The organism is Dethiobacter alkaliphilus AHT 1, from assembly GCF_000174415.1.
Taxonomy (GTDB): domain Bacteria; phylum Bacillota; class Dethiobacteria; order Dethiobacterales; family Dethiobacteraceae; genus Dethiobacter; species Dethiobacter alkaliphilus.
Window position 1 is genome coordinate 114889 of the sequence record NZ_ACJM01000006.1, and the last position, 56622, is coordinate 171510.

65 protein-coding genes (2 of these 65 cut by a window edge) are annotated in these 56622 nt (G+C 51.4%); 1 reads left to right on the forward strand and 64 read right to left on the reverse strand.

Annotated elements, in window-relative coordinates:
- The 38 genes from DEALDRAFT_RS07095 to asnB form a co-directional block, all read right to left on the reverse strand.
- Positions 1-1518: the 5' portion of a hypothetical protein gene (locus DEALDRAFT_RS07095; protein WP_008516181.1), read on the reverse strand. Its footprint begins 1590 nt before the window's first position; only the first 1518 of its 3108 coding nucleotides appear in the window; its start codon is at positions 1516-1518; the stop codon falls past the left edge of the window.
- Positions 1519-1722: 204 nt separating this feature from the next.
- A complete protein-coding gene (locus tag DEALDRAFT_RS07100) occupies positions 1723-2064 on the reverse strand; it encodes a hypothetical protein (protein WP_008516183.1) in 342 nt (113 codons plus the stop codon).
- Between the two features lie 168 nt (positions 2065-2232).
- A complete protein-coding gene (locus DEALDRAFT_RS07105) occupies positions 2233-4452 on the reverse strand; it encodes a hypothetical protein (RefSeq protein ID WP_008516185.1) in 2220 nt (739 codons plus the stop codon).
- A gap of 495 nt (positions 4453-4947) precedes the next feature.
- Positions 4948-5508 carry a hypothetical protein gene (locus DEALDRAFT_RS07110; RefSeq protein WP_008516187.1) on the reverse strand — a complete coding sequence of 187 codons (561 nt, stop codon included), beginning with the start codon at positions 5506-5508 and terminating at the stop codon, positions 4948-4950.
- Positions 5509-5645: 137 nt separating this feature from the next.
- A complete protein-coding gene (locus tag DEALDRAFT_RS07115; protein WP_008516189.1) occupies positions 5646-7349 on the reverse strand; it encodes a cytochrome c3 family protein in 1704 nt (567 codons plus the stop codon).
- A gap of 111 nt (positions 7350-7460) precedes the next feature.
- Complete coding sequence (locus tag DEALDRAFT_RS07120; RefSeq protein WP_008516191.1) at positions 7461-8459, reverse strand: 6-bladed beta-propeller; 999 nt, start codon at positions 8457-8459, stop codon at positions 7461-7463.
- Positions 8460-8512: 53 nt separating this feature from the next.
- Positions 8513-9172 carry a tetratricopeptide repeat protein gene (locus DEALDRAFT_RS07125; protein ID WP_008516193.1) on the reverse strand — a complete coding sequence of 220 codons (660 nt, stop codon included), beginning with the start codon at positions 9170-9172 and terminating at the stop codon, positions 8513-8515.
- A 22-nt stretch (positions 9173-9194) separates the two neighbouring features.
- A complete protein-coding gene (locus tag DEALDRAFT_RS07130; RefSeq protein WP_008516195.1) occupies positions 9195-10277 on the reverse strand; it encodes a NapC/NirT family cytochrome c in 1083 nt (360 codons plus the stop codon).
- Positions 10278-10758: 481 nt separating this feature from the next.
- On the reverse strand, positions 10759-12060 hold the full coding sequence (locus DEALDRAFT_RS16445) for a cytochrome c3 family protein (RefSeq protein ID WP_008516197.1): 1302 nt from the start codon (positions 12058-12060) through the stop codon (positions 10759-10761).
- Positions 12061-12084: 24 nt separating this feature from the next.
- Positions 12085-12747: a tetratricopeptide repeat protein gene (locus DEALDRAFT_RS07140; protein ID WP_008516200.1), complete on the reverse strand. Its 663-nt coding sequence runs from the start codon at positions 12745-12747 to the stop codon at positions 12085-12087.
- 24 nt (positions 12748-12771) lie between these two features.
- A complete protein-coding gene (locus DEALDRAFT_RS07145; protein ID WP_008516203.1) occupies positions 12772-13887 on the reverse strand; it encodes a NapC/NirT family cytochrome c in 1116 nt (371 codons plus the stop codon).
- A 428-nt stretch (positions 13888-14315) separates the two neighbouring features.
- Positions 14316-14852, reverse strand: coding sequence for a hypothetical protein (locus tag DEALDRAFT_RS07150; protein ID WP_008516205.1), 537 nt, complete (start codon positions 14850-14852; stop codon positions 14316-14318).
- Between the two features lie 37 nt (positions 14853-14889).
- The gene (locus DEALDRAFT_RS07155; RefSeq protein WP_008516207.1) at positions 14890-16242 is read right to left on the reverse strand and encodes a hypothetical protein; all 1353 of its coding nucleotides are present in this window, start codon (positions 16240-16242) and stop codon (positions 14890-14892) included.
- Positions 16243-16263: 21 nt separating this feature from the next.
- Complete coding sequence (locus DEALDRAFT_RS07160; protein ID WP_008516209.1) at positions 16264-17241, reverse strand: 6-bladed beta-propeller; 978 nt, start codon at positions 17239-17241, stop codon at positions 16264-16266.
- Positions 17242-17253: 12 nt separating this feature from the next.
- Complete coding sequence (locus tag DEALDRAFT_RS07165) at positions 17254-17925, reverse strand: tetratricopeptide repeat protein (RefSeq protein WP_008516212.1); 672 nt, start codon at positions 17923-17925, stop codon at positions 17254-17256.
- Between the two features lie 19 nt (positions 17926-17944).
- Positions 17945-19597 (reverse strand): cytochrome c3 family protein, encoded by a 1653-nt coding sequence (locus DEALDRAFT_RS16450; RefSeq protein WP_008516214.1) that lies wholly within the window; start codon positions 19595-19597, stop codon positions 17945-17947.
- Positions 19598-19707: 110 nt separating this feature from the next.
- Positions 19708-20697, reverse strand: coding sequence for a 6-bladed beta-propeller (locus DEALDRAFT_RS07175; RefSeq protein ID WP_008516215.1), 990 nt, complete (start codon positions 20695-20697; stop codon positions 19708-19710).
- A gap of 198 nt (positions 20698-20895) precedes the next feature.
- Positions 20896-21285, reverse strand: coding sequence for a hypothetical protein (locus tag DEALDRAFT_RS07180; RefSeq protein WP_008516216.1), 390 nt, complete (start codon positions 21283-21285; stop codon positions 20896-20898).
- Between the two features lie 200 nt (positions 21286-21485).
- Positions 21486-22556 (reverse strand): cytochrome c3 family protein, encoded by a 1071-nt coding sequence (locus tag DEALDRAFT_RS07185; protein ID WP_008516217.1) that lies wholly within the window; start codon positions 22554-22556, stop codon positions 21486-21488.
- A 141-nt stretch (positions 22557-22697) separates the two neighbouring features.
- Positions 22698-23993: a glutamate-1-semialdehyde 2,1-aminomutase gene (gene hemL, locus DEALDRAFT_RS07190; protein WP_008516219.1), complete on the reverse strand. Its 1296-nt coding sequence runs from the start codon at positions 23991-23993 to the stop codon at positions 22698-22700.
- Positions 23994-24264: 271 nt separating this feature from the next.
- Positions 24265-24732, reverse strand: coding sequence for a siroheme decarboxylase subunit beta (ahbB, locus tag DEALDRAFT_RS07195; RefSeq protein ID WP_008516220.1), 468 nt, complete (start codon positions 24730-24732; stop codon positions 24265-24267).
- 3 nt (positions 24733-24735) lie between these two features.
- Complete coding sequence (ahbA, locus tag DEALDRAFT_RS07200; protein WP_008516221.1) at positions 24736-25212, reverse strand: siroheme decarboxylase subunit alpha; 477 nt, start codon at positions 25210-25212, stop codon at positions 24736-24738.
- Positions 25193-26203 (reverse strand): putative heme d1 biosynthesis radical SAM protein NirJ2, encoded by a 1011-nt coding sequence (gene nirJ2 / locus DEALDRAFT_RS07205; protein ID WP_008516225.1) that lies wholly within the window; start codon positions 26201-26203, stop codon positions 25193-25195. The genes ahbA and nirJ2 overlap by 20 nt, the downstream gene beginning before the upstream one ends.
- A gap of 1 nt (position 26204) precedes the next feature.
- On the reverse strand, positions 26205-27185 hold the full coding sequence (gene hemB, locus DEALDRAFT_RS07210; RefSeq protein WP_008516227.1) for a porphobilinogen synthase: 981 nt from the start codon (positions 27183-27185) through the stop codon (positions 26205-26207).
- A 342-nt stretch (positions 27186-27527) separates the two neighbouring features.
- Complete coding sequence (nirJ1, locus tag DEALDRAFT_RS07220) at positions 27528-28703, reverse strand: putative heme d1 biosynthesis radical SAM protein NirJ1 (RefSeq protein WP_008516228.1); 1176 nt, start codon at positions 28701-28703, stop codon at positions 27528-27530.
- Positions 28704-28887: 184 nt separating this feature from the next.
- Positions 28888-30402, reverse strand: a complete 1515-nt coding sequence (gene cobA / locus DEALDRAFT_RS07225; protein ID WP_008516231.1) for a uroporphyrinogen-III C-methyltransferase — start codon at positions 30400-30402, stop codon at positions 28888-28890.
- On the reverse strand, positions 30395-31339 hold the full coding sequence (gene hemC / locus DEALDRAFT_RS07230; protein WP_008516232.1) for a hydroxymethylbilane synthase: 945 nt from the start codon (positions 31337-31339) through the stop codon (positions 30395-30397). Before hemC ends, cobA begins: the two co-directional genes overlap by 8 nt.
- Positions 31340-31366: 27 nt before the next feature.
- Positions 31367-32008, reverse strand: coding sequence for a precorrin-2 dehydrogenase/sirohydrochlorin ferrochelatase family protein (locus DEALDRAFT_RS07235; RefSeq protein WP_008516233.1), 642 nt, complete (start codon positions 32006-32008; stop codon positions 31367-31369).
- A gap of 24 nt (positions 32009-32032) precedes the next feature.
- Positions 32033-32866, reverse strand: coding sequence for a c-type cytochrome biogenesis protein CcsB (gene ccsB / locus DEALDRAFT_RS07240; RefSeq protein WP_008516234.1), 834 nt, complete (start codon positions 32864-32866; stop codon positions 32033-32035).
- Positions 32866-34218 carry a glutamyl-tRNA reductase gene (hemA, locus tag DEALDRAFT_RS07245; RefSeq protein WP_161598022.1) on the reverse strand — a complete coding sequence of 451 codons (1353 nt, stop codon included), beginning with the start codon at positions 34216-34218 and terminating at the stop codon, positions 32866-32868. Before hemA ends, ccsB (DEALDRAFT_RS07240) begins: the two co-directional genes overlap by 1 nt.
- A gap of 125 nt (positions 34219-34343) precedes the next feature.
- A complete protein-coding gene (gene ccsB / locus DEALDRAFT_RS07250) occupies positions 34344-35219 on the reverse strand; it encodes a c-type cytochrome biogenesis protein CcsB (protein WP_008516236.1) in 876 nt (291 codons plus the stop codon).
- A 2-nt stretch (positions 35220-35221) separates the two neighbouring features.
- Positions 35222-36550 carry a cytochrome c biogenesis protein ResB gene (locus tag DEALDRAFT_RS07255; protein WP_008516237.1) on the reverse strand — a complete coding sequence of 443 codons (1329 nt, stop codon included), beginning with the start codon at positions 36548-36550 and terminating at the stop codon, positions 35222-35224.
- Positions 36551-36585: 35 nt separating this feature from the next.
- Complete coding sequence (locus DEALDRAFT_RS15960) at positions 36586-36954, reverse strand: cytochrome c maturation protein CcmE domain-containing protein (protein WP_008516238.1); 369 nt, start codon at positions 36952-36954, stop codon at positions 36586-36588.
- Positions 36941-37057 (reverse strand): CcmD family protein, encoded by a 117-nt coding sequence (locus DEALDRAFT_RS16455; RefSeq protein WP_008516239.1) that lies wholly within the window; start codon positions 37055-37057, stop codon positions 36941-36943. Before DEALDRAFT_RS16455 ends, DEALDRAFT_RS15960 begins: the two co-directional genes overlap by 14 nt.
- A gap of 3 nt (positions 37058-37060) precedes the next feature.
- A complete protein-coding gene (locus DEALDRAFT_RS07265; protein WP_008516241.1) occupies positions 37061-37726 on the reverse strand; it encodes a cytochrome c biogenesis protein in 666 nt (221 codons plus the stop codon).
- A gap of 66 nt (positions 37727-37792) precedes the next feature.
- Positions 37793-38482, reverse strand: coding sequence for a heme exporter protein CcmB (locus tag DEALDRAFT_RS07270; RefSeq protein WP_008516242.1), 690 nt, complete (start codon positions 38480-38482; stop codon positions 37793-37795).
- Positions 38457-39119, reverse strand: a complete 663-nt coding sequence (locus DEALDRAFT_RS07275) for an ABC transporter ATP-binding protein (protein ID WP_008516244.1) — start codon at positions 39117-39119, stop codon at positions 38457-38459. Before DEALDRAFT_RS07275 ends, DEALDRAFT_RS07270 begins: the two co-directional genes overlap by 26 nt.
- A gap of 178 nt (positions 39120-39297) precedes the next feature.
- Entirely contained in the window at positions 39298-41121 is a 1824-nt protein-coding gene (gene asnB, locus DEALDRAFT_RS07280; RefSeq protein ID WP_008516246.1) for an asparagine synthase (glutamine-hydrolyzing), read from the reverse strand.
- A 187-nt stretch (positions 41122-41308) separates the two neighbouring features.
- Between asnB and DEALDRAFT_RS16870 the strand changes: the two genes are divergently transcribed.
- A complete protein-coding gene (locus tag DEALDRAFT_RS16870; protein WP_008516248.1) occupies positions 41309-41464 on the forward strand; it encodes a hypothetical protein in 156 nt (51 codons plus the stop codon).
- Positions 41465-41683: 219 nt separating this feature from the next.
- Here DEALDRAFT_RS16870 and DEALDRAFT_RS07285 read toward each other — a convergent pair whose 3' ends face one another.
- The 26 genes from DEALDRAFT_RS07285 to secY form a co-directional block, all read right to left on the reverse strand.
- Complete coding sequence (locus tag DEALDRAFT_RS07285; RefSeq protein ID WP_008516251.1) at positions 41684-42016, reverse strand: CGGC domain-containing protein; 333 nt, start codon at positions 42014-42016, stop codon at positions 41684-41686.
- A 104-nt stretch (positions 42017-42120) separates the two neighbouring features.
- Positions 42121-42465: a type II toxin-antitoxin system PemK/MazF family toxin gene (locus DEALDRAFT_RS07290; protein WP_008516253.1), complete on the reverse strand. Its 345-nt coding sequence runs from the start codon at positions 42463-42465 to the stop codon at positions 42121-42123.
- A complete protein-coding gene (locus tag DEALDRAFT_RS07295; protein ID WP_008516255.1) occupies positions 42459-42731 on the reverse strand; it encodes a ribbon-helix-helix domain-containing protein in 273 nt (90 codons plus the stop codon). The genes DEALDRAFT_RS07290 and DEALDRAFT_RS07295 overlap by 7 nt, the downstream gene beginning before the upstream one ends.
- 160 nt (positions 42732-42891) lie before the next feature.
- A complete protein-coding gene (locus tag DEALDRAFT_RS07300; protein ID WP_008516257.1) occupies positions 42892-44103 on the reverse strand; it encodes a cytochrome c3 family protein in 1212 nt (403 codons plus the stop codon).
- Between the two features lie 100 nt (positions 44104-44203).
- Positions 44204-44944 (reverse strand): NYN domain-containing protein, encoded by a 741-nt coding sequence (locus DEALDRAFT_RS07305; protein WP_008516259.1) that lies wholly within the window; start codon positions 44942-44944, stop codon positions 44204-44206.
- 196 nt (positions 44945-45140) lie between these two features.
- The gene (locus DEALDRAFT_RS16875) at positions 45141-45314 is read right to left on the reverse strand and encodes a hypothetical protein (RefSeq protein WP_008516261.1); all 174 of its coding nucleotides are present in this window, start codon (positions 45312-45314) and stop codon (positions 45141-45143) included.
- Between the two features lie 75 nt (positions 45315-45389).
- Complete coding sequence (locus DEALDRAFT_RS07310) at positions 45390-45611, reverse strand: SHOCT domain-containing protein (protein WP_008516263.1); 222 nt, start codon at positions 45609-45611, stop codon at positions 45390-45392.
- Between the two features lie 126 nt (positions 45612-45737).
- Positions 45738-45968 carry an SHOCT domain-containing protein gene (locus DEALDRAFT_RS07315; RefSeq protein WP_008516264.1) on the reverse strand — a complete coding sequence of 77 codons (231 nt, stop codon included), beginning with the start codon at positions 45966-45968 and terminating at the stop codon, positions 45738-45740.
- Between the two features lie 278 nt (positions 45969-46246).
- On the reverse strand, positions 46247-46561 hold the full coding sequence (locus DEALDRAFT_RS07320) for an AzlD domain-containing protein (protein WP_040378656.1): 315 nt from the start codon (positions 46559-46561) through the stop codon (positions 46247-46249).
- The gene (locus DEALDRAFT_RS07325; RefSeq protein ID WP_008516266.1) at positions 46549-47232 is read right to left on the reverse strand and encodes an AzlC family ABC transporter permease; all 684 of its coding nucleotides are present in this window, start codon (positions 47230-47232) and stop codon (positions 46549-46551) included. The genes DEALDRAFT_RS07320 and DEALDRAFT_RS07325 overlap by 13 nt, the downstream gene beginning before the upstream one ends.
- An 89-nt stretch (positions 47233-47321) precedes the next feature.
- Complete coding sequence (rpsI, locus tag DEALDRAFT_RS07330; RefSeq protein ID WP_008516267.1) at positions 47322-47714, reverse strand: 30S ribosomal protein S9; 393 nt, start codon at positions 47712-47714, stop codon at positions 47322-47324.
- A gap of 21 nt (positions 47715-47735) precedes the next feature.
- On the reverse strand, positions 47736-48167 hold the full coding sequence (gene rplM, locus DEALDRAFT_RS07335) for a 50S ribosomal protein L13 (protein ID WP_008516268.1): 432 nt from the start codon (positions 48165-48167) through the stop codon (positions 47736-47738).
- A gap of 126 nt (positions 48168-48293) precedes the next feature.
- On the reverse strand, positions 48294-49034 hold the full coding sequence (gene truA, locus DEALDRAFT_RS07340; protein WP_008516269.1) for a tRNA pseudouridine(38-40) synthase TruA: 741 nt from the start codon (positions 49032-49034) through the stop codon (positions 48294-48296).
- 22 nt (positions 49035-49056) lie between these two features.
- Positions 49057-49854 carry an energy-coupling factor transporter transmembrane component T family protein gene (locus DEALDRAFT_RS07345; RefSeq protein WP_040378705.1) on the reverse strand — a complete coding sequence of 266 codons (798 nt, stop codon included), beginning with the start codon at positions 49852-49854 and terminating at the stop codon, positions 49057-49059.
- Positions 49855-49856: 2 nt separating this feature from the next.
- Positions 49857-50714 (reverse strand): energy-coupling factor transporter ATPase, encoded by an 858-nt coding sequence (locus DEALDRAFT_RS07350; RefSeq protein ID WP_008516271.1) that lies wholly within the window; start codon positions 50712-50714, stop codon positions 49857-49859.
- Positions 50705-51535: an energy-coupling factor transporter ATPase gene (locus DEALDRAFT_RS07355; protein ID WP_008516272.1), complete on the reverse strand. Its 831-nt coding sequence runs from the start codon at positions 51533-51535 to the stop codon at positions 50705-50707. Before DEALDRAFT_RS07355 ends, DEALDRAFT_RS07350 begins: the two co-directional genes overlap by 10 nt.
- A 98-nt stretch (positions 51536-51633) precedes the next feature.
- Positions 51634-51972, reverse strand: a complete 339-nt coding sequence (gene rplQ / locus DEALDRAFT_RS07360) for a 50S ribosomal protein L17 (protein WP_008516273.1) — start codon at positions 51970-51972, stop codon at positions 51634-51636.
- 14 nt (positions 51973-51986) lie between these two features.
- Entirely contained in the window at positions 51987-52931 is a 945-nt protein-coding gene (locus DEALDRAFT_RS07365; RefSeq protein ID WP_008516275.1) for a DNA-directed RNA polymerase subunit alpha, read from the reverse strand.
- A 64-nt stretch (positions 52932-52995) separates the two neighbouring features.
- Entirely contained in the window at positions 52996-53625 is a 630-nt protein-coding gene (gene rpsD / locus DEALDRAFT_RS07370; protein ID WP_008516277.1) for a 30S ribosomal protein S4, read from the reverse strand.
- Positions 53626-53644: 19 nt separating this feature from the next.
- Positions 53645-54040 (reverse strand): 30S ribosomal protein S11, encoded by a 396-nt coding sequence (rpsK, locus tag DEALDRAFT_RS07375; RefSeq protein WP_008516278.1) that lies wholly within the window; start codon positions 54038-54040, stop codon positions 53645-53647.
- A 22-nt stretch (positions 54041-54062) separates the two neighbouring features.
- A complete protein-coding gene (gene rpsM, locus DEALDRAFT_RS07380; protein WP_008516280.1) occupies positions 54063-54434 on the reverse strand; it encodes a 30S ribosomal protein S13 in 372 nt (123 codons plus the stop codon).
- Between the two features lie 67 nt (positions 54435-54501).
- Positions 54502-54615 carry a 50S ribosomal protein L36 gene (gene rpmJ / locus DEALDRAFT_RS07385; RefSeq protein WP_008516283.1) on the reverse strand — a complete coding sequence of 38 codons (114 nt, stop codon included), beginning with the start codon at positions 54613-54615 and terminating at the stop codon, positions 54502-54504.
- A gap of 22 nt (positions 54616-54637) precedes the next feature.
- Positions 54638-54859: a translation initiation factor IF-1 gene (gene infA, locus DEALDRAFT_RS07390; RefSeq protein WP_008516285.1), complete on the reverse strand. Its 222-nt coding sequence runs from the start codon at positions 54857-54859 to the stop codon at positions 54638-54640.
- Positions 54834-55163, reverse strand: coding sequence for a KOW domain-containing RNA-binding protein (locus DEALDRAFT_RS07395; protein ID WP_008516287.1), 330 nt, complete (start codon positions 55161-55163; stop codon positions 54834-54836). Before DEALDRAFT_RS07395 ends, infA begins: the two co-directional genes overlap by 26 nt.
- A 46-nt stretch (positions 55164-55209) precedes the next feature.
- On the reverse strand, positions 55210-55962 hold the full coding sequence (gene map, locus DEALDRAFT_RS07400; protein WP_008516289.1) for a type I methionyl aminopeptidase: 753 nt from the start codon (positions 55960-55962) through the stop codon (positions 55210-55212).
- A gap of 11 nt (positions 55963-55973) precedes the next feature.
- Positions 55974-56622: the 3' portion of a preprotein translocase subunit SecY gene (gene secY / locus DEALDRAFT_RS07405; protein ID WP_008516290.1), read on the reverse strand. It continues 608 nt past the right edge of the window; only the last 649 of its 1257 coding nucleotides appear in the window; its start codon lies off the right edge, out of view — the gene reads right to left on this strand; its stop codon occupies positions 55974-55976.

Here is a 56622-nt window from a genome sequence, read left to right on the forward strand (position 1 = left end):
TGTGCAGGTATCCCAAAACCCTCTGAACAAAAAGTCAATATCCAAAGCCTCACCGTTTACCTTTAACGTCACATTGTCTTTCATATCAACGGGATGATTAAGCCTGGCATAAAACTTCAAAATACCGTCTGTAATCTTCATCCCATCAGTGAAGAAACGCAAGTCACTTAAAGTGGGAGGCGAAGCCACAGTAACAAAACTCCACTCAGCGGTACTGCTGTTGCCCGCCATATCACTTACTTCCAGCTTAATCTGGTAATTACCATCGGGAAAATCACCACTATAGGCTACCTTCCCAGTACCCTCATCAACACTATGCTCCATAAGTTCCCCGTTTCTATATAGCCGTACACTATCCCAGTCCACAGCACTGTTATCGGTAACAACAGCGGACACCTCAGAAATGCCCCCCACCTCAATGCCGTCTTCCGGATACAAATCACTGATCTTTGGAGCTTCCGCCACTGTAAACGACCAGCTTTCCTCCAACACATTACCGACCACATCGGCAATACTTATCTCAAAGATATGCTCTCCATCCTGCAGCCCCTCTGCCTGAAAACTAATGGTACCGGACCGGTAATCATAGCCCAAAAATCCGCAGGAATCATGCAGCTCAGTGGTTCTAAATACAGCATCCACAACTTCGCCATTTAACTTAGCCGTTGCCGATTCTCCATCCAAATGGTCAAAGGTATCCGTTACCAATACAGATATTAGGGGAGACGCTGTGTCAGTAGTACCTCCCCTGGCCGGAGTCCATTCACTGGCCTTTGGCGCCGCATCCACAATAAAACTCCAGCTGGTGGCCTTATACTCGCCTTCAGCAGTATCAAACACCTCTACCCGGACAAAATTCTCACCTTCCGGCAGCCTCTCTTGCGGCGTATAGGAAATTTCCAACACATTGCCGCTTAAAGGAGCCACAGTGGCCACAACCTCATCATCATTAACAAACATCCGCACGTTATCCGCATCTTTTGTCCCATCTGCAGCCCGCACAGAAATCCGTGGCTGAGCATCCATTCTTGTACTACCGCTTGAAGGCAGCTGATTTATAAAACGCACTTGCGTCTCCACCGTAAAGGACCACTGCTCGGTAAAAGTAGTACCGGCCCTGTCCATCACACTAATCTCCACATCATATGTACCATTCTCTAAGCCAAAGGTACTAAAAGATGCGGTCCCCTGCGTATAGTCTTCCACCACATACCAGGAACCACAGCTATCACTTTCCCAACGCCCTTTATGCAGAAACTCCACAGCAACCGGTTCACCGTTTAACGTCCCCACAGCAGAACTTTCCTCAAGCCGACTGCTACCGCCAGTAATGTACACCGATACCCTGGGGTTAGAGATATTAACCGTAGCACCGTCAGCGGGGGTATGCTCACTAAAAGTACCCCCCGCCTCAGCAATAGCCAGCATGGCTACAACAACCACAAAAACCACAAGCCCAACGATCAACCGCCGTACTTGTGTACCCAAAGCCCTGCACCCCCAATGCAGGTTTTCCATATCCATATCCCCTTTCACCGTAAATGGGGCTCATATATATAGTGTCATCTAATTTATATGCTGCACGGACAAACATGTTTCTCTTAAAACCCAAAAATGCCCGGCAATCGCCGGGCACTGCTGTGTTTTTCATGTTGTATTTTCTGTGCAAAGCGAACCATAAGTACCGCAAGTACCGCAGAAATAATCCTGCTTAAAAACCTTCTACAGATCCAAATCCAGCGACTCTGTCCGCCACAGTCCGTTTCCTTCCTGATAAACAATGATATTAAAATTAGTACTGGCTCTCTGTCCGCCGGCAGTATGTGCTACCCTGCCGGAAAGCTCTAAGGTGCCGTCATCATGCTCGATAATATTCACAGTCTCAAACCCGGGAAATACGGCGGAATTAGGTGAAGGAAGGCGGGACTGAACTTCTCCCCTGGCATACTGGAATGCCGCTACCTCCAGTTTTTTATCCTGTTCTGCCTGACTGTTCCCGCACCCCACAGCCACAATCGCCACAACAAAAACCAGTAAGATAAACCAAGTTGTTCTCTGTCGCATGCCTGTTGCCCCTCCATCGTGAAAGATATAACGTTCCCATTATATATTCGCGTTTCAAGGCAAAAGTCCTGCTACAAAAGTACTAATGGGCAACAAAAAATTCCAACTTTAACGCTACTCAGGTCTTAGTTAAAGCATGGGGCAGCATACGCTGCCCCATGCCAAGCTTTAATGATATGCCACCTTCAACCTGGACCCGGCGGGATTACTTCCTTCGCCTCCGGGTACATCTCCGCTGTACAACCAAACTGTACAATAGCGGTTTCGCTTCTTAAATTCCAGGGTAAAGCCGTCGCCATCAAGGGAACTATCCAGCAGCGTCCACCCCGCATCTTCCATCTGGCTCTGATACAGGCCATAGAGACCGGACGCATCCAGTGTGGCCCGGCTGCTAAACAAGACCCGCCCCGCAGAGTTATCCAGCTGTGCCGGCAACCAGGCTTCTCCACTGAAAATCTCTGCGTTCTGCGGTGTACCCCAACTCACATTACCGTACAGGAACACATCTTCCGGCACGGTGGCCATATATACCCCGTGCGGAGTTTCATGGCAGTCAAAGCAGCTGCCCTTATTGTACAGGATAGCTTCCTGATACACTTGATTATCGCTGGCATGACAGCCACTGCAGTTATCGTTATGCTCCACCTTTTCCGTCATCATATCATAGCCGTGACATTCTCCGCACACCTCTCCATACGTCACTTCATGCGGCGGATGCACCTGACCCGCCGCTTCCCCGGTATGGCAGGCAAAGCAGTCGCGCCGGCCTTCGGCGATGGCATCCATAATAGTCTCCGATTCATGGGCGTGACAAGTCCCACAGGTATAGTCCTTACGGTTATGCTCCCTGGTCAGCACCTTGGAATGGCAGCCCCGGCAGCCAATCAGTTCTTCGGGATTTACCAGATGATCCTCGGTCATGTCATGGGGATAACTGCCAAAAGTATAGCCGTAATGTCCCCCCGGGAAATAAACACTATCCGGCGAATGACAGTCGAAGCAGGTACTGTGCCAATCATCAATATCGTAACCGTGACAATCACCGCACAGCCTACCCTTTATCTCCGCGTTATCGTGGCAGTGGACACAACCGGATACGTCACCGGTCCCCGGCATATCACCAAAGACATCCACCAGGTAGTACCACTCTTTAGTCACACTCTGCCCTGCAGAGTTCTCCGCCGTAAACTCCAGAGTCACCTCTTCATCCAACATCCACTCATTCTGCGGCTGATATGTTACCCTGTACTTATTGTCGCCCAGCTCAGTCCACTCAGTACCGACCACGCTGCCCTTAGTCTTCAGCGTAACACTGTCCTGAGTCAGCGCTTCACTGGAAAACACATCAATGGTAATAATCGGCCTCTTACTGGTAATAGCAGTATTGGGAGCAGGATGAATCTCCAGAATCTTCGGCAGTGAGGCAATGGTAAACTCCCAGGTTAAGACCCCTTCATTGCCCGCCGCATCATTGGCCTCCACCCGTACCTCCACAGTGCCATGGGGCAAAGAGGTAATCGGATAGGTGAGAGTTGCTTTCTGCTTATCGTATTTCTGAGTCCAGAGGTCATAATCAAATTCCAGCGTAGCCGCAACCACTTCGCCATTAATAAACATCTTAATCGAATCTTCAACCAATACACTTTGCTCATCGACAATCCGTACCGAAACCTTGGGAGGCCCGTTTTCCAGCACGGCACCGTCGGCAGGCACTACATTGCTAAAAGCCGGAGGTGTGTTATCGGTGGTAAAGGACCAGTTTCTTGTGGTGGAAAGGCCGGAATTATCGGTAGCCGTCAATGTTACAGTATTCTCCCCGTCCGGCAAATCCCCAGGCTCATACGAGACATAACCGGTTTCGGCATCAAAGTCCGCATCCACTGCCTCTCCATTTACTTTTAGCACCACACTTTCCACCGTACCGTTGGGGTCCACAGCCTTAGCCCCAATCAAATCCACCGTCCGGTGAGCTGACTTGTCTTTAGGCTGCAGTTCGCTGATTACCGGCGGCACCGCCACCGTAAACTGCCAGGCCCTTTTCCCCACATCGCCATTTACGTCTTCCAGCGAAAACTCCACATTATACATACCGTCGGCCAAATTCTTGGCATTGTATTTAATTTCACCGTCTTTTGGCGTAAACCACTCCGTAAAGGTAGCATTATAGGTTTCACCGTTAATGGTAATCTGTGCAGAGTTTGCCACAATGTTGGCATCCGCCGTCACAGAGGCGCGAATGGTGGTATCCGGAGATCTCACCGTCGCTCCGTTTCTGGGACTTAGTTCACTGTAATTGAAACCTCCGCCAGCCAGGGCCAACATGGCACCGGATAAAACAAGCAGAATCAATAAAAGACCAACTAAGGGATACCTGGTTTCGGCCTTCATAAGTCACCAACCTTCCCCTCTTGTTATTATTGATACAAACCCTGATAAGCTACTGCATAAGAGAAAGACAAACTATGCCCCGTCAATCCCCCCCATTTAAAGTTCACGCCCAACTCTTTTTGTATAGCGATTTAATTCCAGAGACAAAAAAAACCGGAACACCAATTCTGTCCAGTTCATGCAGTCAGTACTTTTTTACAATTTTATCACAAAACCGTAACAGTTTGAACACATTTCGCCGTCGCATGAATCACCAACCTTCCGCAAATACTTTCAATTTCTTTACCATAGTTATTGAGAAACAGAACGAAAGATAACCAAAACCTGTACACTTTGTAGAAAAAAAACCGGAATCCGACAAAACATCGGATTCCGGTTCTAAAAAATTATTATAGCTTGTTAAAATTCCACTCGTTTTAGTGTTGCCCTGCTGTCCTGTTTGTTGCCTATATACTCCAAGTGCCACGCCTAAGGCGCAGCACGGAAATTTCTAATTTATTTGGCAGACGCTACGGAGCGCATGTTGCGGTCGATGACCCAGTTGTCCTCTCCTTCCAGGGACAGGCCAACCTCTTCCACCACATCCGCCTGGGTAACCACTTCGTTATCCCGGATAAACTGGATACTGTAGTTAAGATATACTGCGGCCAGGTCTGTACCGTCCACGCGCTGGAAGTCGATGACTCCCATCTTCAGATCGTCCAGCCGTACCTCATCAAAGGTTTCAAAAGCCCGCTCCGATACCAGGAAGGAATCGTCCCGCCATTCGGCGCGGTGTTCAGTGGAGAGTAAAGACAGCACCGCATGCTGGTCGTTTTCCACCTGGGCCTGTAAAAAGTCTTCCACCACGGAGTACACCCGGCTGTCCAGCTCGGAGACCGGGAAGCCGCTGTTACCCGTTTGCACCACTTCACTTGCTTGATCGTTATCATTGCCGGTGCCACCGGCACTTCCTACGGCTGCGCCGTCTCCCAGCAGGTAAAACCCTGTGGCGCCCGCCAGGACCACCGCGACCGCAATCACGGCCAGTAGTACTTTTTTGTTAAGGTTCTTCATGTTTTCTCCTCCTGTAGGCTTGTATTTAAAAATGAATTACAGCACATGGTTTTCCTGCCGCACAATGCGGCGCCGGTCTGTATTTTTAAGAGAGTGTGAGGTGCCCCGCAGGGGGCACCTCACAGGGATTTTATTACTTAGTCTCTAGCTTCCCACCAGCCGCGAGTACTGTCAAAAGTATCGTCATAAGTGTCAACATCATTCCAGAAGTAGTCGGTGTTTACGAAGACATCGTTCTTGGTGCCGCTATGGCAGCCCCAGCAAACGGCCATGTTGGTGTGACGCTTAATGGCGGAGCTGGTGTTGATGTCCTTGTTGGCATTAACAACTGCATTGAATTCTTCAGTACCAGGTTCACCGGCTTCGAGTGCCATGGTACCGATAACTCTTTCGTCGGCAGTCTTCATGATCAGAGCGTCTGTGCCGTGTACATAGTGGCAGGATACGCACATCATGTTGCCGCCAGTGTCTTGAATTGTCATTTGATCAGCAGCTGTTCTGTGGGTGGTGTGACGGTGAGCATCGGAGTAGATACCGGTCAGGACGCCTGCACCGCCGCCAGCGGGTTCGCCATCGATAACGGCGCCGGCTGTCAGCTTACGCTCGTAGTCGGTATGGCAGGCTGCGCAGTAGAAGTTGTACTCAAGACCGGTCTTGTAGTAACCGTCTTCGTCTTGGCCTTCAACAACCAGGGATAAACCAGCGTTTACTACGGTACCAGCTTCATATTCACCTGTAACGGTGGCTGCACCAAAGTCAACAGCAGTTAAATCAATGTCACGACCAGTTTCGCCATTGATGTAGATGGAGTTTACTGCACCCCTTGAAGTTGTGTATACCAGAGGAGCGGTTACCATGTAGTTGTCGCCCACTTTTTCGAAACCGTAAACGGGAGCAACTTCGGGGTCGTTCAACCAAAGGTTACCGTTTGCATCTGTTACCAGACCTTCAAACCAGAAACCACCTTCATCAGGTGTGCGCATGGAGATGTTGTTGGTGTTCCAGTGCAAGAGACGGAAGCTGTAGGAACCGTGGGGAGCGTGACAGCTGGTGCAGCTGAAGTCTGCGCTCCAGTCGCCGGTGTCTTCTTCAGTACCGTCTTTTAAGTGACCTACACGGTTACCACCGGGGGCGGCAGCAATGGCCACATCACCGGTTGCCAGGTGAACGGAGCCGTTCATGGCGGGGTTAACACCGAAAGTACCGGAGGTATGGTGGCCACCGCCGAGGTCCCACTCGTCCGTACCGGACAACTGAATGATTGCTTCGGACGGACGGAATACGTTCAGCATTGGAATACCGGAGCCATCGTGACAGGCGGCGCAGGTAGCGTAGTTGTTGGCCCGGAACAGCAGGTTAGCGCCCTGGGCGGTGTGAGTCATGTGGCAAGAAGCGCAAGAGTTGGTGTTTGTGGCAAAGCGGGTGTGAACAGCCTGGCCGGAAACGCGGCGGCGGAAGTCACTCCACTTACCGGTCTTTTCGCCGGAGCGGTTGGCGTTAACTACGGCGAAGGATTCACCGGTAGGAACGCCTTCTTCATCGTAGAGTTCATATTCCCAGGCTTCTTCGTCGAGAAGACGGGGATCCATCATCATGTAGCCATCATACTCAGCAATGCTGGAGCCGTAAACAGGCTCACCATCTACTTCACTGTAGCTGTAGTAGGGAGAAGTATTCTGGACGCCATCTTCAAAGCCTTCCAGAGTGTCGGACGGAGCTGCCATGGCATAGCCGGCAAATACCAGCATGGCCACCATGGTCAGAACCATGATTAAACTAAACTTTTTCATAAATCTTCCTCCTTTAATGGGGGTTGTCTTTGTGATCTCGCATGTACGCATTCGCATGCACCTCCTTTCTCGCGCAGGTTACGGAGATATAGCAGCGGTTTCCCGCTTAGCTACCTTATAATAATTGTGGCTGTGTTTGCCGTTGTGGGCGGCAAGTCTTTATTATCTGTAGACAGCTACTCTGGCGCCGATGGTATCGGTGATGAGCATGCGTCCCCGGCCGTCGATGAAGAGGCCGTTGGGGTGCATGAACTGGTTTTGGGCATCGCCCTGGGAACCGAAGGCGAAATCTTCGGTGCCGTCCTTGTGGAAGGCGTGAATGGTGTGGGAAAGATTTGAGACTACCATAATCCAGTCGCCACGGATACCAATGCCGCGTGGGTTGGACAGGGTGGCGGCGCCGCGTCCGTCGGATGAACCGTTGATGATGCGGACAGGGCGGGAGGTATCGGGGCTGTAGACCACTACACGCTGACCGCCGGTGTCCACCACGTAGATGAAGCCGTCGGAATCTACAGTAACATCATTTGGTGCAAAGACGTCGCCGGATACGGTAACGGTGTTTAGCAGTTCTTCAGAATTGATATCGAAGATGGAAACTTTACCGGTGTTGACGTTGGCTACAAAGAGGCGGCCACGGTCATCTAAGTGCATTCCGGCGGGACCGGAGAGATAGTCGGTTTTACTGTACTCGTCGGCAAAGCGACCGATGTACTCCCCGTCGGGGGTAAAGACCTGGATGATGTCGGAGTACATGTCGGCTACATAGACGTTACTGTCGGGGCCGATGACGATACCGTAGGGGTAGTAGAACTGGCCGGGATCGCCTCCGCGCTCCCCGAATTTGGTAATGGGTGTACCGTCTTCTTCAAAGACCTGGACGCGCCAGTTATTAGTGTCGCTGACGTAGACGCGGCCGTTGCCGAAGGTGGCAAACATGGGCTTGTGCAGGGCGTTGTCGCCGAAATCTCCGTAAATGTAGTGGGAGAAGACCGGGGCGCCCAGGCGTCCGGGAGCAACGCTGGTGCTGCCGGGGGCGCTAGGGCTGAGGACAAACAATGCGCCAAAGGTTCCTGTTATGACAATGGTTACCGCCAGCATCAGTTTGATGAACTTACTATAATTGACCTGTCTTAAGGGGATACTCAGAATTTGATTCATGGTAATTGCCGGATGGGCCGGCTCACCTTCCTTTCTATCGCTGGGAGTTTACGTTACCGGGTGAGCTGTCTGTAAAGGTCAAGCGCTTCCTGGTACTGAGGATCAAATTGCAGGGTGCGCTCCAGGTAATGAACGGCAACTTCCGGGTCATTGTCTGCCTGGGCGGTGAGGGCCAGGTTGTAGAGGACGTCGGTGGCGCCGGGGCGCAGGGCCAGGGCGCTTTCCAGCGACTCGTAGGAAATCTCAATCATGTCCAGTTCGCGATATACTATACCTAAGTTAAAGTGGCCTTTGAAATCGTCGGGGGCCAGTTCAACACATTTTTCAAAGTCGGCCAGGGCGTCGTCCCAGTAGCCCATGTCGGTGTAGACGTAGCCGCGGTTTAGGTAGGCGTCAAAGAGGTTTTCGTCAATGTTGATGGCCTCCTCCAGGTGGGCCAGAGCGCCGCGGGTGTCACCCAGGCGGTGCAGGTTAAAGCCCAGGGCTACACGGTGAGAAGGATCATCGGGTTCCATGTCCACCAGGTTGCGGTAGTAGTCCACTTCCCGCTGGATCTGGCCGTAATCCACTTCGGACCAGAAGAAACGGTTACCTACGGCCATTCCGGTGGAGCCTAAGAGTAGGATCCAGATTAGGAAGATGGAGGCCGCTTTCCAGAAAACGATACTCTTCTTTTTAGTTGTCTTTTCCTGTTCCACTACGTGTTCAGACATTTTCTTGCCCCTTTCATGCCGGCTAATTTTCGCGATGACAACTTGTGCAGTTGTTCGCCGAATGGCACATATAACAAGATTGGGTCGGCCTGCTGGAGGCCGTTAAATCGGGATAATGTTTATTCTGAAAGCCCGGTGTGTGCGGGCTGGGATGACATTGTCCGCAGCTGGACCGGGTCACTCTGATTTCTCCGGTATCGCGGTTATCGTGGCAGACCATACAGCCTTCCTGACCGCTGCCACTGGTGGCGTAATCACCGTGGCGCACGGTCCAGCGTGTTTCGTGGCTGGGCGGGGTTTGGCGGTGACAGTCTACGCAGAAGGTGTTTTCCCGGGCGTAGCGTTTGATGGAGGTATTTTCGTCCACCTCCATTAACCTTGTTCCGGCGTATCCATGGCAGATGTTGCAGCCTTCCAGGTCGTTTCTTACTGCGGCTCCGTGGTTCCAGTTGAAGTCGGCAAACTGGTGGTAGCCGGGTAAGTTGAGGCCGGTGTGGCAGGCGGCGCACTCTACGGAGGCGCGGCGGCGGAAGTGGCACTGCATGCAGTCGTCCATGGGTGCTGCTGTGTTTTCCCAGGCCATGGCGCGGGCGGCCCTTTCTTCGTCCCAGGTGCTGCCGGCGCGGGTTTCGCCGCGGCGGGCGATGCCGCCGTGGGCCACCGACTTGTGGCAGGCTTCACAACTGACTCTGGAATCGTAGTGCAGTTGGTGGGGGATGTAGATATCTCCCATGGAGGAAACCTCGCGGTCGGTGTTGTGGCAGATAAGGCACTGGTCATCCTCTACCCTGGTGAAGAGGCGGATGGGATTCATGTAAGTATTGGTTGCCTCTCTGTAGGCGTAGCGGGCCAGGTCTTGGAACAGTTCGATGGTGCCGTCCAGTCCCTCTTCCACGTGGCATTTGGCGCAGCCCGTGTTTTCGTGGGATGAGGCCTGCCAGGTGAGCTTCTGGGGCTGCATGGCGTGGCACTGGGTGCAGAAGGCGCCGGAGTTTTGATCGATATCTGTGTAGAAAACCAAGGTTGTGAGAAACAGCAGTAGAATGAAAGTGAAGAACTTGTATTTTCTTTTTCTTTTTACCCAGTAGGCGTTGTTATAGGACATATGACATTCTCCCCTGATGAATGTACCACTTCTCCGTCTTGTCGAATATTCCTGCCACCTTGTACCCTTCTTCACAAAATTTTTATTGAGAGGATGCTATGTTTTAGAATTGGGGGTAAAAGCAACGCCGATAAAGAATGGTAATAATTTCAATTTCCATTATGAGACTTTGTCTAAATTGCGTCAAGAGGAAACGTGTCGATGAAGTATATTTAATTTTAATAACTAATATTACTACTATTTTTAGGACCTCAGGACTAAGTTTCGACACATTTTGTAGGATATTTGTACTATTCGTGACAATTATAACTATTCGCCACTTGGGACAGAACTCCTGCTGAAAAGAAAGTATTTCTGAAATTTCATAATTGGCCAAAACCCTTTAGTTGCGGGGATTGTAGGCTCTTGGGACAATTGCCCTTTTTTGCAGGCTTGTACAATTGGTATGAGGTACATATGCCCTGGCACTGGTACATGTGTACTATTGGATTCTGGTGTGACAGGCCATACACAGTTCGTTGGCAGGCATGATGCGCATGCGGGTGTACTCGGTGCCGTGGGGGCCGTGGCAGGAGCTGCAAAGTAAGGCGCGGCTGCGCAGATCGTCGGTGTAGATCTCCCCTACGGGGTGGTTGGAACCACTGTGCTCCAGGCCGGGGTGACACTGGGCGCATACTTCCAGCTCGGGACCTAAAAGGAGCGCGTCGTACATGGCGCCGTGGATTTCATGGCAATCGCCGCAGCGCAGCAGGCCATGGCCTGAATCGAAGTAATATTGGCTGATGGGTCCGTGGCAGTACAGGCAGAGGTTCTCCTCCCCTTCCAGGGGAAAACGGCTGAGGAAGATTTCGTAGGAGGAATGATGTTCGTGGCAGGCGCCGCAGGATTTATCCTCATCTTCAAAAACTGTGGAGTGGGGTGAGTCGAACCAGCCTATTTTTTTGATGCGGTCGTGACACATAAAGCAGAATTCCTCTTCCTGTTCGTGGGGTAGTAACATATCGCCTACGGAGCTGTGGGGCTCATGGCAGGCGGTGCATTGGCCTTCGCCGTAGGGGCCGTGGGTGATGGGTCGGTTTAGTTCGTTGGGGCGGTCAAAGTGGCAGGAATAGCAGAGACGGGTTTGGTCCTGGCGGATTAAGCCATCCCAGGCTGAGGCGTGGGGTAAGTGGCAGTCCATGCAGAGGTCCCTTTCGAAGGGCATGTGCTGGAATGCTCTGTTCCATTCGTCCTCCATGCGGTGGCAAGAAGCGCAAAGCTTGGCTAAGGGTTGGCGCAGGAGGTCCGGTTCACGGGTCATGTGGGCTTCGTGGCAGGACAGGCACTGGTTGAGTTCGTAAGGCATGTGGCCTACCGGGTCTTCGAATTTAAGCATGTCGTCGCGGTGACAGGACAGGCATAGTTTGTCTAAGGGTACCGTTAGTTGGGATGCCTCGAAGAGTCGGTGGGGTTGGTGACAGGATGTGCATTGTTTTTTTTCGACGGGTTCGTGGACAAAGTAGCCCGGCTTAGCTCTGTATTCGTAGTGGCAGATGAGGCAGGAATCGATGCTGGGGAGATAGGGTTTGCCAAAATGGGTATGGGGGTTGTGGCACTGGAGGCAGGAATCGTCGGTGAAGTCGATGTCGGCGTGGGCGGGAATGTCCCGTTTGTCCCAGTGGCAGGTGACGCAGAGTCCCCGGGAGCCCTGGGGTGGCAGTTGGGGTAATAGCCTGAAGGGGAGTAGGATGAAAAGCAGTATGAGAATCAGTAAGGCCAGGCTTAGACTGATTAACTTGCTCATCCCTTTGCCCCCCTTGTTTGCTGTTTAGCGAAGGTTACTTAGTGCTTCCTGGGCTTCTTCGTTGGTGTGGTCCAGCTGTAGGATTTTTTGCCACTGTTCTCTGGCGTTTTGGGTTTCTTCCATGGCGGTGTAGGTACGGGCCAGGAAGGTGCGGGCCCGGATCTCCAGTGGCCTTTCCAGGTCGCGGTTGCGCAGGAGGCGCTGTAGTTCATCTACTGCTTCCTCGTACTTTTCCTGCTCATGGTAAATGCCGCCTAACATTAGGCGGGCGCCGTGAAAGTTTCTTTGTTGGCGCAGGGCCTCAATTAGTTGGGACTCTGCGGCGGGTAAGTCCTTGCGGCGGTTGTAGATGACCGCCAGGTTGTAGTATGGTGCAGCTTTTGCTGGGTTTAGTTCGATGGTTTGTTGGTAGTGTTCCATGGCTTCATCTTCGCGGCCCATGGCTTCCAGGCTTTGGGCCAGCATGTAGTGGGTGGTGGCATCGTTGGGCCGGATTTCCGAGGCGTCCTGAAAGCGCAGGAAGGCTTGGTCGATTTGGCCTTCACTGTAGGCACGGATGCCGTGCTGTAGAAGAGCGTCGAAATTGGCTAATGGGAGAAAGAGCCTGGAACCGATGTTCCAGGCGCTTCCCAGGAGTAAGACTATGAGGATTGGAATGATGATTTTAATCAGGGGCGGTTTGGCCATTTGCAGGCTCTCCTTCGCCTTAGTTTACCAACCTACGTTCTCTTCGGTGTGGCAGTCGAAGCAGGAAGTGGCGCCGTGGCAGTCAAAGCAGCCAAAGGAACCTTGCTCCCGGACTACGTCTAGGTGATCCCAGTACCAGCGGGGATCGTCGTGGCCGTCGGGTACCATGTCGTGGCACTGGCCGCAGGTGATAACGTCGGCCTGGCGTACGCCTTCTTCTGGCTCGTTCCAGTCGTGGCAGACCATACAGCCGGACTGGTCTTCCAGGGCGGGAATCTTGTGGCCCACGGAGAAGTAGGCGTCGTGGGTAACGGGGCGCTGGCCTTCGTGGCAGTCCACACAGAACTTGGCGTTTCTGGTCATGGCGGCAATGTTGTGGCCGGGTACTTCCCGTACCTTGCCGAAGCCGGTATGGCAACGCATGCAATCGTCAATATCTTCACGGACTTCGTCGCCGTGGTTGTAGCCAAAGTCGGAACGATAGTGGTCGTCGGGGATGCCGATATCTGTATGGCAGATTTCACAGTTATAGGTGACCCGTTCGCCGTCGTGACATTCCAGACAGCTGGTCTTGGTCAAAGAGAAGTCGCGGTACTCTGTTTCCTGGAACTGAGCAATTACTTCTGTGGTGGGTTCAAAGGTTTCTTTAATGCTTAAGCCGGCGTGACCCACTTCATAGTGGCAGTCTACACAGCTGGTGCCGTAGCCCAAGTGCTCGGCATGCCAGTCGCCGCCGCGAAGATCAAGGCCCGGGGTGATCTGACGGTTAGTGGAGTGACAGGACAGGCAGGTTTCATCACTGATTTCGCGGTTGCCTTCGATGGGCAATGCTACATCGGAGGTACGGTAGGTAATCCATTCGCTGATGCGCTGTGCCTGTACCTGGACAAAACCGGTGCCCGGCTCAACGTGACAGTTGTCGCAGCTGACGTTGGCGTGGGGTGAATTCTGCCAGGTGTAGTAATAGGGTTCCATAACGTGGCAGCTGGCACAGGAATCCGGATTAGTGGAATCGGTGGCTGCAACGCCTAATAAGAAAACCAGAAGAACAATAATCAGGCCACCAAGAACGTAGAACATTTTCTTGTTACCGTGGGATTCGTCATGTGAATCGCCTTTACGGAAACTAAGCTTACCCAATGAAATGACCTCCCCCTGCCATGATGTGAAATATGGCACTTTTCTAGTTAAAAAAATAATGCATAATTGCTCTGTGGGACTTTTGAAATCCCAATGCGGGACGTTTACACTAATTCTTATTCTGGTTAGTAATTAAAATTCCTGCTACGCCCGACAAATTTTAGTCACAAAGTTGTAACAAATCAAGCCCAAAACAGACAATTTTTGCCCCTAATTAGGTCATATGCACTAGACTGTTGCTGAAAATACAGGGGTTTTGCCGTTCTTTAATTTTTGTATCGACACATTCATACACGTTATAAGAATTAGAAAGTTAGAATTATACCAGTTTATTGTTGTTGTCACTGGCATTCTCACAAATTAAGGACTCAATATAAAATAAAGAAGCCGCCCTTTTTGCAAAGGCGGCTTCTTTGTTTCACATATGATTACTCTTCTGTGCCGTTGTCGGGGTCGTCACCGTTGGCGGTATCTCCGTCGTCGGGTTCTTCACCGTTGGCGGTGTCTCCGTCGCCGGGTTCTTCACCGTTGGCGGTGTCTCCGTCGCCGGGCTCTTCACCGTTGTCGGTGTCTCCGTCGTCGGGTTCTTCACCGTTGGCGGTGTCTCCGTCGCCGGGCTCTTCACCGTTGGCGGTGTCTCCGTCGCCGGGCTCTTCACCGTTGGCGGTGTCTCCGTTGTCGGGTTCGTCAACGTTACTGGTGCTTACATCACCGTTATCGGCAGGTGGAACATATCCTTCTACATAGAGGTTCTCGGTTATACCCTGGTGGAAAGTGTGGCATTCGAAGCAGGTCAGGCCCAGAGCGTGCTCGGGATTTGTGGGATCAAAATCCAGTAGGCTGCACTCTTTTGCCAAATCCTCATCTCCTTCAGCCATTACCACCGGGACGGCCACAACGATTAGCAAAATGACGGCTGTGAGTAAACAGATTAGATTGAACTTCTTTTTTGTTGTTTTTGGCATCTAAAGCCCCCTTTCAAGGGGTATACCCAAATTACTTTTAATAGAATCTCTGGTCATAGGGACGGAAGTCGCTGTCCCAAACGAACTCGTTGCCGTGGCTGCTGTAGTGGCAGGCAATGCAGACCGAACCACCGATATGGCGCTTGTTGGCAGGGGTTCTGTCGCTGAAGTTATCACCAACAATTTGCTTGTTGGAATCCATCATCAGGTCGCCTCGGGTACCATGAGCAAAGTGGCAGGACAGGCAGTTGCTGTTGCCGTCTTCGGAGTACGGTGTGGCGTAGCTGTTGCTCCAACGACGATAAACGTTATGGCCGTGGTATTCCTGGCCATCGATTTCGTAAGTGTCTTCGGTTCTGTTACTGATATCGTAGTAACCATGGCAGGAACCGCACCAGCGGTTAACGTTACTGGTGTACATTCTAACGTCTCTTGTTACTTCTGCACCGTCTTCGTCGTAGTAGGTACCTTCAAAGTCGCCGGTAACCTGTACGATGATGGGCAGGAAAACAGCTGCGTTAATGGTTTCGCCCAGGTCTTCAGCAATTCTGATTTCACCGTCAATGGCATTAACTTCAAAGTTGGTGCTCCAGGAATTACCGTCGATAACTCTCTGGAATAACCAACCGTCGTTTTGCTGGATGGCCACAGGGTACAGAGCGTAGCGGCGGAGTCTCTGGAAGTAAGCACGCAACCAGGGAGCCTCATCTGCTTCTGCTTTGTAGAGGTAGTTGCCTTCTGTTCCGGTTCTTGTTAATTCAACAAGGGTAACTTGGTCACCAGCTTCTAAGATGGCGTCCATTCTATCATCCCAGGACGGGTTATCCCCGCCTTCGGGATAGAACTTTCCATCGATGGTCTGGTTGGGGTTGAGGCGCATGTAAGCGTGTGCTCTGTTGCCGCTATCACTGCTGAAGGTGCCGTGGGGCTGGTGGCAGGATGCGCAGCTAAATTCTGGCTTGTGGGTTTCGCCGCCTTTGTTGCCGGGGGCGACGGCCACAGGGGTAATCAGATCTTCTGCAAGATCCACGGAGTGGGCTGAAAAGTTTGCCACATCTTGGCCATTAATCATGGCATCCAGGTCAAAAAGACCGCTGTGCATCATGTTGCTACCGCCTGTAACAGAGCGGGCGCCTGTACCGTCATGGCAGGCTACGCAGACTGTACTTACGGAAATATAACCGTATCTGTCTTGGACATCTACAATACCTCTGCCAAAGGTAGCGGGGACGATTGAAGTCATCAAAACTTCGCCCACACCCTGGTGAGTAGAGTGACAACGGAAGCAGGTGGTACCCTGCTCATCGGGATAGTGAAATGCTAGTGCTGAGCCTGCAAAGAGTACCAGCAATAGGGTGGCAAGAGCGCAAATTAAAAGCACTTTTCTCATTTAGGTTCTCATCTCCTTTAACTAATCGAAGATTGATACAGACAAATAGTCTGTGACATACAGAAAGCCATTGTCATCAAGGGCTATGCCGTTTGGTAATTCAAACAAGTCTTGTCCGAACCGTTCGGTTACTCTGCCTGTTTCGTCAAGTACGGTAATATCGTTGGTTATTTTTGTTGCGACGTAGAGTTGTCCCCGGGGCCCAAAGATTATTCCCCTGGGACTAAAGAGAGGTTCGTTGTTTAAGGTTTCGATAAATTCACCGTTAATGGTGTATACCTGGATACGATTATTGCCGGTATCACTAACATAGAGGTTGCCGTCGGGTCCGATTACGGCATCGTTGGGAAACATGAGCTGGCCTAAGCCGTCTCCCTCGGAGCCGATTTTACGGAGAAGTTCGCCGGTCTCCAGGTCAAAGACCAGAATCTGACCGGGATCGAGATTGCTTACGTAGAGGCTTGTCTCATGTATAAACAATCCGGCGGGCTGGGTCAGCTCTTTTTCCTGTGGGGCAAAATAGCGCAAGAAGTTACCTCTGTCATCGAAGACGCTAATATTGCCGTTGTATACGTCCGCCACGAAAATTTCTCCGTTGGAAGTCTTTTCGATACCGTAGGGAAAGCTGAATTCCCCAGGTTTGTTGCCACTTTCTCCGAAAGCAAATCGAGGATTACCGGATAGCGAAAAGACCTGTACGCGCTTGTTCATGGTGTCTGTTACATAAACCTGGCCGGATGAAACCAGCACACCCATTGGCTTATGCAGCATGTTTTCACCCTCACCTAAAATTGCGTACTGGTAATTATGTTCTCCGGTTGCTTTGCCAGGTAGCCCGGCATTGGCGGCATTATGTTGCAGAAAAACTGCAAATGCCCAACCGATTACCAACAAGGAAAACACAACAGAGAGCGCTAGCAGCAAGTATACAGTTTTAACCTTACGCTGACCTAAAACGGCTATATTGTTTTTTACTTCCCGGAGGTCTACAACAGCCATGGTTCCACATCCTTATTCAGTATCTGCAACTCGTTCCAATCCTTCCCGGGCAGCTAAAAGCTCAGGATTATAGCTTAGAGCTTCCTGGTAAAACTCACGGGCTTCCTCCATATTATCCTGCTGCTCAAGCAGGTATCCCATATAGAAATGGGTGTCTGCGGAGTGCCGGTTAATTCCCAAGGCAGTATCCAGTGCGATTTCAGCCTGATCCCATTCTTCCAAACCCATCAAGGCTACACCTAAAACCAGATGTGCTTCCCAGTTTTCGGAGTTAATCTCGACAGCCTGGTTCAATGAATCAATGGCACTGGCGTGATCGGAAAGCTGCAGGTAAGTAAGGCCGGCGTTGTAGAGTGCTCCAAAGTGGTTCGGGTTAATTTCCAAAGCAGTCAGATGTTTATCCAGTGCTTCTTCAAACTCCCCCGCCTTGTAGTAGTGCCATCCCAGATCAACCCAGTGTTCAGGCTTGTCGGGTTCGCTCTCCACCAGAGCAAGGTAATAGTTTAGGCCTCTGTCCAGTGGATTTTGCGCCTGGGAAGGCTGCCAGAAATATTTCTGACCGACGGAATATAAAATAGATACGGTCACAAGAATTACCACAAAGAAGATTGCTGCTGCCTTATAGAGGGATATTTCCTTGTTCAGGATACCGCCCTCGTTACTGTTGGCCCTTATTTCGGACATACCTAGAAGTCACCTCATTTTAATAAGCTGTCAAAGATTCTCTTGTGTGGCACCCCATGCACAATTGGTTGTTTAAAGGCTGCTTAAGTAAGTATTCATATGATGGGCCGTGGATACTGGTATGACAGGAGGAGCAGAAAACATCTGTGCCCAACTCCCGTGCAGTACCGATGGGGTGGTTGTTAAAGAGTGTACCACTTGCCATGTAACTGCCGGTTTTACCGTCGTGGCAGGCAGTACAGGTTGCAACCTCAGAACGCTGCAGCAGGGATGTGTAGGGGGAGCCGTGAGTCGTATGACAGTGGTAACAACTGTCCTGGCCGCCTACATTCCTATGAACGCTCTGGTTAAACTCTGTAACGGTGCCACCGTGACAAGTGCTGCACAGGTCATTACCTGTTGCCCGTAAAAGATTCACGTTTTGCCCCGCGTGCGCTTGGGTGTGACAACTGCTGCAGTTAAAAGCTCCGGCCCCTACAGGATGGCTGGAAGTCTGGTTAAACTCTGCAACTGTTTCTGTATGGCAGCTCTGACAAAATGCCGTCCTGTTTGCAGTAAACAGCAGATTGCGAGCCGGTGCGGCGTGGGCGGTGTGGCAAGATGCGCAGGAACCGTCCTCAAACGGTTTATGCTGTACGGAAAGGTTCTGTTGCGCTCTTACATCGCCATGGCATGAATAACATAGTGATGTAGTGTCCTGAGTGAGGAGCGCCGAGCCCCGTACGGAACTGGTATGAGTTTCGTGACAGGATGCGCAGTTTCCATCACTGAAGGGTTTGTGCTTAACTGCCTGATTTAGTTCTGCCCTTGTTGAGTTATGGCAGGTATAGCATAAATCAGGTGAATTTGCGACCAACAGCCCGCTAATGTCAGCGGCATGAGACTCGTGGCATGAGACACAGGATTGGTTAACCGGAGCGTGTGTCACAGGATTGCCCAGACCTACATCGCCGGAGTGACACTCCAGGCAGAGGCTGCGTTCTTGCTTTACCAGAAGCGCCGAATCCGCGATAGGACTGCTGTGGGCTTCGTGGCAACTGAGGCAGTCACCGGAAATAAACGGTTCGTGCTGCCAGGTTTTGTTCAGCTCATTTTCCTGCTCCGTGTGACAGCTGAGGCAGAGCTCGTCAGTTTGGGCTGTCAGCAATACTTCGAAGTCAGTAGCGTGAGCATCATGACAGTCTGAGCAGGATTCTTCGAAAGGTTTATGTAGGACCGGATTGTCTTCAATGTCTACACTATCGTGGCAATCCAGACACAGACTCCTTTCTTCCTGAACCAACATGCCCTGGAAGGGCGATTGGTGCGCATCATGACAGGAGAGACAGTCTCCTTCATCATAGGGTGCGTGAACAGACTGCATATTGGCGCTATCGTCGGAATGGCAGGTCAGGCATAACTCAGTAACCGTAGGTTGGGTAAAGCCGAACTCGTTCTCCTGCGTATGGTCAATATGACACATTGTGCAGGATTCGGATTGTACCGGTTGATGTACAACATAATCGGCTTTAGCCTCGTACTCACTATGGCACAGAAGGCAGCTTGCCTGCTCTCTTGGGGGAGCTGTGACAGGGTCTGTCCGACTAGTCAGAGCTTGGTAAAGCAAAGGGCCCAGCCCCCCGACTACAATGACAGTTAAGGCAACGTAAAACAGCTTTTGGCGTTCAGCCAAGGGAACAAAACACCTCCTTTCTAACTCCTGGCAAGATCTTTAAAACCGCTGTCGATAGACACCACTCCTTTCGGTAATTAAGAAGTTATATTACCACAACACAAAGGCTTTTACTGAAAAACCAGTGTTGAAATGTGGTCGGTAACATAAACACGTCTTGTTCTTTGATCCATGGCAATGCCGTTTGGCATATTAAAAACGGTGTCTCCAACATCGCCAACCTTCTTCCAGTTGCTGTCGAAAATCGCAATCTGATTATTCATTTTACTTACCACATGGAGACGCCCGTGGGAGTCAAAACCCACTCCTCTGGGGCTGTAAATATCACCGCCGTCTATGGGCAATGTTTTAATAAATGAACCCTGAGGGTCATACACCTGAATGCGGTTATTGCCGGTATCGCTCACGTAGAGATTCCCGTCGGGGCCAAATGTCAGGTCATTGGGAAACATCAGTTCTCCCTCTCCCGTACCTTCAGAGCCGATGGTGTTAATGAGCTCCTCACTGTTAATATCAAAGACCAGGACAGAGCCGGGGTTTAGGTTGCAAACATACAAAAGACCGTCTTTAATAAGTAGTCCGCCAGGATCAACAACGGCATCTTCAGCTGCGGCAAAGTAATTGAGAAACCTGCCATAATCATCGAAAATGCTGATATTCCCGTTATACATGTCGGCAACAAAGATGTTTCCATTAGGAGCCACATCTATGCCATATGGGAAACTAAACTTGCCCGGCTCCCTGCCGCTGCCGCCAAAAGACAACACCGGCTCTCCGGTGGGTTTAAATACTTGCACCTGAGAATTTAACGTATCGGTTATATAGATACGGTCATCCACAACTGCCACATCCATGGGTTTCAGTAAGGCCTGGTCTCCTTCCCCTAAAATAGAGTATTGATATTGGGGAAGCGCCGGACTAAATACGGGCAATAAATAGCCTATATAAGGTGTTGTCCCGGTCACATAGAAAAACATAAAAATACCGGCGGAAAGTAAGATGGCAAAGGAAAGTAACAACATCAGGTAGATAATTTTGATCTTTTTCTTTCCCAGCCTGAGCAAGCCACTTGTCATTTCCTGCACTTCTGCCACAGCCATTTTTACACATCCTTAGTCGTTGTCTGTATATCTCGGTGAACGTCAGGTGATGCTGGAAGCTTGTACACTTCTTCACGACGCAAAACCCAACATTGTAAAAATTTTACAAATTTCACAAAAAAGGGCCCAGAGATGGTTAAATCTCCGGGCCCATCTCAGATGACAAAAATTTAGAGTTAGAGTTAATGTAGTAATCTTTTATTCGCTGGGAATATGACAAATCAGGCAGTCTTCATAGGAGCGGCCTGGGAATGGGAACATCTCGTCGTGACTGGCGGTAATCCCTCCGTGACAGCTGAGGCAGTCGGCAAACTGACCTTCAATATCATGGGGAGTTTGCGCTGCACCACCGTGGCAATCCAGACAACTGTCGTTTTCAAAAGTGCCAAAATAACTTAAGTGCAATTCCTCCACACCTTGATGGCAGGCGATGCAGTTACCTTCATAGTTGCCATCTGCGGCATGGGAGGTGAGGATTGGTCCTCCTACCGGTGGTTGGGGTGCGAGAAGATGGGCACGAACCCCATAGCCAAAAACTATCATTACAATCAGTGAGAACATGAAAAAAAACCTTGTTTCCTTGTACATGCAGTAAACCTCCTTATGTAGACAAAAATCATCATGCTGTCGGTATATTTGCCACACGCCATCCGGGGCAATTGACTTCTCGTAATCTAGTACATTCGACATGAATTGCCAATTACCTGCATCTTCGTTAACATTTTTGTAACAATCTATCCAAAAAACACTAAAAAAGTTGGCCCGTGAAATTCGCGGGCCAACTTTGGCTAGTTCTTATCATATTGTGTTTCCACAGCTTCCAATGCATCCTGCAATAACTGCAGGGCATAGTCGGGATTGTGGACACCCAGAGATTTGTCGCGGTCGATTAGCTGGTAGTTTTCGTAGGCTTTTTCCAGGATCAGGTCCGGGTCGTTATCAAAGGGTAAGGTGCCGCCGCGGTGGCACTGGTTGCAGGAACCCGGTTCGTTGCCGGGAAGCTCTCCGCTGTTGCGCTCTTTTAAGGCGCTGCGCAGGTCGTTTAGCGTTTCCTCTACTTCGGTTTGCTTGCCGCCGATGTTATAGGTGTCCGGGTTATCGTGGCAGGCGGCGCAGGCCCGGAGGTTTAGCTTGCCGTCTTCGGCGGGGCGCATGGTGAAGGTGTGGCCGCCCACGTTATCTGCTCCCGGGGTTGTGGCCATATGGCAAAGGGCGCAGCCCTCCTCGGTGTTATGGGGATGGTGGGCAAAGGCGGAATAGTCTTGAGTTGGTTCGGGGTGGGTGCCGGTTAAGACCAGGTTCTGCCACTTGGTGTCGTGGCAGGTGGCGCAAAGCTCACCTTTGGAGAGACGCAGCATCTTGTCGTCCCGGGGGTTATGGGGGCTGTGGCAGGCCATGCAGGTTACCGGCTCCGGCTCAGATGTGGGCATGGGGCCCCAGGCGGATTTAAAGTCTTCGCCGCTTTCAATGACGGCGGCAAAGCCGCTGGCCTGGTGGCACTTCATGCACTCCATTACCCGGGGGTCGTCGGGGAACTCGTCTAAGGGGATCTGGGCGTGGGGTGAAGATTCCCACTGGGTATATTCTTCACCGTGACAGGTAGCGCAGGTTTGGCCTCGGACTTCTATTTGTGGTAGGTTGGAAGCGTTTTGGAGGTGGGCTTCGATGTTATCATGGCAGTCTGCACAGGTCACATCGGCCTGGGCGTGGACTGTGGCTTGGAAGCCGGTCACCAGTTCATTGTGGCAGGAAGCGCAGCTTTCTTCTCCCTGTGCTGATGGTGTGGCGTTATTTTGTGAACAACCGGCGAGTAAAAAAAGCGTAAGTATAAGTGCGGGAATCTGAATAAGCTTTGGCAAATGATTCACCCCTATGTTATGTGGCTACACTTTGACAAATATGTCTGTTTCATCATAGCGGATGGAGAATAATAATACTGTGACGCAGGTCACAGACAAATGAAAAAAGATTATCCCGGGCCTTGGCCCGGGATATTTTTATTAGCAGGTTACTTCTTTGGCGGCGGCAAATGCTTTGTCTGCGGCGTGGATGGTTTTTTCCACTTCGGCTAAAGTGTGGGCCAGGGAGACAAAGCCTGCTTCGAACTGGGACGGGGCGATGTAGACGCCGTTTTCCAGGAGGGTCTTAAAGTACATGCGGAAACGGGGGATATTGGAGGTGGCGGCTGTTGGGAAGTCAAAGACATCCTGGTCTGTGAAGTACACGCAGCTCATGGAGCCCACACGCTTGAAGGTCACTTCAATATCGTGTTTTTGTGCCACTTCTTTTAGGCCGCCGGCCAAAAGGGCCGAGGTTTTCTCCAGCTTTTCGTAGGTACGGTTTTCCTTAAGGGCCAAGAGCATTTCCCGTCCGGCAGCCATGGCCAGGGGGTTGCCGGAGAGGGTACCGGCCTGGTAGATGGGACCGGCGGGAGCTACATGCTCCATAATGTCTTTGCGGCCGCCAAAGGCGCCTACCGGCAGGCCGCCGCCGATGACCTTACCTAAGGTGGTGAGGTCCGGGGTGACGTTGTAGAGTTCCTGGGCGCCGCCGTAGGCTACCCGGAAACCGGTCATTACTTCGTCAAAAATTAACAGGGCGCCGTGTTCTTGGGTAACTTCCCGCAGGCCTTCCAAAAAGCCTTCGTTGGGAATGGCCAGGCCCATGTTGCCGGCGATGGGTTCTATGATGACGGCGGCGATTTCTTCGCCGATCTGGTTAAAGACTTCTTTTACCGCTTCTAAGTCGTTAAAGTTAACGGTGATGGTGTCCTGGGCTACCCCTTCTGTGACACCGGGGCTGTCGGGCAGGCCTAAGGTGGTAACACCGGAGCCGGCTTTAATGAGCAGGCTGTCGCCGTGGCCGTGGTAGCCGCCGGCAAACTTGACGATTTTGTTGCGGCCGGTGAAGCCGCGGGCCACGCGCAGGGCGCTGATTACCGCTTCGGTGCCGGAGTTTACCATGCGTACCATCTCAATGGAGGGTACGGCGTCGATGACCAGTTGGGCCATTTCCGTTTCGATTTCGGTGGGGGCACCAAAGCTTGTCCCCTTCTCCGCTGCTTTCTGTACGGCGGAGACAATGCGGGGATGGGCATGACCTAAGATCATGGGGCCCCAGGAAGCAACATAGTCCACATATTGGTTGCCGTCGGCGTCATAGACGTAGGCTCCCTTGGCTTTGGTTAAAAAGATGGGGTCCATGCCGATGGATTTAAAAGCGCGTACCGGGCTGTTGACACCGCCGGGCATCACTTCCTTGGCTTCGGCAAATAGTTTTTGGGATTTTTCGTACATGTACTCTCCTCCTGTATGTAGAAATTTTATTCAGAGTTCCCGGCATGGTTAGAAACCGGGCAAACTTGTCCATACTTCCTGGGCAATGTGCCAGGCATTTAGTGGAGCAGCAAAGAGTGCTTCTGCCCATATTCTGGTTGTAATTATTGTATCTTGTCCGGGGGGATAATGCAATGTACGGTTATTGGCTGACACTCATCTTGAGCTTATTCTTTATTTGAGTAATTATATCAGGTTATGCAAAGGCCAGACGGATGTCTGGCCTTTTGTGTTAGAAGTATTTCATGCTGGTTTTTTTGTATTCTTTGGTGCTGTAGAGCAGTTTGTAGTCGGTGATGCCCGTTTCTTTGGAGATCTGGGCGGCCACCTCTTCTAAGTCTTCCTTGGATTTGCCGTGGAGCATGGTAAAGAGGTTGTAGGGCCAGTCGGGATAGGTGGGACGGTGGTAAACGTGGGATGCTTCTTTAAACTGGGCCATGATGGGTCCTACCTCCTCCACCTTCTCGGCCGGAACGTTCCAGCCGCACATGGCGTTGGCGTTAAAGCCGGCCTTGTGGTGGCGCAGGATGGTACCCATGCGGCGCAGAATGCCGCTTTTTAAATAGGCGTTGATTTTTTGCAGCAGTTCCTCTTCTGTGATGCCCACTTCCTCTGCCACGGCGGCATAGGGGTTAGGCTGCAGGGGCAGATCCCCCTGCAGGCGGGAGATGATTTTTTTATCCAAGTCGGTTATTTGCATATTTTAAGCCTCCGACATGTCGAAATTAACACCGATTTTAAACAGGTTCAAGGCAGGCAGGTTGCGCAGCTTCACTACACCGTCTAAGTCCATGATTTCGTTAAGTGTTTTTTGTAGTTCTTCTTCAGACCGGGTAACCAGGGTGAACCAGACGTTAAACTCATGGGCCCGCTGGTAGTTATGGGTAACGCCGGGGTAGGCGCTTACCGCCTGGGCTACGGCGTCTGTTTTGTCCTCCTGGACTTTGAGGGCTACCAAAGTGGAGGAAAAGCCCATCTTCTGGGAGTCGAAGATGCCGCCGATGCGGCGTACCAGGCCGGACTCCTTGAGGGTGGCGACGCGCTTCATCACTTCCTCTTCTGTGAGGCCCACTTCCTGGGCGATGGCCGCATAGGGGCGGGACACCAAAGGATAGCGGGACTGGAGAATGTTTAGGATTTCACGGTCGAACCCTGAGAGGTTAGCTGCACTTTGCTTCATGGTCTTTTCCCCTCCGGTACAGGCACCACGGATCTTCGGCCATTACATCGCCGTCGGTGTAGTAGTAGGCGCGGGCACGGCAACCGCTGCAGACGTCTTTATGGTTACAGGTGCCGCACTTGCCGCCGAACTCATCGCTTCTAAACTGCTGGAACATTTCCGCGGTGCGCCAGATTTCATCAAAGGGCATCTCCCGGACGTTGCCCACTTTCTTGGGCAGGTACGGGCAGGGGTGCACTTCACCGTTGGGCAGGATGCAGCAGTAGCCGGTACCGGCCAGGCAGCCGCGGCTAAAGCGCATGTCCATCTTCATCTGGCGGGCAATACGCATAAACTGCGGAGCGCAGGTGGGCTTAAGCTCGATGTCCACCTCTTTTTGCTTGCGCATAATGCGGTGGAGTAATTGTTCATACTGCTTTTCGCGCAGCGCTTCCTCTTCCATGTCCAGGGCGCGGCCGGTGGGTACTAAAAAGAAGACGTGGTGTGCCTGGGCGCCTTTTTCTACCGCCAGGTCGGTGATGGCTTCGAATTCATGGTAGTTTTGCTCCACCACGGTGGTGTGGATCTGGAAAGGCAGGCCCACATCCTTGCAGTTTTTCATGCCGTCGATGGCGCCCTGCCAGGAGCCGGGAACCTGACGGAACTCGTCGTGGATTTCCGCACCGGCGCTGTCTAAGGAAATCCCGATGCACATGGCGCCAGAATCCTTTAGCTTCTGGGCGATTTCCGGGGTAATGGTGGTGCCGGTGGTGCCAAATACCGGGCGCAGGCCCACCGATTTGGCATAGGCCGTTAATTCATAGATATCTTCTCTTAAAAGCGGCTCACCGCCGGAGAGGATCAGGATCTTAAAGCCGGCTTTGGCGATTTCATCGATGAGCTTTTTACCCTCTTCGGTGCTAAGCTCCTCGGATCTTTTGGCACCGGCGTCGCGGTAGCAGTGTTTACATTTCAGGTGGCATTCCCAGGTTGTGTTCCAGGAAATAATCATACTACATATCCTCCTTCAGCCAGGCGGCTGCGTCTTTGGCAAAGTAGGTGAGAATCATATCGGCACCGGCGCGCTTCATGCTGAGAAGCATCTCCAGGGTCACCCTTTTTTCGTCTACCCAGTCATTTTGGGCGGCGGCTTTAATCATGGAATATTCGCCGGAGACGTTATAGGCGGCCACCGGGACGTTGGTTACCTCTTTTACGGCACGGATAACGTCCATGTACGACAGGGCGGGCTTCACCATTAACATGTCGGCACCTTCGGCCAAGTCCTGCTCAATTTCTTTTAAGGCTTCACGGACATTGCCCGGGTCCATCTGGTAGGAGCGGCGGTCGCCAAACTGGGGCGTGGAACCGGCGGCGTCGCGAAAAGGCCCGTAGAAGGCGGAAGCGTACTTAACCGCATAGGACATTACCGGGATTTTTTCAAAGCCGTGGCCGTCAAGGGCACTGCGGATGGCCCCAACGCGGCCGTCCATCATGTCTGAGGGGGCCACGATGTCTGCGCCGGCTCGGGCGTGAGAGAGCGCCGTCCGAGCCAGCAAATCCAGGGTGGGGTCATTTAAGACGTCACCGTCTTCAATGAGGCCGCAATGACCGTGGCTTGTGTATTCACACAGACAGACATCGGTTATCACAATTAATGTGGGGAATTCTTTTTTCAGGGCGGCACAAGCTTTCTGCACCGCTTCATCGGGATCATAACCGGAAGAGCCCTTCTCATCCTTGTAGGCGGGGATGCCAAAAAGAATCACACCGGGGATACCCAGCTTCAGGCACTCTTCCCCTTCTTTTAAAACATTGTCCACCGACATCTGATAAACGCCGGGCATGGAAGCAATGGGCTTCTTCACGTTCTTACCGTTGGTCACAAACAAAGGATAAATCAAATCGCGGGGCAACAAATCTGTTTCCCGCACCAAACGCCGCATAGCATCACTTACCCGCAACCTACGCGGCCGAACAATGGGAAATTCCAAAACAAACACCTCTTTTCCCGAAGTCTACAAAAAGGGGACGGACCTTTTTTCGCACAAACCATGCAAAATCCTGCACAAAACGCAAACAGCTAAGTCCCCTTTTGGGGAAAAACCAGACAAAGGAACCGTCCCCATGCCTGGTTTTGAAAAACTGTACACTCTTCCCGGATCTCGACTCAACATTCTTCCATCCCGGCCGGGCCGGTTGTTCAGAAGCAAGCAGGTCGCGAAGCAAGGGGTTCAGGCACCGGAGGCGTATTGATAATACGCTGAGGATGCCGGGTTCCCGCGGCGACAAAGAGATGCGCCGCTTATGGGCAACCGGCCCTACGACCTCGTTACTTAAGCGATGCCGATCTCGGCATCGGTTAAGTAACATGCGGGGTCTGATTCCCAAAAGTCGCCGGTGGCGGCTTCGGCCCGGGCGCGGAAGTTGCCGTTGCAGATCTGGAGCCATTTGCACTGGGCGCAGCGGCCTTTTAAGAGAGGCTTGCGGTCCTTTAGGCCACCCAGGATAGGGTTTGAAGTGTCGGTCCAGATGTCGCCGAACTTGCGCTCGCGTACGTTGCCGAAGGTGTGGTTCTGGGTGAACTGGTCGGCGTGGACATTGCCCAGGTTATCCACCTGGCCGATGGCGATACCGGTGCGGTTACCACCGTTGTTCTGCAACAGCTCCCAAACCTTTTCGGCGCGCTTGGGATCTTCTTTTTTCATGCGCAGGTAGGTGTAGACACCGTCGGCGTGGTTATCCACGGTGAGGATTTCTTTGTCCAGGCCTTTTTTCTCGAAGTAGAGTACTTTATCAATGATAAGGTCCATGGCCTGGCGGCTTTCTTCGCGGGTTACGTCTTCTTTCATCATCTCAGAGCCGCGGCCGGAGTAAACCAGATGGTAGAAGCAGACCCGGGGGATATTTTCTTCTTCAATGACTCTGAAGATATCTTCCATTTGGTCAAAGTTGTGGCGGTTGATGGTAAAACGCAGACCCACCCGCTGGTCGATTTCCAGGCAGTTGCGAATACCGGCCAAAGCCTTATCGTAGGCGCCATCCTGTTTGCGGAAGTCATCGTTTTTGGCGCCCACACCGTCTAAGCTGATGCCTACATACCCTACGCCCAGGTCCTTGATCTTGCGGGCGGTGGGCTTGTCGATAAGGGTACCGTTGGTGGAGATGGTGACACGGATGCCGCGGGAGGTGGCGTATTCAGCCAGCTCAAAGAAGTCGGGACGGATCAGCGGCTCGCCGCCGGAGAAAAGGATTACCGGGCTTTTGAATTCCGCCAGGTCGTCGATGAACTTCTTGCCTTCTTCGGTGGACATTTCATTTTCATACTTTATGTTTTCGGATCCCATATAGCAATGGATACATTTTAAGTTACAGGTCCGGGTACAGTTCCAGACCACCACAGGGCCGGCACCATGGGTTGTGCCGTGCATGGCACCGCGGGAGCAGTTGCTGTAGCGCAGCTGGTCACCATAATGTTCAGCACCGCAGAGAAGCTTAGTAACACCAATCATACTTCGTTTTCCCCCTTCCCCAGAGTGTCCATAAGCGGCGCAGCTCTTTGTCGCTGCGGGAACCCGGCATCCTCGGCGTATGTACGATACGCCTGCGGTGCCGGAACCCCTTGCTTCGCGATCTGCTTGCTTCTGAACACTCTGGGATGAATGTTTTTGTAAGATTTTTATGAAAGCCGTAAATTTATACTTTTTTTAGCGCTTCCACCAAACCATCTATTGTGTATTCGTCGGCTTCGATATCTATTTTGAGGCCTAAGTCCTTGGCGGACTGGGAAGTGATGGGGCCGATGCTTACCAGTTTCACGTCTTTTAAGAGGTCGTGGAGGTTATCGGCGTTTAGGATTTCCACAAAGTTTTTAACGGTGGAAGAGCTGGTGAAGGTTACGTAGTGGATCATTTTCTCTTCCAGGAGCTCTTTTAGAAGGGTGGCATCGCCGCCGCCGCGGACGGTGCGGTAGGCTACCACGTTTGTTACGTCGGCCTGCATTTCGTCGCGGAGAGTGTCGGGGAGGATTGCCCGGGCAATGTCGGCGCGGGGCATCAGTACTTTGTCGCCGGGGAGGAGTTTGCCGCGCAGCACGTCGATTACTGCTTCGGCTACGTACTCGGAGGGGACAAAGTCCACATTTAAGCACATGTCTTCTAAGCGCTCTTTAGTTTTGGGGCCGATGGCACATATTTTGGCGCCTTTTAGGTCGCGGATGTCGCGTTCGTGATGGCGCAGGCGGTTGAAGAAGTCGACGCCGTTGACGCTGGTGAAGATCAGCCAGTTATAGGTGTCTAGTTGGTTGATGGCCTCATCCATGGGGCCGTAATCTTCCGGATGGTCGATTTCAATGGCGGGGAATTCCCAGGCTTCGCCGCCCATTTCTTCAATGCGGCGGGAAAGGTCGCTGGCCTGTTCGCGGGAACGGGTTACCACCACCCGCTTGCCAAAGAAAGGCTTTTGTTCAAACCAGGTAAGGGTATCGCGCAGTTTTACCACTTCGCCCACGATGATGATGGCCGGGGAGGTGAAACCGGCGTCCTTTACTTTCTGGACGATGTCAAAGAGGGTACCGGTGAGGACGCGCTGCTCCGGGCGGGTACCCCAGCGAATCAGGGCCACCGGTGTGTCGGCGGAGCGGCCGTTTTCCATCAGGTTCTGGGTGATGGAGGGCAGGTTGCCCACGCCCATGAGAAAAACCAGGGTGCCAATGCCGGTGGAGATTTTATCCCAATGGATGGAGGATTCGGTTTTTGTGGGATCCTCGTGTCCGGTGATGACGGCAAAGCTGGATGTACAGTCGCGGTGGGTCACCGGAATGCCGGCATAGGCCGGAACTGCAATGGCGGAGGTGATGCCGGGTACCACTTCAAAGGGAACATTGTTTTCGCGCAGCAGCTCCCCTTCTTCGCCGCCGCGGCCGTAGACGTAGGGGTCGCCGCCTTTTAAGCGGGTCACCACTTTGCCTTCCAGGCCTTTATCCACCAGCAGCTGGTTGATTTCTTCCTGCTGGAGAGTGTGGCGGTCGGGCAGCTTACCCACGTAAATCATTTCACAGTCTTTGGGGGCGTAGCTGAGGAGGCGTTTGCTGGCCAGACGGTCATAGACCAGTACTTCGGCCTTTTTAATGCACTCCAGTCCTTTGACAGTAATCAGTCCGGGGTCGCCGGGGCCGGCGCCCACCAAATAAACTATTCCTACTTTAGGCATTGGCATCAAACTCCTGTCTCACTTGTTTTAGTATCTCATCAGCTCCGCGCTCCACCATCTTTTGGGCCAGTTTTTTGCCCAGTGCATCCGACTCATCTGCAGAGCCGCGGACCTGATCACGTAATACTGTGGAGCCGTCCAGGCCGGCAACAACGCCGTCTAAGACCAGCTCTTCGGCTTCCAGGCGGCCGTACGCGCCGATGGGAACCTGGCAGCCGCCTTCCAGTTGGCGCAAAAAGGCGCGCTCGGCAAGAATGGCGGATGCGGTGGTGTCATGATTTAAGGCTGAGACTATGTTGATGGTAAAGTCATCGTCGCTGCGGGTTTCGATACCCAGGGCACCTTGACCCACGGCGGGGAGTGACTTTTCGAAGTCGATGATTTCGGTGATTTTATCGGCCCAGCCCAGGCGATAGACGCCGGCGTAGGCCAGGATGATACCGTGCATGTCCTGCTCGGAGAGCTTGCGGAAACGGGTGTTTAAGTTGCCGCGGATGGGCACGATTTCAAAGTCGGAGCGTTGATGTAGAAGCTGTGCGCTGCGGCGCAGGCTGGAGGTACCGATTACTGCTCCCTGGGGTGTGTCAAACAGGCGGGTTTTGCCGTCTTTGGCGATGTAGCAGTCACGGGGGTCTTCCCGTTCGGTGATGGTTGTAATCTGCAGGCCGTCGGGAACGGCGGTGGGTACATCCTTCATGCTGTGGACGGCAAAATCGATTTCCTTGGACAAAAGGGCGTTTTCGATTTCTTTGACGAAAAGTCCTTTGTCGCCGATTTTAGACAGTGCCACATCGAGAATTTTGTCCCCTTCGGTCTTGATGTGCTTGACGGTGAAGTCAACGTCGGGGAAATGTTTTTGTAGTTCGCCGATGACAAAGTGAGTCTGGGTCAGCGCCAGTTCCGAATCCCGGCTGCCGACAACGATGGTTTTTTTCACGCGTGTACCTCCCAGCTTGTAATAAAATCATTTTGTATGTTGGATAATTTCTGCTATCCGTCTATCCAAAGCGGCGCGGCCGCCCTGGTGGATGGTTGAGAGTAAATCTTCTGCGGCCAGAGCGGTAAAGATGCGTTTGCGCCGGGCCGAATCCGGTATTTGGTCCAGGACCTGGGTGCGGGCCTGGCCTAAGGCGGTGAGCAGCTCACCGTAGGCTTCGTCGAAATCGTTTTCCAGTTGGCGGCGGATTTTTTTGGCCATGGCCGGCAGGGTGCCGCCGGTGGAAACGGCGATGGTTAGCGGTCCGCGCCGGATGGTGGCGGGGACGATGAAGTCGCACAAATGTGGAGCGTCTGCTACGTTTACGGGGATACCATCTTCATGGCAGTGCTCTGCCACCAGTTGGTTTACCTGGTGATTGTTTGTGGCGGCAATCACAATAAAGGCGTCGGCCAGAGACTCCCTGGTGTAGGGACGGCATATGGCTTCAATGCGGTTTGTATCGGCCAGTGTCTGCAGTTCGGGAACAATTTCCGGACTGATTACACGGACCACGGCATCGCAAGCCAGAAGCGCCGCCACTTTTCGTGCTGCCACGTCTCCTCCGCCAACGACCACACACTGCTTGTTTTTCAGTTGTAGGAATACGGGATAATAGTTTTTTTCCATAATCACCTTGTAACAGCATTAATTTTAATAAAAGGGATACTGGTGCATGCCTGAGGCAAAGATGAAGCGCACCACCACGTAATTAAAGAGGACGGTGGCAAAACCGAAAGAATTGAGCATGGCCACTTTGCGACCCTGCCAGCCGGAGGCCAGGCGGGTGTGCAGGTAGGCAGCATAAATGATCCAGGTGACAAGGGACCAGATTTCTTTGGGTTCCCAGCGCCAGTACGCTCCCCAGACATTTTGCGCCCAGATGGCGCCCAGGATGATGCTGATGGTCAGCAGGAAGAATCCCACTGAGACCAGTTTGTGGATGTAGAGATCCAGCGCATCCAGGCTGGGCAGTTTTTGTGTGATGGTGGAGAACTTTTTCTTTTTTAGCTGGTTATCTACCAAAAGATACATTAAGGAAGTGACAAAGGCCATGGCAAAGGTGCCATAGGCGATGATTACGGTGACAATATGGGTAAAGAGCCAAAAGCTTTTGATTCCCGGCAGCAGTTCCACCCTTTCAGGAGAAACGAAGAAGGCAAAAAAGAGGATGAGAAATAAAAGTGGTGCACTGAAATGGTATATGGAGCGGAAACTGTAGGTGCGGTCCAGGAAGATGGGAACCAGGGCCGCGGTCCAGGTGAGAATCAGAAGCGTTTCGTGGAAAGTGTACAGCGGTGCGTAGCCGTAGGTGATGCCGCGGCCGATAATGAGGATGGTAAGTGCGGCAAAACCGGCGATTAGTAGTTTACGGGCTATATTGAAAAGATCTTTCTCAGCGGAATTGAGGTCGATAAGAAACATTACCGCCGAGGCAAAGAAAAAGCAAATTGTTAACGTATAAAATGCTAAACCGATGTTTTCCACTAGTGATGCGCCCCCTCTGCCTTACTGCCCGCTGCCTCTTCCTGTTCTTGCGGCAGGCGGGGCTGAAGTTCGCCGTTTGGACCTTCTTCCAGGTCAAACAGCTGGCAAAGCGATGCTACGTAGAGGTCGCTGTTTTCGTCTAAGGCAAATTCTTTGATGCGCAGCACCGGTTCGCGTAAAATCCTGTTGACAATGGCTTTGGTGAGGTTTTCCACATGCTTCTTCTCTTTGTCGCTTAAATTGGCCAGGCGTTTGCCCAGGGAAACTTCCAGTTCCGTTTTGCGGATGGATTCCGCTTTGCGCCGCAGGGCGGCAATCAGCGGGGTTACTTCCTGGGTCTTAAACCAGATCTGGAACTCGGAGATTTCTTCTTTCATAATCAGGCGGGCTTTGACCGCTTCATGTTCCCGGTCCTTTAGGTTGGAAGCCACCACCGCCTGCAAATCGTCGATGTCGTAGAGGTAGATGTTTTCCAGATCGTTAATCTTGGGGTCGATGTCGCGGGGAACGGCGATGTCGATGAGAAAGATGGGTTTGCCACGCCGGGCCCGCATGACGGAAGCCATTTCTTCTTTATCCAACACAAAATGCGGCGCACCTGTGGAAGATATCACAATATCAGCCTGAATTAAACAGTCGCGTCGCTTTTCATAGTATTCTGATACGCCGCCGAAGCAGGCGGCCAGTTTGTCGGCCCGCTCCTTGGTGCGGTTGACAACGATTACTTTTTTAACGCCCTGGTCATAGAGATGACGCAGGGTCAGCTCACTCATCTTGCCGGCACCGAGAATCAGGGCGGTGCGGTTATCCAGGCGGCCAAAGATTTTTTTGGCCAGCTCCACGGCGGCATAGGAAACGGAGGCGGCGTTTTGGTTAATGGCCGTCTCGGTCTGCACCCGCTTGGCGGCGGTAACTGATTGCCGGAAGAGAGCATGGAAGGTTGAGCCTACCGTGCCGGCCTCGGTGGCCTTGGCGTAGGCGTCTTTAACCTGGCCCAAAATCTGTGTTTCCCCCAGAACCATGGAATCCAGGCCGGCGGTAACGGTAAAGAGATGTTCCACCGCTTTTTCCTGGGCGTGGATATAAAGGTTGGGCCGCACTTCATCGGTGTCGATACCCTTAACCTCGGAGAGCATCTGCATAATCAGCTGGGTGATGGTTTGCTGATCTGCGCCGGTGGCGTAGATTTCCGTGCGGTTGCAGGTGGTAAGAATGGCACACTCGGAAATACCGCTATTTTCCCGGCAAAAAGCCAGGGAGCGCTCCAACTGGCTCTCAGAGAAGGCAAGCTTTTCACGTGTTTCCACGTGAGCTGTTTTATGATTGATACCAATAATAACGATTTCTGTCACCTGTAACACCCCAAAATCCTGTATTCGCCAGGCGGCGTGTTGCTTAATCAAGGTAAGGTTACGGCGCGGCAGGCATATCCTGCCGGCGCCGCTTCCCTGTTAACTTTAGTGCGCTTTTTTATGGCTTAACCGAAGGAATGGATACCGCTAAGCAGCCAGGCTACGCCTACCCAGGTAAAGACCATGCAGACCCAGCCCACCACAACCAGTGTCACGGTGCGGAAACCGGTCCAGCCGCGGGTAAAGCGGGCGTGGAGATAGACGGCAAAAACAAACCAGGTAATGAGGGACCACATTTCTTTGGGGTCCCAGGCCCAGTAGCGGCCCCAGGAGGTATCGGCCCAGATGGCTCCGGTGATGATCATGATGGTCTGGAACAGAAAGCCAAATACTGCACCGCGGTACATATATTCTTCCAACACTTTTGGCTTGGGCAGTGACCGGCCCAGGCCCGAACCCTCACCCAGATAGGTTTTAACCAGCCACATGATGGCGGCGGCAAAAGCCAGGGTGAAACCGGCGTAACCCAAAACGGAGGTGGTAACGTGATAGGTGAGCCAGGGAGACTGGAGCACCGGACGTAGCGCAGTGTGGGTACGGTTGATGGTAACGGCGGGAATAATGTTGGGGATTACGGTGAGATAAGCTACATAGATCATAATCAGGGGAGTCATAAAGGCGCCCACCGAATAATATTTTTCTTTCAGACGCCACTCGGTCCAGACGTAAATCAGGGCGCTGCCCCAGATAAACAGGTTGCCGAATTCATAGTGGCCCACAAAGGGAACACGCTGCACGTTAATGCCGCGGGTAATAATAAAGGCGGTATGAATCAACAGTGTTACACGCAGGATGATGGAAGCAAAGGGGCCCCACTCCGTCTTACCAAACAGATTGGCCAGGTAACCGATGGTGGCCAACAAATAACCGACTGCCGCCAGGGTGAATAACGTATTCTCCAGCTGTACGGCCTGCTGGGATACTTCTATCAGACCAGTCATTATTACTCTTCCTCTCTGTCTTGAATTTCTGTCTCGATGCGTTCCATGACCTGCTCAATGCCCAGGCGGTTACGATAGCCGCGCCCACCAATAAGAAGTTGGGACTTTTTCTCGTCGTAGACGGCATAGAACCGGCGCGGGAAGAGGAAAAAGCTCATATACAGGCCCACTACCATTAACACAGAACCGATAAACAACCAGGGACGGCCCAGGTTCTTGGCAATGGAGAATACGGCAGCCACATCGAAGTCGGTCATCATTACTTCAATTTCGCCGGCAGCGGTTTCAATGATTTCCGGCTCATTTATCTGCATAAACACCGAGCCACTGCGCTGTCCGTTTTCCACCAGAATACCGGCGGTTACCGGACGCTGCGGATCGTAGTTTACGTTAACAGGAGTGCCGTCGGGGCGCATGGAGAAGTTGGGGAAAAACTGCATGATTTGAATATAATTTCCCTGATCATCAATGGTCACGCGGTCGCCTTCAAAGTAAAGGTCGGTCCGCTCTTCACCTGTTTCCAGATCCCGTACCGTGATGATGGGTAGGTACATGAAAGTGGAGTGGTAGATGGTGGTTCCTTCAAAACGAGCCGGTTCGTTAATGGCCACGGTGCCTTCATAAATAGGACTTCCAGCGCGGGAAACCGTCATGTCGGTGTAGACCCGGGGACGGACTGTGGGGTCGTCTTCCTGAACCATGGTCACATCATGAATGTCCACGCGGAAGTTGCCCTCCTGGACAAAAAAGTTACCGCCGGCCCAGCCGCCGTTTCTGGCTTCAAAACCGGTGAGGCCGCCGTACATGGCACCAAGGAGGATTAACAGCAGGCTCAAATGAGTTACAATGGAGCCAAAGTAGCCGTATTTTCCTCTTTCCCCGAAAATAGCGGTGCCTTCAGGCCCTTCTTCCACGGAGACTTTTAGTCCGTTGGCATTAAATGCGCTGGCGGCAATATCCAGCGGATCATACTCGGCATCTTTGTCATGCTTCATGTTGAAAGCACGGCTTACCTGCATTTTTCTGATGGTATCTGCTTTCATAACCCGGTTGGGGTTTAGCGCCTGCCGCTTCAGCGGACCAATGCGCTCCACGGTGCAGAGCAGCAGGTTCAGTGAGGCAAAGCCCATGATGCCCAAAAACCACCAGGTATGGTAGACGTTATCAATAACCGTTTCATATGGCGTCAAGGTAGCATAAATTGATACCACAGCCAAAATCAGCAATAGAATTATACCAAGCTGCATGGAGCCTAGAAAATCAACGATCTGTCTTACTGGGTTATCCGGAGTTTGTTGTTGTTCCGGTGTGCCCGGTGTTTCCTTAGCCAAGGTTATCCCTCCAAAGATAGTTTGTTAGCTGGAGATTATTCTTCTTCCGGTGCGTATTTGGACGGGCACTTAACCAGGATTTGGCTGGCCACAAAGTCGTTGTCGTCAAATTGGCCAACAACCACCACATTGTCCGCCTCAAAAAGGTTGGGAGGCATATTGCCCTGATGGGTTACACGCTGTGTTTCCCCGGCCAAATCCTCCAGTTCAAAAGACCATGTTTCCAAATCATGTTCAATCACAGTACCTTCAAGAGCCACGCCTTTTACCTGGACGTTACGGGTAGCTTCCCGGGCTTCTGCAAAGGTAATATAGGACTCAAATGCCGATCTGGCGGTAAAACCGATGCCTACGGCAAAGACCAGCAACAGCACTACCAAAATGATCTTATCATACTTCTTCACGGCGCTCAGCCTCCCGGACTTTAAGATCTACACGCAACAGATACAGGAACAATCCAACCCAGGTAATAACGGTAGCAGCTAAAACATACCCCATTTCACCCATACTTTAGGCCCCCCTTTTCATAGCTTGCTTATAGAGCAGATTTTCCAAACGAACCTGCACTTTATACATCCAGGCATAAAGCGCAGTGAAACCGGCAAGCGATGCTAAAAACACCACCAGCACTTCACCACTCATAACAGATACGCCTTCGCCTGCCCCAATCAGGTCCGGATGTAGTGAATAGTAGATACGCGGTACGATGAAAACAAGAAAAGGTACGGTAATAAATGCCAGGATGGAATATACCGCCGACAGGCGGGCCCGTCTGTCCGAATCAGGGATAGCGCTGCGCAGCACGAAATATGCGGCATAAATCATTAAAAGTACTGCAATGGATGTCTGCCGGGGATCCCAGTTCCAGTACACACCCCAGGCGGCATGACTCCAGATTGCCCCGGTAACTGTGGCCAATACACAAAAGATGGTGCCCAGTTCGGCGTTAACCTGTGCTTTGCGGTCCAGGGCGATGTCACCTTTTTTCAGGTAGCCGATGGAATTCACCATGGCCATCAGATAGGCCAGGACGGCAACCCAGGCAGCGGGGACATGGTAGATGATAATGCGGGCAGTCTCACCGGTGGCACCAAAGCCGGGAATGGCAGGTACATACACAAATGAGGCAATAACCACCGCTGTCATCCACAGGCCCAAAATTACTTGCCAGATCACTCTTTCTTCCCCTCACTTTCTGTAGATGTTTAGATTCATTTTCTCAGGTGCTATATCGGATGTTGTCTATTCGTTCCAGACATACTCAAATAATAATAGCGAAGCCACAATAGCCACACCGTTGTAGAAGAACAGCATCCACAAATCGGGCACTATGGCTGCCGGTGCATCTCCTCCCAGCGCCACCCGTGTGGCGTTAATTGCGCTAAACAACAGCGGCAGCAAAATGGGAAAAGCCAAAACAGTCATCAGCGATCCTTTGGCGCCGGCTTTGGAGACGATGGCGGCCAAAATGGTGCTGGCGCCGGCCAGCCCCACACTGCCCAGAAACACGGTGGCCAAAAGGCCAAGAGGCAATGGAACTGAAATATTTAGCATTACCAGATAAAGCGGCAGAATTAACACCGTCAGACTAAGCAGTAAAAAAACGTTAAACAGATATTTGCCCAGCAAAACCGGTTCCGGTTCCGCCGCCATTTTCAGGGCAATCACCGTTCCCGATTCTTCCTCCTGCACAAAGGTGCGGGACAAGCCGGCCATGGCGGAGAAGAACAGGATAATCCAGAGTAGTGCGGCAGTAATATTGATGGCGTCATCTCCAACCAGAAAGCCTCCCACGGAGAAACTCACGGTCACCAGGGTGGTGACGGCAAACATCACCAGAGCGCTATAGGCATAACGGGTGCGAAACTCCACCCGCAAATCTTTTTTCAAAACAGCTATGCCATGCTTAAGCCAGGGAAAGAGTCTGATCACCGTAGGACACCTCCTCTGGCTCATTGGTGGCCATTATAACTATTCCTTTTTCCTTTTGGCGCTTAATAATGCGGTCCACCAGCGCCACGCCTACCTCGTCCAGGTTGGAAGTGGGTTCGTCTAAAACCAGAATGTGCGGCTCATGCAAAAGAGCGTAGGCATACTTCATGCGCTGCTTCATACCGGAAGAATAGGTGCCCACAAAATCGTGGCCGCGTCCTTTTAACCCCACAAACTCCATCATTTCCCGGGCTCTGTCAATTGTAAAGGGCAAGCCCCGTACTTCGGAGAAAAACTCCAGGTTCTCCACCGCGGTCAGATCATCATAGAGCTGCAGATCCGGTGAAACCAGACCCAGCTGAGCACGCTTTTCTGCCGGGGTCAGGACTTGACCGTCTATGATATAGTCCACTTGTCCGGATGTGGCAGGAATCAGTCCGCACATAATGCGCAAAAAAGTGGTTTTGCCGGCACCGTTGTGGCCCAGCACCACAAAAACGGAACGGTCGGGTATTGTAACTGTGACATCTGTGAACAATTTGCGAATGTGGTAAGCTTTGCTCAGATTTTTGATTTCAACCCTTGTCTGCAACCCGTCACCGCCATTCTTGTGATTGTTAGCACTATTTACTACCATAGATTATACCACCCGCCCCTACTGCAAACGTGATAAATCTGTGTCCAATATCGTAATTTTTTCAAACTGTTTGTACCAAATGGCACAAAAGAAAAAAGCGCATTCAGCGCCTTTTTTTAGTTTCGAGATTGATTGCTATTTTCCTTTAAAAATTTAAGAGAATTTTAATATTGACAATTTAATCTAAGAATTTTAACCGCCAGAGAGCAAAAATGACAAGAGTCCATAATTTTCGGCTGTTATCGGCCCTTCCGGCCTTGTGGTCTTCGAGTAATTTTTTGATGTAATCCAGGTCAAAATACTGCCCCAAGGCAGGATCGGAAAGCAGGCTGGCCACATCTTTGGCCAGCGGGCCGCGCAGCCAGACCCGGGTGGGCACCGGAAAGCCACGCTTGGGCCGATTCACCGCCGAGGGCGGCACCAAATCGGCAAAGGCCTGACGCAGGGTGATTTTTGTCATCTGGTCTTTAATCTTGTATTTGGTGGGAATGGTGGAAGCAAATTCGAAGACATGGTGGTCCAGATAGGGAACCCGCAGCTCCAGGGAATTGGCCATGGTCATCTTATCGGCCTTTACCAGAATATCGCCGGTCATCCAGGTATGGATATCGATATACTGCATTTTCTGCACATCATCATAGTCCGCTGCTTCTTTATAATACGGAGCGGTAATAACAGTGGCCGGCGGGAAATTCTTCTGTTTGAGCAGTTGCGCTTTTTCAACTTCATTAAAGATATAAGCATTGCCGAAATAACGCTCTTCTATGGGGGTTGCCGCGCGGCGCACATAGTTTTTTCCGGGCAAAAACCCGGGCATTAAGCTATGCGCCGCTTTCAGCAGCGGACGCGGTAAACCGGAAAGCGGGCGCAAAGCCTGGGATTCGCGATAAATGCCGTAGCCGCCAAACACTTCATCGGCTCCTTCACCGGACAGGGTTACAGTAATATTTTTGCTGGCCATCTTCGCCACAAAGAATAAAGAAATAGCCGCAGGATCTGCCACCGGATCGTCAAAGTGCCAGACCAACTGGGGCAGGTAGTTCCAAAACTCACCGGGGGGAATGCGGTATTCATGGTGGTCTGTTTCCAGGTAAGTGGCCGACTCCCGGGCTTCATTTAATTCGCTGTAATTTTCATCTTCATAACCCACACTGAAAGTGGAGACCGGTCCCAGCTCCCGCAACAGACCCACAATCACCGTGGAGTCGATGCCGCCGGAAAGAAAGGCACCTAAAGGAACATCGGCCTGGGTATGCAGCTTCACCGATTCCCGCATAATCTCTCTGGTGCCTTCCAAAAACTCTTCAAAGGGCACATCTTCTTTTGGATTAAAGGTGGGCTGCCAGTACCTGGAGAGGCTTAGCTTGCCGTTTTGCCAGATAAAGGTATGGGCCGGAGGAATCTTATAAACACCGGCAAACATGGTTTCCGGTTCGGGAACGTACTGAAAGGTTAAGTAATGGGGCAGCGCCGCTTCATTTACTCTGGCAGTAAAATCAGGCAGATTGAGGAATGCCTTGGATTCGGAGGCCAGCGCAAAAGTGCTGTCCGTTTCCGTATAAAACAGCGGCTTGATACCGAAACGGTCCCGGGCGCCAAAAAACAGATCCTTCTTTTTATCATAGATGCAGAAAGCAAACATGCCCCGCAGCTTTTTGACGCAATCCATTCCTTCTTCTTCATATAAATGCAGCACCACTTCACTGTCGGCATCACTGCGGAAATCATGCCCCTTTTCTATTAACTCCTGGCGCAGTGGCTTATAGTTATAAATTTCCCCGTTAAATACCATGGCAAGAGTAGCATCTTCATTAAACATGGGCTGCCTGCCCCGCGGCGATAAATCAATAATCTTCAGGCGCCGAAAGCCAAGTGCCACATGGCCAATTTCTGCAACATCCGCATCGTCGGGTCCGCGGTGGCAAAAAGTACTCGTCATGGCCTCCAAATCCCTGGATACAGGTTGGCCCGATTTATTCCAAATCCCTACAAATCCACACATAAGAAGCTCCTCCTGTCTGAAACTATGCTAAAAAAAATGGCCCGTTTTTATGATATGCCAAATCATCCCTTACGGGACTAACTTTTCATTGATTCTCCATTTTGGGAACAAATCCTTTAATATTCCCGTATAACAAAAAGGATTCCACAAAAAATAAAATATAAACGTTAAGGAGGTGGCTTAAACTTTGCATCATACCAAAGACCATGCCCAATTTGCCAGCCTGTCGGACAAAGATCTGAACAAAATCCGCGAGGCAGAAAAGTTTCTTAACTCCCAACCGGACCACAGCAGTGAAGAAATTATCCTGCTGGCCTACAAACAACCACAACCCCACAGATGATAAAATAAACAGGGTTTGCGTCGCAAACCCCAACAAAAAAGCTGCCGGTGCATTAACGCACCGGCAGCTTTTCCTCGTGGACAGAGGGACAGGTTTATTTGTCCACACCTGAGACAAAGGGGACCCTCTGCGAGGACAGGCAGGTGTTTTTGTCTCACTTGTCCATTTGGCCCCGGTCCACACCTATCTGTGGACGGGGGGACAGGTTTAACTGTCCACCTAGTGATGTGTACCCTCTACGATTTTTACACCCAGTTTATCGATGGTGTTTTTGATTCCATCTATGTGCGGACATTTTGGATAGTCTTTGTCCAAAAGCATACAGGAACTGAGATGTACGGTGGTAAGCCCGCTTTTAAGTAGTGACTTTATCAGCCTGGATACCCGCCGGCCTGAACACCCGCCACAGGTAATAAAGCCGATTAACTCCGCATCCTGGGGTGTGTCTTCAAAATGCACCCGCCGAGCATTCAGTGCTTTTAGGCAGCCCGCTCCCGGACATACTTCCGAGACAATCTCACAGCGCAGCACAGCTATTTTTTCTTTCTCCATAATTCTCCCCCCTTACTCTAGTCTATTGTAGCGTGTAGGGAACGATAATTACCGTGATACATATCACGCGTTTAAGAGAAAAAACGGCAAGATGCCGTAAACGTTCAGGGGATGAATTTGGCAAGCGCTTCTCTGATTGCTACCTGCAATTTTGCAGAAGCAACCTTTCCACATTGTTCTCCCAGGCGATTTTTAGCAATAGTGCGTATTTGATGTGCCATAACAACAGAGTCTTTGGGCAATCCCGTAACTTCTTTGGCAAGGAAAACTTCTGTGGGATATACTTTACCTGAAGACCGCAGCGAAGTGAGGGGTAAAACGGCAACCACCGGCAACCTCTGATTTACTGTCTCCGAAGAAACTACTATTACCGGCCGCATTCCTGCTTGCTCTGAACCCACCACAGGGTCAAGGTTCGCCCAAAAGATACTCCAACGGTACTCTACCATTTTGGCATTCTCCTGGACATCTCCGCATCAGCATAGGCAAAATCTTTTTCTGCCTCTTCTATGTCTTTGATAAATTCCGGATCATTGGCTGCTTTATCCATCTCCCGGGCAAACTCCTCTTCCTCAAGCGCAGTTATATATTGTTCTATTGCTTCACGGACAGCTGCGTTAGCAGAGGGGATTTTTTCTTCGTCCGCATAAATCCGAAGTTTATTCAACAGCGATTCGGGTAAAGTGAAAGTTGCTTTTTTTTGCTTTTCCTTCACTATAACACCTCCCATGGCTACATTATAAATAATACTTGTAATTTTAACAATATATTTTTACAAGTAACATGCATTGCCCTAATGCAACGGCTGCATGTACTTTATAACTTCCGGTATAAATTGAACAACCGCCTCATGTGGAGGCGGTTGTGGTTTTCAGCTAGTCGATATCAGATGGAGGGACGGCCATGGGGATAACGTCATCATTGGGATTACCCACGCCACCGGGAAAGAAGGTATGGGTTCTGATATCAGGAGTGTTACTGCTCATGGCCCTTAGGGGCATTATCTCGTCAATATCAAAGGTCTCGTCGTGGCATTGGGCACACAGTTCATCAAAGCTGTCGGCCGTGAGGCTGTTTTCACTGTGCGGGTTATGACAGTCGATGCAGCTCATGGCTGCAAACTTTTCGTTATTCTGCTCCAGGTCATTATAGGCCATACGGTGTGAACGGGCAGCACCGTCGGCAAAGAAACGCATACTGCCTTCTTCTTCCCTGTCGTAATACCCTTCCGTTTCATCATCGATTACCATCCGCCAGACGTTTTCACCGGTGGCCAAACTCAGAGGCCGGGTTACATCCCTCAGATCACCACCAACTTGGTAACCCACCGGATCTTCCCTGCCTTCTAGCTCCACATGTCCGTTGTTTCTGGCATGACAGAAGCCGCAAAAATCATTCTGCGCCTGGGTGCTGTGGTCACGCGGATTCTGAATGTTATCAGCGGCAGGGCTGCCTGCGTGAATAGATCCGGGCCCGTGGCAAGCTTCACATCCCACACCAAGCTCGGCGGTGACCGATTCCAGACGGTAGTCATCAGCGGTTCTGTCTAAATTGTTGGCAGCTTCCAAATCAAAGCCGGTGGCATGACAGGCCAAGCAACGGTCTTCATAAATCCTTCCCGCACCATATACATAGAGTCCGGGACCGTCTGCTCCCAGCGGATAGTACTGACTTTGCAGAAAGGCAAACCCTTCTTCTGTTTTCACCACAAAACGTTGTTTCCAGCGCTGGCCCACCACATACTGGATTTCATCCAAAGATTCAATGCGGCCATGGCCACGGCCTATTTCCACAAACTCACTCTCAGGATCAGCCAAAGCCTCTTCTAAGGCTGCTGCGGCTTCCGGCCAGATTTCATCTGCTTCCTGAATCATATAAGGGTGTTCTGTCTGCAACCAACCGGCATATGCTTCACTGTGACAGCCCTGACAGGAGTCACTGCCCACATATTCGGCCTGTGCCACCTGTTCGCCATTTCCATTCTCCGGCGGAACTTCCGGGTCCGCCTCTCCATTGGGCAGGACGAAAACAGCAACCAAAACAAGCACCCCAATTAAGACTGCTCCAATAATAACGCTTTTAGTCAAATTCAACCACCCCAGTCATAATATTCTTTCCCAGTAGTATTTACCCGACACACTAAATCTAAACAATAAAAAACCCGGACAATGTCCGGGCAAATTGTGGCTATGCTTTATTTTTAATAAAGTAATGGGTGATATGCGGGTTACTGGTTCTGCGGGGCTGGATCTCAAACTGCTTTAAAGATGAGATAAGCGGAGTCAGCTTAGAATGCCCATAGTTTCTGGTATCAAAATCGGGGTAGCGCATGTTTAGCTTTTTGCCCACTTCTCCAAGAAAGGCCCAGCCGTCTTCGTCGGAGCTTTCTGTGACGATGATTTTTATGGATTCAATTAAATCATCAATATCTGCCAAGCCATCTTTTTGGGTTTCCGGCTTTTTTCCTTTAGGTTCGTCGGAAGCTGCGGGAATTGCAGCCAGAACTTCCAGGTACTTAAATTTCTCACAGGCAGCGATAAATGGCGTGGGTGTCTTTTTTTCACCCATACCGATCACATACATCCCCGCTTCTCTTAAACGGGCTGCCAGCTTAGTGAAATCACTGTCACTGGAAACAATACAAAACCCGTCCACATTCTCTGAATAGAGAATATCCATGGCATCAATAATTAATGCTGCATCTGTGGCATTTTTACCCGTTGTGTAACTGTACTGCTGAATGGGGGTAATAGAATAGTTAAGTAAGACATTTTTCCAGGGCGTAAGCTGGGGTTTTGTCCAATCCCCGTAAATTCGCTTATACGTGGGTGTGCCGTGATTAGATATTTCATCAAAAATATACTTTATGTATTTTTCCGAAACATTATCGGCATCAATTAAAACTGCTATTTTCCTGTCATTTTCCATAAGTTCCTCCTCATTTAGGCCTCCTGATATAGTCAAAATCAAATACTGGATTGTCCTTCCTTATTTACTGCCAATTATTAGTATAATCGTTATCACACTATTTTACAATGTTTAAAGGCTTTTGAGCAAAAGGATGTCGGGCCTGACCCAAAAAAAGAGACGCGCAATTACGCGTCTCTTGGTTAGTGGGGGCTTTTTACTGTTGGGTCTCTTCGATGTCAATCAGGCCTTCTTCGTGCAAAGCCATGATCACATCTTTGACATCCGCTTTTTGATCCGGGGGGAGAGTTTGGACAAAAGCGTCAATCTGGTCTTGTTCTACTTTCTTTGTTACCTTTAAGTTCCCAACCATGAATGTATTTCCAGCCAAAAGTCAGCCCTCCTCATACTTTTGTATGTTTATTTTTTACCTTGAGGAGGATAATATACAGTTGAATTTTTTTCTCTATTTTGACTTTAACAGATTCTTTTTCCTGCGCAGGTATTCTTCATCATCTATTTCACCTTTACTGTAGCGCTCATCCAATATTTCCAGTGATTTATCCGAGCGCTTGTCATTACCACTCAGCGCTTTAACCACAAAATAAACAATGGCTGCAATCAATACTATCCAAAACAGCATCATCAGAATTCCTCCAAACCACATCCCGTGACCGTACCACATCATGGATAAACCTCCTTTTGTCTTGTTACAGCGATTGTATCATAGTTATATGTAGATTCTATGGAGACAAGTCATCATTAATTTTTTGTATATAATTAACCTAAAACACCGCAGTTGCGGTGTTTTAGGTTATTCCAGCAGATTCTTTTTTTTGCGCAGGTACTCCTCATCGTCAATTTCACCTTTGCTGTAGCGCTCATCCAGGATTTGCAGAGATTTTTCCGTCAGTTTATTTTCCGTGCGTTGCTTTGTGCTATTTCGGTCCAGTGCTCTCACCAGCAGGTAAACCACAAATACCAGTACTACCAGACCAAACAAATTCATAAGTATTGCTCCAAACCACATGCCATAGGACATCATAAAAAGCCCTCCTTATAGCCTGTATATCCCTTTATAAAGATATATGCGGTACAGCTGGAGGGCAGTATTATTTTCGGCATTTCTAAGAATTTATTAATGGCGGCACTATTAAAGCAGATATCCTGAGGAAGGCACCGTGTCGCATGGAGAAAAGTGGACAAATAAACCTGTCCCTCTGTCCACGTGAGACAAAATCACCTGCCTGTCCTCGCAGAGGGTCCTCTTTGTCTTAAAATGATTAATAACATTAAACCTGACCCCCAGGGAAGTGGGGGTGCTTAGAGGTGTTGGAGGATGAGGACTACGGCCATGCCGATGGTGACGGTGAACATCATGTTTTTGGAGCGCCAGGCTACAAGGAAGGCGGGGATGCTGGCCAGGAGGTAGGCGTTGTTTAGGGTGAGGTGGATTTGGCGGTCGGCGGTGAGGATGCCGGGGACGATGAGGGCGGCCAGGACCGCCACCGGGATGTAGCGCAGCCAGTCGATGACGATTTGCGGGATTTCCAGGCGGGTCAGCACATACATGGGTAAGAAGCGGGGCAGGTAGGTTACCACCGCCATCCCTAAGATAATCAGCATTATCCTTTCCATTTTTCCACCATCACCCCTAACGTTGCCGTTGTCATTGTGGCCAGCATGATGTACCAGGTGCCGGGAATATAGAGGTAAAATAAGAGCGAAAGGGCACCGGAGACTAACGCGGCCATTAGCAGTTTCTTCTCGGTAAGCTGTATGACTAGTAAGAAGATAAACATGGCATAAAGGGCATATTCCATGGTCAAAACTGCGTTGGTGCTGGTGAAGAAACCGCCAAATATTCCGCCTAAGGCGCTGCCGCTGACCCAGCCGGCGTACGCTGTGCCAAAGAGGCCCAGCATATAAAGGTGGCTTTTTTCCCCTTCATTTAGTTCACAGCAGCCCACCGCATAGCTTTCGTCGGTGAGCCAAAAGGAGAGCAAGGGCAGAGATTTCCGGGGAAATTTCTGCAGGTAGGTGGAGATGGAGGCGCTCATTAAAAGATGGCGCAGGTTCACCAAAAACACGGTGGCCACAATGGAGGCGGCGCCGGCGCCGGCGGCCAGCATGCTCACCGAGATAAACTGGGCGCTGCCGGCAAAGACCACCACCGACATCATAACGATGAAGGGCAGGCTGATGCCGGCCAGGCTGGCCAGCGCTCCGTAGGCAAAGCCTAAAGGTAAATAGCCCAGCACGATGGGTATGGCTTTTTTTGCTCCCGCTGTCAGCTGTTGTGTACTCATAGAGTTCCTCCGCAGTGAATACAAAAACACCAGTCCATGCTTGCACAGAACTGGTGATTTTTGTTTTAGAAAATTTATCAAACACCCTATTATCTCTTGGAGAACTGGGGTGCGCGTCTTGCTTTCTTCAGACCGTACTTCTTCCGTTCCGTCATACGCGGGTCACGGGTCAGGAAACCGGCGCTTTTCAAAGCGGGACGGTAACCTCCTTCGGTCTTTAAGAGAGCACGGGCGATACCGTGACGGATTGCACCGGCCTGGCCGGTGGTGCCGCCGCCCTCTACTCTTGCAATTACGTTGAATTTTTCACCGGTTTCTGTCAGTTTCAGCGGCTGACGAACGATCAGCTTCAGCGTCTCCAGACCGAAATAGGTGTCAATGTCTCTGTCGTTAATAGTAATTTGTCCGTTACCGGGAACCAGACGAACGCGGGCTACAGCGTTCTTTCTGCGGCCGGTACCGTAATATTGGGCTTGTGCCACTCAAGTTTCCTCCCTTCTACCCTAAAATTCCCATACTTCGGGTTGCTGGGCTTCGTGCGGATGCTCGCTTCCACCGTAGATACGGACCTTTTTCAGCATTGCCCGGCCCAAGCGATTATGGGGGAGCATTCCTTTTACCGCCAGCATTACAGCCCGATCGGGCTTGGTGGCCAGCAGTGTGCCGTAAGAAACCTTTTTAATCCCACCGGCATAACCGGAGTGACGGTAATGAAATTTCTGTTCGGCTTTCTTACCGGTCAGTACAACATCAGAAGCGTTAATGACGATGACGTGATCACCGGTATCAACGCTGGGTGTGTAAATGGGTTTATGTTTGCCGCGTAAAATGCGGGCAACTTCAGTAGCCAGTCTACCCAACGGCTTACCGGCTGCGTCAACGATATACCATTTGCGTTCGATTTCGCCGGCTTTGGGCATATAAGTGGTACGCATGTTTTCCCTCCTTGCTCAAAAAGCTCTGGGCAAAGCGCCGTTAACGGGGCAGGAAACGACGATTTGACACAAAGATATTTTATAACAAACTGTCGGTCACTGTCAAGCAAAACTAGTAGACAACCGTTATTTCTTGTTGTATTCTACCTCACGCAGCACCAGGCCATGCGCCGGGACGGTCCAGCCGGCCCGATGGCGGTTTTTGGCGTCAATTACCGGGCCCAGATTGTGGTCACGTTTGCCGCGGCCCACTTCTATCAACGTGCCGGCAATAATGCGCACCATGTTATAGAGAAACCCGTCGGCGGCTGCGGTGATGGTAATGTAGGGCCAATTAATTTCCACATCCAGGCGGTACAGATTACGGACCGTGGTTTTTACCGAACTGCCGCTGGCCATAAAGGAAGTAAAATCATGTTTGCCCTGCAGCGTGGCCGCCGCCTGTTTCATCAGGTTAGCATCCAAAGGAAAGCGGACATGATAAGCATGATGGCGCGAAAGGACCTGCGGGTGTGCTCCGTTATCGATGGTGTAGGTGTATGTTTTGCCCACCGCATCAAAGCGGGCATGAAAAGAGTCGGAAACAATTTCTGCTGCATAGATAACAATGTCTCGGGGCAGCACCGCATTTAAGGCATGGGGAATTCTTTGGGGCGGAATCCCGGTTTGGGCAAAGAAGTTAATCACCTGTCCTGTGGCATGAACGCCGGTGTCGGTGCGGCCGGAGGCGGTGATGCGCACTTTTTGACCCATTACCTTTTCAATGGCTTCTTCCAGTTTTTGCTGAACGGTGACGGCGTTTTTTTGCAGCTGAAAACCGTGATAGCCGGTGCCGTCGTATCCCAGGGTCAGTTTAATATTTGGCAAAAGAGTACCCCCCTTTGCACACTTAGATTCCAAGCAAAATCAGTCCCACAAGAATTACCGTGCTTGTAGCAATGGCGGCGTAGTCCCGTGGCGCCGCCACCAACTCCCGCAGGCGCGTGCGCCCTTCACCGCCGCGGTAGCAGCGCGCTTCCATGGCCACCGCCAAATCGTCGGCCCGGCGAAAAGCGGAGACAAAGAGGGGCACCAAAAGCGGCACCAGGTTCTTGGCCCGTTTAAAAACACTGCCGCTGGTAAAGTCAGCACCGCGGGCCATCTGCGCTTTCATAATCTTTTCGCTTTCTTCCATCAGGGTGGGGATAAAGCGCAACGCAATGGTCATCATCATGGCAATTTCATGGGACGGCACACCGATTTTAGTTAAGGGTTTCATCAGGTATTCCAGCCCGTCTGTTAAAGCAATGGGTGAGGTGGTAAGGGTCAGAAGTGATGTGGATACCACCAGAAAGATAATGCGAAAAACCATGAAGAAGCCCAGATATACGCCTTGAGATTCTATGGATAGGGGTCCGATCTGCAAAAGCACTTCCCCGCCCCGGGTCATGAAAAAGTGGACCAACAGGGTAAAAAGGGTGATGAAATACACCGGCCGCAGGCCGCGAAAGAAGTAGGGCAGCGGCAGCTCTGAAGTTAAGAGCAGGGCAAAAAGGATTCCTGCCAGGGCCAGATAGCCCAGAAAGCTCTGTACCGCAAATATGCTGACGATAAAGATGATAAGAGCAATAAACTTGGCTCGGGGATCAAGACGGTGCAAAACTGAATTGCCGGGGATAAACTGACCGATGGTGATACTTTTGAACATACTCATTTTCTGTTTCCTCCCAGCATGGCCAGGATGGCTTCTTTGGCTGCGGGGACGGTAAAGATATCGGTGGGCACATCTTTGCCCGCCTGGCGCAGCCTGTGCATCAGGATGGCCATCTGCGGCAGAGCCAGCCCCATATTCTCCAGGGTAAGAGCATCGGCAAAAACTTCCGCCGGAGTGCCGGAGGTTTTAATTTCGCCGTCGGCCAGAACCACCAGGCGGCCTGCCCGGCTGGCCACATCCTCCATGCTGTGTGACACCAGCACAACGGTGAGGCCGTGCTGGGTGTGGAGCTTATCAACCTGGTCAAAGATCTCCCCTTTGCCGCGGGGATCCAATCCTGCTGCCGGTTCATCCAGGATAATGACATCCGGTTCCATGGCTAAGACGCCGGCCATGGCCACCCGGCGCATCTGACCGCCGGAGAGGGAAAAGGGTGAACGCCGGGCAATCTCCCGGGAGTCAAGGCCCACCAGAGTCAGTGCTTTCTCCACCCGCTCTTTTACCTCTTCTTCTGTCAGGCCCAGGTTTTTGGGGCCAAAGGCCACATCGGCATAGACCGTCTCTTCAAAGAGCTGATGTTCGGGAAACTGAAACAAAAGCCCTACCCTGCGCCGCAGAGCGGCCAGTTCGCCTTTTTCCGTCACATCCCTGCCCTCCAGCAGTACGCGGCCCGTGGTGGGGCGCAAAAGCCCGTTTAGGTGCTGGACCAGGGTAGACTTACCGGAGCCGGTCTCACCGATTACAGCCAGATATTCGCCCTGCTCCACTTCCAGGTTAGCATTTTTTAGGGCCGCCGTTTCAAACGGGGTGCCGGGCATATAGGTGTAATTGACATTTTCCAGTTTTAAGAGCATAACCTCTCCACCAGTTCATCCACCGTCATCACATCCGAGGGAATATCAATTCCGGCCTGCTGCAAATCCTGCACCAATTCCGCCACCGGCGGTACATCCAGGCCAATGGCGCGCAGTTTATCCGTTTGTTGGAAGATTTCGCGCGGTTTGGCATCTAAGACAATGCTGCCTTGCTCCATAATTACCACCCGGTCTGCAGCCACAGCTTCTTCCATAAAGTGTGTGATATAGATAACGGTAATGCCTTCCTCTTTGTTTAACCGTTGTACAGTTTCCAGTACTTCCCGCCGGCCGCGGGGGTCCAGCATGGCGGTGGGTTCATCCAGTATCAGGCAGCGGGGACGCATGGCAATAACACCGGCAATGGCCACCCGCTGTTTCTGTCCGCCGGAGAGCAGATGCGGTGCATGGCGGGAAAAGGCGGTCATGCCCACCGCCTGTAGCGCTTCATCCACCCGACCGCGAATCTCCGCCGAGGGTATTCCCAGGTTTTCCGGGCCAAAGGCCACATCTTCTTCCACGGTGGTGGCTACTATCTGATTATCCGGGTTCTGAAAAACCATGCCGGCACGTTGGCGAATCTGCCAGTGATCAGCTGCGTTGGCGGTGGATTGGCCCATTACCTGCACCTCTCCTTCGGAGGGTAACAGCAGGGCGTTAAAGTGTTTGGCCAGAGTAGATTTTCCTGAGCCGTTGGGGCCCAGAATCATCACAAACTCACCTTCTTGTATGCTGAGGTCTACGCCGCGAAGAGCCCACGCGTCTCCGTTTTCATCATTTTCATAGCAATACCCCAAATTTGTTGTGCGGATAATTTCCATCGACTCAACTCCCCACTTACCGCAGATGCCGAAAAAGGTTTAAGTACAAAGAAAATCGACGATTTAATGTCGATTTTCTTCTGATCTTTGTTTATTTCTTATACCAATTCCAGGATAGCCATCGGCGCTGCATCACCACGGCGGGGTCCAAGCTTCAGGATGCGGGTGTACCCGCCCTGACGCTCTTCATAACGCGGGGCGATTTCATCAAAGAGCTTCTTTACTGCTGTTTCATCCAGCATGTAGCTCATTGCCTGACGCTTTGCATGCAGGTCGCCGCGCTTGCCGAGAGTAATCATCTTTTCGGTAATGCTACGGATTTGTTTGGCTTTGGCTTCCGTGGTTTCAATTTTTTCGGCGAGAATCATGGATGTGACCAGGTTGCGCAGCATGGCGCGGCGATGGTCGCTGCGACGGCCGAATTTGCGTAAAACCATGGCTTCTCCCTCCTTTACTCGTTGTCGCGCAGGTTCAGTTGTAATTCTTCCAGCTTATGCTGAACTTCCTCGAGAGATTTCTTACCAAGGTTGCGAACTTTCATCATTTCGTCCTCACTCTTGTTCACCAATTCCTGCACGGTATTGATTCCTGCCCGCTTCAGGCAGTTGTAAGAGCGAACAGACAAATCCAGTTCTTCAATGGTCATTTCCATTACCTTGGTCTTGTCGTCCTCGTCCTTCTCATCCAGGATTTCCACTTCATCAACCTTTTCTGTAAGGTTAACAAAGAGGCCCAGATGCTTGGAAAGGATTTTGGCTCCCAGGCTGATGGCTTCGTCGGGACGGATGCTGCCGTCGGTCCAGACATCCATGGTCAGCTTATCATAGTCGGTATGCTGCCCTACGCGGGTGTTTTCCACCTTATAGTTTACTCGCTGGATAGGCGCAAAGAGTGAATCCACAGCAATGACACCGATGGGCTGGCCCGGTTCCTTGTTACGTTCTGCGGGAACATAACCGCGGCCGTTGACGGCGGTGAGCTCCATATAGAGCCGTCCGCCTTCTTCCAGCGTGGCGATGTGCATATCCGGATTCAGGACTTCCACATCGGCGGGAAGCTTGATATCGCCTGCGGTTACCACGCCCTGGCCTGCAGCCACAACCACCAGGGTCTGCGGCTCGTCACTGTGAATTTTCATCGCCAGTTGCTTCAGGTTTAGGATAATTTCAGTGGTATCTTCCAGAACGCCGGGGATGGTGGAAAACTCATGGAGCACATTTTCAATTTTCACATTGGTTACAGCGGCTCCGGGCAGTGAAGACAGCAAAATCCGGCGTAATGCATTGCCGAGAGTTATGCCGTAGCCACGCTCCAGAGGCTCAATTACAAACGTACCATGAGTATTGTCTTCATTGCTGTCGACACGCTCAATTCTGGGCTTCTCGATTTCAATCAAGGTTCTAAACCCTCCTTCTCGATTCCATTACCAAACGCGAGGGTACTTCGTTTTTCCTCAGGGATTAACGGGAATAAAGCTCGACGATGAGGTGCTCAGCAATGGGGATATCGATTTCTTCGCGGGTCGGCAGGCGTAATACTTTGCCGGCAAGATTTTCCCGATCCACATTTACCCATTCCATGGTGCCCTGAGTCCGCATTAACTCGGCCAGGTCCTTAAAGCGACCCTTGTCACGGCTTGCTTCCCGGACAGCCACCACATCGTCGGGACGAACCTGGTAAGACGGAATGTCTACCTTGCGGCCGTTTACGGTAAAGTGACCATGCTTCACAAGCTGGCGGGCCTCCGGACGGGAAAGGGCAAAGCCCATGCGGTAAACCACATTGTCCAGGCGGGACTCCAGAATTTGCAGCAGGTTCTCACCGGTGATGCCTTTGCGGCGATCTGCCTCTTTGAAATATTTGTGGAACTGACTTTCCAGCACACCGTAGGTACGGCGGGCCTTCTGTTTTTCACGGAGCTGTAGGCCGTATTCAGATACTTTGCCGCGACGACGCTGGCCGTGCTGGCCAGGGGCATACGCTCTGCGATCCACAGCACATTTTTCGGTATAGCAGCGCTCGCCTTTTAAATAAAGCTTTAAGCCTTCACGGCGGCACTGCCTACAGACTGATCCTGTGTAACGTGCCAAAAAACTGCACCTCCTTAGGTTAAACTCTGCGCCGTTTTGGTGGACGGCAGCCATTATGCGGGATAGGTGTAACATCTTTAATCAGGTTAACTTCCAGACCGGCGGCCTGCAGGGAACGAATCGCTGCTTCACGGCCGGAACCGGGACCTTTAACGAAAACTTCTACTTCTTTCAAACCATGTTCCATAGCGGCTTTGGCGGCATTATCCGCTGCCATCTGAGCCGCAAACGGTGTGGACTTCCTGGAGCCTTTGAAACCGACGGCGCCGGCACTGGCCCAGGAAATGGTGTTGCCCTGCAAATCAGAAATGGTGATGTGAGTATTATTGAATGTGGAGAAGATATGGGCCACACCATGTTGAATATTCTTACGCTCACGCCTTCTGGGGCGTGCTGCTTTTTTGCGTGCTACCAAGGAATTTCCCCCCTAACTTAGCTTACTTTTTGCGCCTTACACCAACGGTGCGCTTCGGGCCTTTACGGGTGCGGGCATTATTCTTGGTAGTCTGCCCACGCACCGGCAATCCTCTGCGGTGGCGAATGCCGCGGTAGCTGCCAATCTCCATCAAACGCTTGATGTTCATGGCCACTTCACGGCGCAGGTCGCCTTCCACCTTGTAATTCTTGTCAATATATTCGCGCAGCCTGTTAACTTCATCCTCCGTTAAGTCACGGACACGGGTGTCCATATTCACGGCGGACTGTGACAGGATGTCTTGTGACGTCTTGCGGCCGATCCCATAAATATAGGTAAGCGCAATTTCCACGCGCTTTTCGCGCGGCAGATCGACTCCGGCAATCCTTGCCATAGGATGTGCACCTCGCTTTCTTTTCACAAACAGATATTATTTCCAAAATTTAGCCTTTTATGCAAAGTTAACCCTGTTTTTGCTTATGCTTCGGGTTCTCGCAGATCACCATGACTTTGCCTTTACGCTTGATGATTTTGCATTTTTCGCAAATCGGTTTCACAGATGGTCTGACTTTCATCCCAAAACCTCCTTCTTGGCGTCTACTTATATCGGTAGGTTATCCGCCCACGTGTTAGGTCGTACGGAGATAATTCCACCAAAACCCTGTCCCCTGGGAGGATTCGGATAAAGTGCATGCGAATTTTTCCCGAAACATGGGCCAGTACCTTATGTCCGTTTTTTAGCTCCACACGAAACATTGCGTTCGGCAGAGGTTCGATGACCGTACCTTCCACCTCAATGACATCTTTCTTCTTTGACATCAGGTTCATTTCCCTCCCTTTCTCCCCGAAAATGGCTGTTTCCAGTCATTTCACGAATCGCCCCGGCAATCTCCTCATCGCGCGCCTTGCGCCGCTGTATTTTCTTAGCCAATACATCCGGGCTTTGTTGGCGTGCCTGCAGATGACGGAGATTTTTCTTCTTCGGGCTTTTCAGGGGTCGATTTAAACCATTGGCAACCAGGACATGATTGGGTTCCAGGATGCCGACTACCAGGTAATGTTCCCCGGCATCACGGCCTGCAAGCGAATGGACCAGTGTTCCCAGTTTAAGGGGTTGAGCCATTCTTCCAACCTCCCCAATTACTTGTCAGGATTCTCCCGGTAAACATTTAAGAGTCTCCCAGAGCGGTAAGGATTTCCGGAACTTTACCGATGGCCACCGTATGCTCAAAATGGGCGGACCATTTACGGTCCAGGGTGACAACCGTCCAGTTATCCTGCAGTGTTTCCACCTGCCAGGTTCCGGTATTTACCATGGGCTCGATGGCCAAGGCCATACCGGCCTGCAGCCGCGGGCCACGACCCGGCTTACCGAAATTGGGGACCTGGGGCTCTTCATGCATCTGGTTACCGATGCCGTGTCCCACGTAATTGCGAACAACGGCAAAGCCGTTTTCCTCCACATACGTTTGCACAGCGTGGGAAATGTCCGTGAGGTGGTTCCCTTCCACGGCCTGAGCTATGCCCAGACGAAGCGACTCCTTGGTGACCCGAATCAGGTCAAGTGCTTCCGGGGCCACATCTCCCACTGGAAATGTGGCGGCAGCGTCACCGTAATAGCCCTGATAAACAGTGCCCACATCGATGCTGATGATGTCACCGTCTTTTAGCCTGCGCAGGCTGGGGATTCCGTGCACCACTTCCTCGTTGACCGAGGCACAAATGGAGGCGGGGAATCCGTGGTAGCCTTTGAAAGCAGGGGTGCAGTTGGCTCTACGAATATGGCGCTCGGCGATTCTGTCCAGCTCAAGAGTGGTAATCCCGGGGCGAACAGCCTTTTCCATCTCCCGCAGTACTTCTGCCACCACGCGGCCTGCGCGGCGCATTAGCTCCAGCTCCCGTTCTGACTTAATGGTGATCATGCCGACCTCCGTTATTTCATAAAGCCTTGATAATTTCTCATCATCATCTGACTTTCGATTTGTTTCATTGTCTCCAGGACCACACCCACCACGATGATCATGCCTACACCGCCAAAGATAACGTTGATGTTAAAGACGATTTGCAGGATGACGGGGACGGTGGCAATAAACGCCAAAGCGATGGCACCGGCCAGAGTCAGGCGGGTGGAAACACGGGCCAAAAATTCGGCCGTGGGGCGACCGGGACGTAACCCCGGTATAAAGCCGCCGTTTTTCTTCATGTCGTTGGAAATCTTCATGGGGTCAAACTGAATCGCCGTGTAAAAGTAGGCGAAGAAAAGAATCAACAGAACGTACAAAATGGTATGCAACCACGCACCCGGTGCAAACGCTGCGGCAACGCCCCTAAAGAACGGGGTATCGATAAACTGGGCCACCGTAGCGGGAAACATCAGCAGAGCTGAGGCAAAAATCACGGGAATAACACCGGACTGGTTGACTTTCATGGGGATATGGGTGGACTGGCCACCGTACATTTTACGGCCCACAACCCGCTTGGCATACTGCACCGGGATGCGGCGCTGGCCTTCTTCCAGGGCGATGATGCCCACAATCAGAGCCAGAATAATCAGGATGGTGGCAATCACCGTAAAGATGTTT

Excerpts from the sequence above, each read along its gene's own strand:
- DEALDRAFT_RS07100 (WP_008516183.1), bottom strand. The coding sequence starts at position 2,064 with ATGCGACAGAGAACAACTTGGTTTATCTTACTGGTTTTTGTTGTGGCG.
- DEALDRAFT_RS07105 (WP_008516185.1), bottom strand. The coding sequence starts at position 4,452 with ATGAAGGCCGAAACCAGGTATCCCTTAGTTGGTCTTTTATTGATTCTG.
- DEALDRAFT_RS07110 (WP_008516187.1), bottom strand. The coding sequence starts at position 5,508 with ATGAAGAACCTTAACAAAAAAGTACTACTGGCCGTGATTGCGGTCGCG.
- DEALDRAFT_RS07115 (WP_008516189.1), bottom strand. The coding sequence starts at position 7,349 with ATGCGTACATGCGAGATCACAAAGACAACCCCCATTAAAGGAGGAAGA.
- DEALDRAFT_RS07120 (WP_008516191.1), bottom strand. The coding sequence starts at position 8,459 with ATGAATCAAATTCTGAGTATCCCCTTAAGACAGGTCAATTATAGTAAG.
- DEALDRAFT_RS07125 (WP_008516193.1), bottom strand. The coding sequence starts at position 9,172 with ATGTCTGAACACGTAGTGGAACAGGAAAAGACAACTAAAAAGAAGAGT.
- DEALDRAFT_RS07130 (WP_008516195.1), bottom strand. The coding sequence starts at position 10,277 with ATGTCCTATAACAACGCCTACTGGGTAAAAAGAAAAAGAAAATACAAG.
- DEALDRAFT_RS16445 (WP_008516197.1), bottom strand. The coding sequence starts at position 12,060 with ATGAGCAAGTTAATCAGTCTAAGCCTGGCCTTACTGATTCTCATACTG.
- DEALDRAFT_RS07140 (WP_008516200.1), bottom strand. The coding sequence starts at position 12,747 with ATGGCCAAACCGCCCCTGATTAAAATCATCATTCCAATCCTCATAGTC.
- DEALDRAFT_RS07150 (WP_008516205.1), bottom strand. The coding sequence starts at position 14,852 with ATGCCAAAAACAACAAAAAAGAAGTTCAATCTAATCTGTTTACTCACA.
- DEALDRAFT_RS07155 (WP_008516207.1), bottom strand. The coding sequence starts at position 16,242 with ATGAGAAAAGTGCTTTTAATTTGCGCTCTTGCCACCCTATTGCTGGTA.
- DEALDRAFT_RS07160 (WP_008516209.1), bottom strand. The coding sequence starts at position 17,241 with ATGGCTGTTGTAGACCTCCGGGAAGTAAAAAACAATATAGCCGTTTTA.
- DEALDRAFT_RS07165 (WP_008516212.1), bottom strand. The coding sequence starts at position 17,925 with ATGTCCGAAATAAGGGCCAACAGTAACGAGGGCGGTATCCTGAACAAG.
- DEALDRAFT_RS07175 (WP_008516215.1), bottom strand. The coding sequence starts at position 20,697 with ATGGCTGTGGCAGAAGTGCAGGAAATGACAAGTGGCTTGCTCAGGCTG.
- DEALDRAFT_RS07180 (WP_008516216.1), bottom strand. The coding sequence starts at position 21,285 with ATGTACAAGGAAACAAGGTTTTTTTTCATGTTCTCACTGATTGTAATG.
- hemL (WP_008516219.1), bottom strand. The coding sequence starts at position 23,993 with ATGTACGAAAAATCCCAAAAACTATTTGCCGAAGCCAAGGAAGTGATG.
- ahbB (WP_008516220.1), bottom strand. The coding sequence starts at position 24,732 with ATGCAAATAACCGACTTGGATAAAAAAATCATCTCCCGCCTGCAGGGG.
- ahbA (WP_008516221.1), bottom strand. The coding sequence starts at position 25,212 with ATGAAGCAAAGTGCAGCTAACCTCTCAGGGTTCGACCGTGAAATCCTA.
- nirJ2 (WP_008516225.1), bottom strand. The coding sequence starts at position 26,203 with ATGATTATTTCCTGGAACACAACCTGGGAATGCCACCTGAAATGTAAA.
- nirJ1 (WP_008516228.1), bottom strand. The coding sequence starts at position 28,703 with ATGATTGGTGTTACTAAGCTTCTCTGCGGTGCTGAACATTATGGTGAC.
- cobA (WP_008516231.1), bottom strand. The coding sequence starts at position 30,402 with ATGCCTAAAGTAGGAATAGTTTATTTGGTGGGCGCCGGCCCCGGCGAC.
- DEALDRAFT_RS07235 (WP_008516233.1), bottom strand. The coding sequence starts at position 32,008 with ATGGAAAAAAACTATTATCCCGTATTCCTACAACTGAAAAACAAGCAG.
- ccsB (WP_008516236.1), bottom strand. The coding sequence starts at position 35,219 with ATGACTGGTCTGATAGAAGTATCCCAGCAGGCCGTACAGCTGGAGAAT.
- DEALDRAFT_RS16455 (WP_008516239.1), bottom strand. The coding sequence starts at position 37,057 with ATGGGTGAAATGGGGTATGTTTTAGCTGCTACCGTTATTACCTGGGTT.
- DEALDRAFT_RS07275 (WP_008516244.1), bottom strand. The coding sequence starts at position 39,119 with ATGGTAGTAAATAGTGCTAACAATCACAAGAATGGCGGTGACGGGTTG.
- asnB (WP_008516246.1), bottom strand. The coding sequence starts at position 41,121 with ATGTGTGGATTTGTAGGGATTTGGAATAAATCGGGCCAACCTGTATCC.
- DEALDRAFT_RS07285 (WP_008516251.1), bottom strand. The coding sequence starts at position 42,016 with ATGGAGAAAGAAAAAATAGCTGTGCTGCGCTGTGAGATTGTCTCGGAA.
- DEALDRAFT_RS07290 (WP_008516253.1), bottom strand. The coding sequence starts at position 42,465 with ATGGTAGAGTACCGTTGGAGTATCTTTTGGGCGAACCTTGACCCTGTG.
- DEALDRAFT_RS07305 (WP_008516259.1), bottom strand. The coding sequence starts at position 44,944 with ATGGAAAATGACAGGAAAATAGCAGTTTTAATTGATGCCGATAATGTT.
- DEALDRAFT_RS07310 (WP_008516263.1), bottom strand. The coding sequence starts at position 45,611 with ATGATGTGGTACGGTCACGGGATGTGGTTTGGAGGAATTCTGATGATG.
- DEALDRAFT_RS07315 (WP_008516264.1), bottom strand. The coding sequence starts at position 45,968 with ATGATGTCCTATGGCATGTGGTTTGGAGCAATACTTATGAATTTGTTT.
- DEALDRAFT_RS07320 (WP_040378656.1), bottom strand. The coding sequence starts at position 46,561 with ATGGAAAGGATAATGCTGATTATCTTAGGGATGGCGGTGGTAACCTAC.
- DEALDRAFT_RS07325 (WP_008516266.1), bottom strand. The coding sequence starts at position 47,232 with ATGAGTACACAACAGCTGACAGCGGGAGCAAAAAAAGCCATACCCATC.
- rplM (WP_008516268.1), bottom strand. The coding sequence starts at position 48,167 with ATGCGTACCACTTATATGCCCAAAGCCGGCGAAATCGAACGCAAATGG.
- DEALDRAFT_RS07345 (WP_040378705.1), bottom strand. The coding sequence starts at position 49,854 with ATGTTCAAAAGTATCACCATCGGTCAGTTTATCCCCGGCAATTCAGTT.
- DEALDRAFT_RS07350 (WP_008516271.1), bottom strand. The coding sequence starts at position 50,714 with ATGCTCTTAAAACTGGAAAATGTCAATTACACCTATATGCCCGGCACC.
- DEALDRAFT_RS07355 (WP_008516272.1), bottom strand. The coding sequence starts at position 51,535 with ATGGAAATTATCCGCACAACAAATTTGGGGTATTGCTATGAAAATGAT.
- rplQ (WP_008516273.1), bottom strand. The coding sequence starts at position 51,972 with ATGGTTTTACGCAAATTCGGCCGTCGCAGCGACCATCGCCGCGCCATG.
- rpsM (WP_008516280.1), bottom strand. The coding sequence starts at position 54,434 with ATGGCAAGGATTGCCGGAGTCGATCTGCCGCGCGAAAAGCGCGTGGAA.
- rpmJ (WP_008516283.1), bottom strand. The coding sequence starts at position 54,615 with ATGAAAGTCAGACCATCTGTGAAACCGATTTGCGAAAAATGCAAAATC.
- infA (WP_008516285.1), bottom strand. The coding sequence starts at position 54,859 with ATGTCAAAGAAGAAAGATGTCATTGAGGTGGAAGGTACGGTCATCGAA.
- DEALDRAFT_RS07395 (WP_008516287.1), bottom strand. The coding sequence starts at position 55,163 with ATGGCTCAACCCCTTAAACTGGGAACACTGGTCCATTCGCTTGCAGGC.
- map (WP_008516289.1), bottom strand. The coding sequence starts at position 55,962 with ATGATCACCATTAAGTCAGAACGGGAGCTGGAGCTAATGCGCCGCGCA.